The 57,671-nt window shown below is 41.4% G+C and carries 45 protein-coding genes and 1 pseudogene (1 of these 46 only partly in view); 22 read left to right on the plus strand and 24 right to left on the minus strand.

From position 1 onward, the window contains the following. Nucleotides 1-5: 5 nt before the first annotated feature. Complete coding sequence (locus GDK41_RS08770; RefSeq protein ID WP_172971586.1) at nt 6-749, minus strand: substrate-binding periplasmic protein; 744 nt, start codon at nt 747-749, stop codon at nt 6-8. A 193-nt stretch (nt 750-942) separates the two neighbouring features. Between GDK41_RS08770 and GDK41_RS08775 the strand changes: the two genes are divergently transcribed. Then, nucleotides 943-1,650: a substrate-binding periplasmic protein gene (locus GDK41_RS08775; protein ID WP_152086055.1), complete on the plus strand. Its 708-nt coding sequence runs from the start codon at nt 943-945 to the stop codon at nt 1,648-1,650. Nucleotides 1,651-1,709: 59 nt separating this feature from the next. Here the strand turns inward: GDK41_RS08775 and GDK41_RS08780 are convergent, their stop codons facing one another. After that, nucleotides 1,710-3,893 carry an OsmC domain/YcaO domain-containing protein gene (locus GDK41_RS08780; RefSeq protein ID WP_152086056.1) on the minus strand — a complete coding sequence of 728 codons (2,184 nt, stop codon included), beginning with the start codon at nt 3,891-3,893 and terminating at the stop codon, nt 1,710-1,712. Between the two features lie 233 nt (nt 3,894-4,126). Continuing rightward, the gene (locus GDK41_RS08785) at nt 4,127-4,792 is read right to left on the minus strand and encodes a substrate-binding periplasmic protein (protein WP_172971587.1); all 666 of its coding nucleotides are present in this window, start codon (nt 4,790-4,792) and stop codon (nt 4,127-4,129) included. Nucleotides 4,793-5,127: 335 nt separating this feature from the next. On the opposite strand from GDK41_RS08785, the gene sbcB reads away from it, so the two are divergent. Further along, nucleotides 5,128-6,579: an exodeoxyribonuclease I gene (gene sbcB, locus GDK41_RS08790; protein WP_152086058.1), complete on the plus strand. Its 1,452-nt coding sequence runs from the start codon at nt 5,128-5,130 to the stop codon at nt 6,577-6,579. A gap of 53 nt (nt 6,580-6,632) precedes the next feature. On the opposite strand, the gene GDK41_RS08795 is transcribed toward sbcB, so the two are convergent. Then, nucleotides 6,633-7,517, minus strand: a complete 885-nt coding sequence (locus tag GDK41_RS08795) for an NAD(P)-dependent oxidoreductase (RefSeq protein ID WP_152086059.1) — start codon at nt 7,515-7,517, stop codon at nt 6,633-6,635. 139 nt (nt 7,518-7,656) lie between these two features. On the opposite strand from GDK41_RS08795, the gene GDK41_RS08800 reads away from it, so the two are divergent. Together GDK41_RS08800 and GDK41_RS08805 are read left to right on the plus strand one after the other, a co-directional pair. Beyond that, complete coding sequence (locus GDK41_RS08800; RefSeq protein WP_152086060.1) at nt 7,657-8,172, plus strand: glutathione peroxidase; 516 nt, start codon at nt 7,657-7,659, stop codon at nt 8,170-8,172. After that, entirely contained in the window at nt 8,138-9,121 is a 984-nt protein-coding gene (locus GDK41_RS08805) for a 2-hydroxyacid dehydrogenase (protein WP_152087553.1), read from the plus strand. The genes GDK41_RS08800 and GDK41_RS08805 overlap by 35 nt, the downstream gene beginning before the upstream one ends. Before the next feature lie 46 nt (nt 9,122-9,167). On the opposite strand, the gene GDK41_RS08810 is transcribed toward GDK41_RS08805, so the two are convergent. Continuing rightward, nucleotides 9,168-10,061: a DMT family transporter gene (locus GDK41_RS08810; protein WP_152086061.1), complete on the minus strand. Its 894-nt coding sequence runs from the start codon at nt 10,059-10,061 to the stop codon at nt 9,168-9,170. A 187-nt stretch (nt 10,062-10,248) separates the two neighbouring features. On the opposite strand from GDK41_RS08810, the gene GDK41_RS08815 reads away from it, so the two are divergent. Then, nucleotides 10,249-11,028, plus strand: a complete 780-nt coding sequence (locus GDK41_RS08815) for a substrate-binding periplasmic protein (protein ID WP_152086062.1) — start codon at nt 10,249-10,251, stop codon at nt 11,026-11,028. Here the strand turns inward: GDK41_RS08815 and GDK41_RS08820 are convergent. From GDK41_RS08820 to GDK41_RS08840, 5 genes are all read right to left on the minus strand, one after another. Further along, nucleotides 11,021-13,714, minus strand: a complete 2,694-nt coding sequence (locus GDK41_RS08820; protein ID WP_152086063.1) for an ATP-binding protein — start codon at nt 13,712-13,714, stop codon at nt 11,021-11,023. The two genes, GDK41_RS08815 and GDK41_RS08820, sit on opposite strands and share 8 nt — an antisense overlap. A gap of 77 nt (nt 13,715-13,791) precedes the next feature. After that, a complete protein-coding gene (locus GDK41_RS08825) occupies nt 13,792-16,032 on the minus strand; it encodes a TonB-dependent receptor (protein ID WP_152086064.1) in 2,241 nt (746 codons plus the stop codon). A 99-nt stretch (nt 16,033-16,131) separates the two neighbouring features. Then, complete coding sequence (locus tag GDK41_RS08830; RefSeq protein ID WP_152086065.1) at nt 16,132-18,375, minus strand: NAD(P)-binding protein; 2,244 nt, start codon at nt 18,373-18,375, stop codon at nt 16,132-16,134. A gap of 25 nt (nt 18,376-18,400) precedes the next feature. Next, the gene (locus GDK41_RS08835; protein WP_152086066.1) at nt 18,401-19,357 is read right to left on the minus strand and encodes an acetoacetate decarboxylase; all 957 of its coding nucleotides are present in this window, start codon (nt 19,355-19,357) and stop codon (nt 18,401-18,403) included. Between the two features lie 24 nt (nt 19,358-19,381). Next, on the minus strand, nt 19,382-19,975 hold the full coding sequence (locus GDK41_RS08840) for a hypothetical protein (RefSeq protein WP_152086067.1): 594 nt from the start codon (nt 19,973-19,975) through the stop codon (nt 19,382-19,384). A 288-nt stretch (nt 19,976-20,263) separates the two neighbouring features. On the opposite strand from GDK41_RS08840, the gene GDK41_RS08845 reads away from it, so the two are divergent. Then, nucleotides 20,264-21,118 carry a TIGR02285 family protein gene (locus GDK41_RS08845; protein WP_232056439.1) on the plus strand — a complete coding sequence of 285 codons (855 nt, stop codon included), beginning with the start codon at nt 20,264-20,266 and terminating at the stop codon, nt 21,116-21,118. 1 nt (nt 21,119) lies between these two features. Here the strand turns inward: GDK41_RS08845 and ccoG are convergent, their stop codons facing one another. From ccoG to GDK41_RS08860, 3 genes are all read right to left on the minus strand, one after another. Beyond that, nucleotides 21,120-22,502, minus strand: a complete 1,383-nt coding sequence (ccoG, locus tag GDK41_RS08850) for a cytochrome c oxidase accessory protein CcoG (RefSeq protein ID WP_152086068.1) — start codon at nt 22,500-22,502, stop codon at nt 21,120-21,122. 144 nt (nt 22,503-22,646) lie between these two features. Further along, nucleotides 22,647-24,083: a sigma-54 interaction domain-containing protein gene (locus GDK41_RS08855; RefSeq protein WP_152087555.1), complete on the minus strand. Its 1,437-nt coding sequence runs from the start codon at nt 24,081-24,083 to the stop codon at nt 22,647-22,649. Between the two features lie 69 nt (nt 24,084-24,152). Continuing rightward, nucleotides 24,153-25,106: a GlxA family transcriptional regulator gene (locus tag GDK41_RS08860; RefSeq protein ID WP_172971588.1), complete on the minus strand. Its 954-nt coding sequence runs from the start codon at nt 25,104-25,106 to the stop codon at nt 24,153-24,155. Between the two features lie 106 nt (nt 25,107-25,212). On the opposite strand from GDK41_RS08860, the gene GDK41_RS08865 reads away from it, so the two are divergent. Both GDK41_RS08865 and rsmF read left to right on the plus strand, forming a co-directional pair. Next, nucleotides 25,213-25,638, plus strand: a complete 426-nt coding sequence (locus GDK41_RS08865; RefSeq protein ID WP_152086070.1) for an MAPEG family protein — start codon at nt 25,213-25,215, stop codon at nt 25,636-25,638. 110 nt (nt 25,639-25,748) lie between these two features. Beyond that, nucleotides 25,749-27,188, plus strand: coding sequence for a 16S rRNA (cytosine(1407)-C(5))-methyltransferase RsmF (gene rsmF, locus GDK41_RS08870; protein WP_152086071.1), 1,440 nt, complete (start codon nt 25,749-25,751; stop codon nt 27,186-27,188). A gap of 253 nt (nt 27,189-27,441) precedes the next feature. Here rsmF and GDK41_RS08875 read toward each other — a convergent pair whose 3' ends face one another. From GDK41_RS08875 to GDK41_RS08885, 3 genes are read right to left on the minus strand one after another with little or no spacing between them, the layout of a single operon-like run. Beyond that, nucleotides 27,442-28,944 (minus strand): aldehyde dehydrogenase (NADP(+)), encoded by a 1,503-nt coding sequence (locus GDK41_RS08875; protein ID WP_152086072.1) that lies wholly within the window; start codon nt 28,942-28,944, stop codon nt 27,442-27,444. Between the two features lie 23 nt (nt 28,945-28,967). Beyond that, a complete protein-coding gene (locus GDK41_RS08880; RefSeq protein ID WP_152086073.1) occupies nt 28,968-29,969 on the minus strand; it encodes a 4-hydroxyproline epimerase in 1,002 nt (333 codons plus the stop codon). Nucleotides 29,970-29,973: 4 nt separating this feature from the next. After that, a complete protein-coding gene (locus GDK41_RS08885; RefSeq protein WP_152086074.1) occupies nt 29,974-30,885 on the minus strand; it encodes a dihydrodipicolinate synthase family protein in 912 nt (303 codons plus the stop codon). Between the two features lie 252 nt (nt 30,886-31,137). Between GDK41_RS08885 and GDK41_RS08890 the strand changes: the two genes are divergently transcribed. The 5 genes from GDK41_RS08890 (at nt 31,138) to GDK41_RS08910 (ending at nt 35,382) form a co-directional block, all read left to right on the plus strand. Continuing rightward, nucleotides 31,138-32,385, plus strand: coding sequence for an NAD(P)/FAD-dependent oxidoreductase (locus GDK41_RS08890; protein ID WP_152086075.1), 1,248 nt, complete (start codon nt 31,138-31,140; stop codon nt 32,383-32,385). Between the two features lie 8 nt (nt 32,386-32,393). Further along, nucleotides 32,394-33,617: a M24 family metallopeptidase gene (locus tag GDK41_RS08895; RefSeq protein ID WP_152086076.1), complete on the plus strand. Its 1,224-nt coding sequence runs from the start codon at nt 32,394-32,396 to the stop codon at nt 33,615-33,617. Nucleotides 33,618-33,686: 69 nt separating this feature from the next. Beyond that, complete coding sequence (locus tag GDK41_RS08900; protein ID WP_152086077.1) at nt 33,687-33,899, plus strand: ParD-like family protein; 213 nt, start codon at nt 33,687-33,689, stop codon at nt 33,897-33,899. A gap of 38 nt (nt 33,900-33,937) precedes the next feature. After that, a complete protein-coding gene (gene map / locus GDK41_RS08905) occupies nt 33,938-34,681 on the plus strand; it encodes a type I methionyl aminopeptidase (RefSeq protein WP_442960207.1) in 744 nt (247 codons plus the stop codon). Between the two features lie 281 nt (nt 34,682-34,962). Further along, nucleotides 34,963-35,382 (plus strand): hypothetical protein, encoded by a 420-nt coding sequence (locus tag GDK41_RS08910; RefSeq protein WP_152086079.1) that lies wholly within the window; start codon nt 34,963-34,965, stop codon nt 35,380-35,382. Nucleotides 35,383-35,666: 284 nt separating this feature from the next. Here the strand turns inward: GDK41_RS08910 and GDK41_RS08915 are convergent. From GDK41_RS08915 to GDK41_RS08925, 3 genes and pseudogenes are all read right to left on the minus strand, one after another. Then, nucleotides 35,667-35,810, minus strand: a pseudogene (locus tag GDK41_RS08915) (transposase); the annotation flags it as partial. A 157-nt stretch (nt 35,811-35,967) separates the two neighbouring features. Then, entirely contained in the window at nt 35,968-38,631 is a 2,664-nt protein-coding gene (locus tag GDK41_RS08920) for a TonB-dependent receptor plug domain-containing protein (protein ID WP_152086080.1), read from the minus strand. A gap of 377 nt (nt 38,632-39,008) precedes the next feature. Continuing rightward, nucleotides 39,009-42,092, minus strand: coding sequence for an error-prone DNA polymerase (locus tag GDK41_RS08925; RefSeq protein WP_152086081.1), 3,084 nt, complete (start codon nt 42,090-42,092; stop codon nt 39,009-39,011). A 209-nt stretch (nt 42,093-42,301) separates the two neighbouring features. On the opposite strand from GDK41_RS08925, the gene GDK41_RS08930 reads away from it, so the two are divergent. The 4 genes from GDK41_RS08930 to GDK41_RS08945 all read left to right on the plus strand — a co-directional run bounded on the left by GDK41_RS08930 (nt 42,302) and on the right by GDK41_RS08945 (nt 48,001). Continuing rightward, a complete protein-coding gene (locus tag GDK41_RS08930; RefSeq protein WP_152086082.1) occupies nt 42,302-44,830 on the plus strand; it encodes a TonB-dependent receptor plug domain-containing protein in 2,529 nt (842 codons plus the stop codon). Between the two features lie 150 nt (nt 44,831-44,980). Further along, nucleotides 44,981-46,039, plus strand: a complete 1,059-nt coding sequence (locus GDK41_RS08935) for a Kelch repeat-containing protein (RefSeq protein ID WP_152086083.1) — start codon at nt 44,981-44,983, stop codon at nt 46,037-46,039. 319 nt (nt 46,040-46,358) lie between these two features. Continuing rightward, a complete protein-coding gene (locus GDK41_RS08940) occupies nt 46,359-47,264 on the plus strand; it encodes a hypothetical protein (protein WP_152086084.1) in 906 nt (301 codons plus the stop codon). Then, the gene (locus GDK41_RS08945) at nt 47,261-48,001 is read left to right on the plus strand and encodes a polysaccharide deacetylase family protein (RefSeq protein WP_152086085.1); all 741 of its coding nucleotides are present in this window, start codon (nt 47,261-47,263) and stop codon (nt 47,999-48,001) included. The genes GDK41_RS08940 and GDK41_RS08945 overlap by 4 nt, the downstream gene beginning before the upstream one ends. A 118-nt stretch (nt 48,002-48,119) precedes the next feature. On the opposite strand, the gene GDK41_RS08950 is transcribed toward GDK41_RS08945, so the two are convergent. The 3 genes from GDK41_RS08950 to GDK41_RS08960 all read right to left on the minus strand — a co-directional run bounded on the left by GDK41_RS08950 (nt 48,120) and on the right by GDK41_RS08960 (nt 51,557). Then, nucleotides 48,120-49,523 (minus strand): Y-family DNA polymerase, encoded by a 1,404-nt coding sequence (locus GDK41_RS08950; RefSeq protein ID WP_152086086.1) that lies wholly within the window; start codon nt 49,521-49,523, stop codon nt 48,120-48,122. Then, a complete protein-coding gene (gene imuA / locus GDK41_RS08955; protein ID WP_172971589.1) occupies nt 49,520-50,200 on the minus strand; it encodes a translesion DNA synthesis-associated protein ImuA in 681 nt (226 codons plus the stop codon). The genes GDK41_RS08950 and imuA overlap by 4 nt, the downstream gene beginning before the upstream one ends. Before the next feature lie 145 nt (nt 50,201-50,345). After that, entirely contained in the window at nt 50,346-51,557 is a 1,212-nt protein-coding gene (locus GDK41_RS08960) for a serine protease (protein ID WP_152086088.1), read from the minus strand. Nucleotides 51,558-51,883: 326 nt separating this feature from the next. On the opposite strand from GDK41_RS08960, the gene GDK41_RS08965 reads away from it, so the two are divergent. Genes GDK41_RS08965 through GDK41_RS08985 form a run of 5 tightly spaced genes read left to right on the plus strand, consistent with a single transcriptional unit; the run spans nt 51,884 to nt 56,404 of the window. Next, on the plus strand, nt 51,884-53,449 hold the full coding sequence (locus tag GDK41_RS08965; protein ID WP_172971590.1) for an ATP-binding protein: 1,566 nt from the start codon (nt 51,884-51,886) through the stop codon (nt 53,447-53,449). After that, the gene (locus tag GDK41_RS08970; RefSeq protein ID WP_152086090.1) at nt 53,436-54,011 is read left to right on the plus strand and encodes a hypothetical protein; all 576 of its coding nucleotides are present in this window, start codon (nt 53,436-53,438) and stop codon (nt 54,009-54,011) included. Before GDK41_RS08965 ends, GDK41_RS08970 begins: the two co-directional genes overlap by 14 nt. Then, complete coding sequence (locus GDK41_RS08975; protein ID WP_152086091.1) at nt 54,001-55,347, plus strand: tetratricopeptide repeat protein; 1,347 nt, start codon at nt 54,001-54,003, stop codon at nt 55,345-55,347. The genes GDK41_RS08970 and GDK41_RS08975 overlap by 11 nt, the downstream gene beginning before the upstream one ends. Before the next feature lie 27 nt (nt 55,348-55,374). Further along, entirely contained in the window at nt 55,375-55,698 is a 324-nt protein-coding gene (locus GDK41_RS08980) for a hypothetical protein (protein ID WP_152086092.1), read from the plus strand. Nucleotides 55,699-55,711: 13 nt separating this feature from the next. Continuing rightward, entirely contained in the window at nt 55,712-56,404 is a 693-nt protein-coding gene (locus GDK41_RS08985; RefSeq protein WP_152086093.1) for a response regulator, read from the plus strand. A gap of 152 nt (nt 56,405-56,556) precedes the next feature. On the opposite strand, the gene sucD is transcribed toward GDK41_RS08985, so the two are convergent. Both sucD and sucC read right to left on the minus strand, forming a co-directional pair. Then, nucleotides 56,557-57,429, minus strand: coding sequence for a succinate--CoA ligase subunit alpha (gene sucD / locus GDK41_RS08990; protein WP_105168407.1), 873 nt, complete (start codon nt 57,427-57,429; stop codon nt 56,557-56,559). After that, a protein-coding gene (gene sucC / locus GDK41_RS08995) for an ADP-forming succinate--CoA ligase subunit beta (protein WP_152086094.1) crosses the window boundary here: on the minus strand, nt 57,429-57,671 show its end. It continues 924 nt past the right edge of the window; 243 of the gene's 1,167 nt are visible here — the last part of the coding sequence; its start codon lies off the right edge, out of view; the stop codon is at nt 57,429-57,431. The genes sucD and sucC overlap by 1 nt, the downstream gene beginning before the upstream one ends.

The raw sequence follows: 57,671 nt of genomic DNA on the forward strand, positions 1-57,671 counted from the left end.
TTTATTTATTGTAAGTCAGTGATGGTGCTTAATGATTTTTGAATATACCGGCCAGTGTGACATGCTTTTTTATCGTTTTGCTTGGCTTCCCCCAATTTCTCCTTCGCTGAGGTTAGCTTATGTAGCATGTTCTTAGGCGTATTTTTATGCGCTGCCAGATATAGCTTGGCGCTGAGTTCAGGTACATCGAGTACTAATTCCCACTTGTTTTGCGTACCCATTGCCCGAGACATTTGCTCAACAAAGCTCTGCGCACCAAACAAATAATCAATTCTGCCTTTCTCTAGCAAACCACCCGCTTGGTTTAAACTGCTCAGAGTAACTAATTTATCATCTTCGAATCCCTGCGCTCGCAAAAACTCTAATGACGGCTGCGCCACACCGACACCCACAACATATTGCTTTAAGTTATCTAGCGAATAGGAAGCAATATTTTGTGTGTTTTCAACACGCTTATAAAACCCAACATTAAGATCACATAAAGGCATAAGCCAGTGATACAACCCTTCCCTTTCAACAGTTCGAGCAATGGAATAGATCAAAGCCCCCTGTGAGCCTTCAAACTGTTGCTTAGCACGGTGCCAAGGTAGAAGGTAGATTTTATAGTCTAACTTAGCTTTTGCCATTAAAGCTCTTACCATCGCAGTTGCATGTCCAACGACCACACCGTCAACATCTCGGTATTGATAAGGTGGGAAGTGCTCTGTATATATATCGACTGCACCTATTGAAGGTTTACTTTGAATCACCGATGCTATCCCTAACAAAATCCACACAAGAGATCTCATCATCGTTTTACCGCAGCTCTTTTTGTTGAGTATAACGCATCAATCGAAATACACGGGGTTTTAAAGTCACGCGACCCCTTATATAAGTATGTTCACTCGCACAAAATTCAAGCTGTTACTACACTAAAAAAAATAACATTATCATGAGGTATTTATGATAGTTCGCGCAGTGTTCATACTGTTAAATGTATTTTACGCCTCCATAAGTATTGCACATTCTAGTGATGCACATTTGCGTGTTGTTACCGAGCACTTCCCGCCCTATCAGATTGTAAAAAATAATGAAGTTACTGGAGGTACTGCCTATAATGTTGTTAAAGCAGTATTAGAAAAAGCAGGCTTACATGCACACATGGAAGTTCTGCCTTGGGCAAGAGCCTATGAAATTGCTTTAAAACGTCCAAATGTCATCATATTTTCAATTGCAAAAACTCCGGAGCGTGCCCCTTTGTTTCATTGGTTATATAAACTTGGCAAGCTTGAGTTTCGCTTTTACTCATCTAACAAAAACAAACAAATACGAATTGACAATATGCTTGATGCCAAAAAATATATTCTTGCTGCTGTGAGAGGGAGTTATGAAGCAGATAAGCTCTTATCATTGGGATTTAGGTTAGATACCAATTTGATCTTAGTTAATGACTTTTCGCATGCCTGGCGCATGGTTGATAAAGGTCGTGCAGAGGCCATTTATGCATCACATATCCCCCCAAAGGTGAAACACAGTAGCTTGCATGGTTACAATCAACACCCCACCGTATACGAACATCGCTTTTTATATGTTGCTGCCAGTTTATCTACATCACAAACAACGCTTATGACACTTAAAAATACTTTTGAACAACTCAAAAAAAGCCAGTAACACGCTAGGTGCCACTGGCTTATCATTGTTTAAAAGTATATCGGGCTATAAAACAATCACTATAAACCAGCTTTACTGGAGCGAGCTTTGTGTAACTTTTTATAGCTGTCGATCAAGCGTAAGTGCTTATCTAGGCCATCTAGATTCATGTTTGTTTCGGTTAAACCATAAAAACGTGTCTCACCCATCACCGAGCCCACAACATTTTCCATCACTTCACCGCCAAACATGCGTTCAAAGCTTGCAATAAAGTCGTCTAACTGTAGCTCTTCATCTAGCTCTACTTCGAGTACTGCATGCACAGCCTGGTAAAACAAACCGCGCTCTACCGTGTTATCATTATACTGAAGGAACGATTCAACCAAATCTATCGCCTCTTCCAATTCTCCAAGCGCTAAATAAATTAAAATCTTCAGCTCAAGAATTGTTAACTGGCCCCACACGGTGTTTTCATCAAATTCAACGCCAATTAGCGTAATAATATCAATGTAGTTATCTAGTTGGCTCTCTTCTAAGCGCTCTACTAAACGCGCTAATTGGTCATCGTCTAATCTATGTAAGTTAAGAATATCTTCTCGGTATTGCAGCGCTTTATTAGTGTTATCCCAAATTAGGTCTTCTACTGGATATACCTCTGAGTAGTCAGGCACTAGAATTCGACAAGCAATGCCCAAATCTGAGAACTCTGCAACATAACACTCTTTGCCCAAATCTTTTAAAATATTAAACAACGTGTCACATTCTTCCTCGTTGGTTCCTGAGAAGTCCCACTCTACAAATTCATAGTCATGTTTAGCACTGAAAAAGCGCCATGAGATCACACCTGTAGAGTCAATAAAGTGTTCTACGAAATTTTCGGGCTCTGATACTGCCATACTATTAAATGTTGGTTTCGGTACGTCATTCAACCCTTCAAAACTGCGCCCTTGCAATAACTCAGTTAAACTGCGTTCAAGTGCAACTTCAAAGCTTGGGTGAGCACCAAACGAAGCAAAAACACCACCGGTTTTTGGGTTCATCAATGTCACACACATTACAGGAAACTGACCACCCAACGATGCGTCTTTAACCACGACTGGAAAGCCTTGATCTTCTAATCCTTTAATACCCGCAACAATGCTCGGGTACTTGTTGAGGATCTCAGCTGGTACATCCGGTAAAACAATCTCTTGCTCAATGATCTGACGCTTAACCGCTCGCTCGAATATTTCAGATAAACACTGTACCTTTGCTTCGTTAAAATTATTACCCGCACTCATACCGTTACTTAGAAACAAGTTTTCAATTAAGTTAGATGGGAAATAAACCGTCTCACCGTCAGATTGACGAGTATAAGGAATAGAACAAATACCGCGCTGCGCATTACCTGAGTTAGTATCAATCAAATGAGAGCCTCGCAGCTCCCCTTCAGGGTCATAAATTTCTCGACAGTAGCCATCTAAAATACCTTCAGGGAGTGAATCATCTTCTTCTAACTTAAACCATTTTTCGTTTGGATAATGAACAAAGTCACTATTAGCTATCTCATGACCAAGAAACTGGTCATTGTAGAAAAAGTTACAGTTCAAGCGCTCAATAAACTCTCCCAACGCCGAGCATAACGCGCTTTCTTTTGTTGCGCCTTTACCGTTGGTAAAACACATTGGTGATGCGGCATCACGAATATGTAAAGACCAAACGTTGGGCACTATGTTACGCCAAGATGAGATCTCAATTTTCATACCGAGCTCAGCCAAAATGCTGGTCATATCGGCGATTGTTTGCTCAAGCGGTAAGTCTTTACCTTCGATAAACGTTGTTGATGCGCCATCTGGCGTAGTCATCAACATGGCTTGCGCGTCTTCATCCAGATTTTCTACGGTTTCAATTTTAAATTCAGGACCAGTCTGTACGACTTTTTTAACCGTACAGCGGTCAATTGAGCGCAAGATACCTTCGCGGTCTTTTTCAGAAATACGCTCTGGTAGCTCTACTTGAATTTGAAAAATTTGATTGTAACGGTTTTCAGGGTCAACAATGTTATTTTGAGACAACCGAATACCTTCAGTGGGGATCTCTCGTGCATTACAATATACTTTAACAAAATAGGCAGCACACAAAGCTGATGACGCTAAAAAATAATCAAACGGACTAGGCGCTGAGCCATCTCCCTTGTAACGAATAGGCTGATCGGCAATTACCGAAAAATCATCAAACTTGGCTTCTAATCTCAAGTTATCGAGAAAGTTAACTTTAATTTCCATTACATGGTCCCATGTTTGTGCTGATGTATAAAAAGTTTAAAATATTGACGACATCAGGCTGTAAAACTCATAGCTGAGATTATCTGCTTTTTCACGTCAATAGTCTTGGGTTAACTGAAAAAAGCGTTATTTTAACAGTGAAAACTTAATAAAAGGGTGAAATTTGTCAATTTTTACAACTCATGTGTTTTTTAGATGTTTTTATCAACACTTAAACAAAACGTGCATAGGGCTTATTCACTATTCGTACCTTGCAAGTTAAATGCATTTTTAAGGGAAATGATGACGTTTTTAGATGTCTTTAAACTCGCAACCACAAACAATTCATGAGTATCATTTATAGCAGATTGTCTTTTGTATAAATGAGCACGCGCTTTATCCGTTTTTTGAGTGGGAATATGTGAGGCAAATATTGTGTCTACCCTGCCCTTATCAAGCATTTGCCAAGCGCTCGCCATATCAGCCACCAACACCAAATTTTTGCCAACTTCAAACCCTAAGTTCGTGAGTTTGCTTTCTTCATAGCTGCCTCTAATGGCTACCGTGGTATACAAAAGTGCTTGCTCCATGCTCGTCAATTGTAAACTCGGTTTATCGAGCGTATAAAAGTCATAATTCAACGTAGTTAATTTAAATAACCAATGAAATAGGGGTGCTCGTTCTGGTGTTTTTGCCATTGAAAACAAAATGGTGTTGGGCTGAGTCAAGGTCATTTCATATGCGCGCGCCCATGGCACGATTTCAATAATAGGTTCAAAGCCAGCTAGCTCCAGCGCATTTTTTACAGTGGTAACAGCGCTACCAGCAAGTGTGCCATCGGGTTCAACTATCGTATATGGTGCAAAGTGCTCTGTGTAAATATGCAGTCGAGTACGTTCAGCCAGCAAGCTCAATGGCATACATAGCACCACAACACAAAGTAAACCTACAAAGGAGCGCACCATAAAGAATTTACATAACCTCATTTTTCATTAAGTTTAGTTATGCCTGCTATGAATGCCAAATTACGCGGCCAGTGGGCGTTGCAAATGCAATGAACTAGATAGTTTATACACTGTTTAGATTTCAACAGCCTTTTGAGGTCATACTCACTTCCAATATATCTTAAACACATTAGGTTTTACCCTTCCCCTCACAATATGCGACAATAAGCGCTGATTTTTTGCTAATACAGTTATCTAATAACAACGAAAAGCTGACTTAACATAATGAACGTGAAAGGTTTAAGCCCTCTATGGCAACACAAGAACAAGGCCTAACTGGCCCTACTATCTATTGGCACGATTACGAGACTTTCGGTGCGTCCCCGCAAAAAGATCGACCGAGCCAATTTGCAGGTATTCGTACCGACCTTGATTTAAACATTATCGGCGAACCTTTAATCGAGTATTGCAAGCCCGCCCCAGATTACTTGCCTCAGCCAGAGGCCTGTTTGATCACTGGGATCACCCCGCAACATGCCCTCAAGCATGGCTTAAATGAAGCCGAGTTTATGGCCAAAATTCATGCTGAATTCAGTCGTCCAGATACCTGTGTAGCAGGTTATAACAGCATTCGATTTGATGACGAAGTGACGCGTTACAGCTTATATCGTAATTTTTATGACCCATATGAACGAGAATGGCAAAATGGCAACAGCCGCTGGGATATTATAGATTTGGTGCGCGCTTGTTATGCGCTGCGCCCTGAAGGCATCGAGTGGCCATTAAAAGATGACGGTACGCCAAGCTTTAAACTTGAACATTTAACCGTTGCCAATGGTATTGAACACAGTGCGGCACACGATGCACTAAGTGATGTGACTGCAACCATTGCGCTGGCTAAGCTAATTAAAGAAAAACAGCCTAAGCTGTATCAGTTTTTCTTTGGATTGCGTAACAAAAAAGCGCTGTTGGATATGGTCGATGTGTACAATATGCAACCGCTGGTTCACAGCTCATCGCGCATTCCAGCAAGCCAAGGCTGTACCACTTGGGTCGCCCCAATGAGCTTTCATCCAGTTAATAAAAACGCCCTGGTGTGCTTTAACCTAACGCACAGCCCACAAGTACTACTCGATTTATCGGTTGAGCAATTGCGCGAACGTTTATATACCAAACATACCGACTTAGCAGAAGGTGAGCAACCGCTTGGTTTAAAGTTGGTGCACGTTAACAAGTGCCCAATACTAGCACCCGCCAAAACTTTGCTGCCCGAAAATGCCGCTCGTTTAGGTATTGATAGAGCGCAGTGCTTAGAGCATCTTAAAGTACTGAAAGCACATCCCGAGCTCAGAGACAAAGTTGCACAAGTGTTTAATGAACAAGGGGACTTTAGCGCAACAACCAACCCTGACTATCAACTATATAATGGCTTTACTAGCAAGGCTGACAAGGCTAAATTTGCGATTATTCGCCAAGCTCAGCCGCAAGCGCTTGGTACACTCAACTTAGAGTTTGAAGATGCTAAGTTTTCAACCATGTTGTTTCGTTATCGCGCGCGTAATTGGCCAGAAACACTGAGCCCACATGAGCTTGATGTGTGGCGCAAATACTGCCAAAACAAACTAATGCATGGCGAAGATAACCCTTCTATTAGTGCCGAAGACTTTATGCTGACACTTGAGAATTTAGTGCATGAAAACGAGGGCAATGAAAAAAACCTAAGTATCTTAAAAGCTCTATACCATTACGCTCAGAGCTTATAAGTTACACAAAAATGCCGAACCCTAGTTCGGCACTTTTAGTGAAGTGAAAAAAGTTATTTTTTGTCGTGAATTGCGTCCAAACGTGCCAATAAGCTTGATGTATCGAAGCGACCACCTCCAAGCGCTTGCACGTCAGCATAGTATTGGTCCACCATGGCTGTAAGTGGAATAGATGCACCATTGTTACGCGCTTCGTCTAGTGCTATGCCTAAGTCTTTGCGCATCCAATCAACCGCAAAGCCAAATTCATATTCACCCGCAAGCATTGTTTTGTAGCGGTTTTCCATTTGCCATGAACCCGCAGCGCCTTTTGAGATGGTCTCAATCACTTTTTCACCATCAAGACCTGCTTGTTTTGCAAAGTGTAGCCCTTCAGCTAAGCCTTGAACCACACCAGCTATGCAGATCTGATTCACCATTTTACAGGTTTGCCCGCTGCCGACTTTACCAAGCAACTGAGAAAACTTACTATAAGCTGCCATAATATCTTTAACACGTTCAAAATCAGACTGCTCGCCACCAACCATGACCGTCAGTACTCCATTCTCAGCACCCGCTTGACCACCAGACACGGGGGCATCTAAGAACGCGATATTCTTTTTTGCGGCGTGATTAGCAACTTCAATAGCTACTTTTGCTGATGTTGTTGTGTGATCGACTAAAATAGCGCCCTCTTGCATACCCGCAAGTACACCCGTTTCTCCATAAACAACCGAACGTAAGTCATCATCATTACCTACGCACATAAATACGATATCCGCGTCTTTTGCTGCCTCTACGGGCGTATTTGCATAGCCGCTTTGATGTTCACTGGCCCATTTTTGCGCCTTTTCTACGGTGCGGTTATACACGCACACTTGATGACCTGCACGGGCCAAGTGCCCAGCCATTGGGTAACCCATCACTCCAAGTCCTATGAATGCAACTTTCATTGACATAATTCTGTCCTATTTCGCTGTTATGGTATCGAGAATGGAGTTTTTATACCCAACTCAACTGGGTATAGCAAATGAAAAGCTATAAATAACTTATGAAAGAACTTAATACTAGAATTAGCGAGCAAGGAGTCTGAGCGCTATGGAAACTATACATCGCTACAGTGTAAAACTTATCAATGGTGAAACGCTCGCACTGAAGCAACTTGAAGGTAAAACCGTACTAATCGTGAATATTGCGAGCAAATGCAGTTTTGCGCCACAATTGAGTGCTTTAGAAAAACTTTATCGACAATATCAAAGCTATGGCTTTGAAATTTTGGCATTCCCATGTAACCAGTTTGGTCGCAATGAGCCACTAGAAGGCGCTATGCTAAATGAGTTTTATAAAAGTCATTTCGGCTTAAGCTTTATTGTATGTGATAAAGTGCATGTCAATGGACCTGAAGCGCACCCTTTATTTAATTATTTAAAATCAAATACTAGAGGAATTGCACAAAACCGTGCAATTAAATGGAACTTTACCAAGTTTTTAGTAAACTCACAGGGAGAGCTGGTTTCTAGGTACGCGCCAAGGACCAAACCAGACACATTAAAACCGGTCATTGAGAGTCAATTAAATGATGAAAGTAGCCCTATTCAGTTCGCAAAACTATGAGAAACCTTTTTTTTCAAAGGCATTAAATACACACCCTGATATTGAATTGCATTACTTTACAGAATCGCTAAATGAACAAACTGTTGCATTGTGCCAAGGATTTGATGCGGTGTGTGCTTTTGTTAACGACACATTAAATGGCGCTGTACTAGCTGAGCTAGCTGAATACGGTATTCAAGCTGTTGCGTTACGTTGTGCAGGCTTTAACAATGTTGACACCAAAGCTGCTAACGCTTTAGGAATTAAAGTAATGCGCGTGCCAGCATATAGTCCTGAGGCTGTTGCTGAGCACTGTATTGCTTTGATGCTTACACTAAGCCGCAAAACCCACAAAGCCTATAACCGAGTACGTGAAGACAACTTTGATCTTAATGGTTTGTTGGGTTTTAACCTGCATAACAAAACGGTGGGTGTTGTTGGCGCAGGCAAAATTGGTCAAGCGCTTATTTCAATTCTAAATGGCTTTGGCGCTAATGTATTGGTATATGACCCAAATGTTGGCGAAGGCTCATATACATTAAGCTCCTTTGATATGCTGCTTGAACAAAGTGACATCATTAGCCTAAATTGCCCATTAAGTGAAACCACCCATCACATGATTGATGATGCTGCATTTGCCAAAATGAAACCAGGTGTCATGCTCATCAACACCTCTCGTGGCGCACTTATCGATACGCCTGCATGTATTCGAGCGCTCAAAAATAGAACTCTTGGTTATCTGGGCTTAGACGTATACGAGCAAGAGTCAGAGCTATTTTTCAAAAATCGTAGCGACGAAATTATTCAAGATGACGTATTTATGCGTTTGGTGAGTTTTCCAAATGTATTGATCACAGGCCATCAAGGCTTTTTTACGCAAGAAGCCCTTGAACAGATAGCCAATGTAACACTGTTTAACTTACAACAAGTGTTAGACGGTCAAGTAGAGCCAACAAATCAGGTTCTTTAACGAATAAAAAATGGGAACAAACATGCTTTGCTCCCATTTAAAAAAGTTACCCTAGCAGCAGTACACCGACCCCAATAACCGCGAGAATACCGCCAAGCACCATATTGACAGTAACCGGCTCTTTTTTAATAAACCCAATTGTCATGACCATAAGTGGCGCTGTTGCAAAAATAGTTTGTGCAACAGCTGGGTCAGTATGTTTAACCGATAGAAGTTGTAACCACAAGCCAATAAACGTGCCAAAAAATATCGCTGTTAACAGCCATCCTCTACCATCTACTTCATGAATTCTAATTGCATGCTTAAAACTATGCTCTTTCAACAGCACAACAATAATAGCAACACAAAACGTACCACTTAAGAGCCTAATCAAAGCCGCCCACAGACTACTGGTTTGCTCAACATTCATCGCCCCTTTTGACATAACCATGCCTGCCGCCTGACACAAAGCTGCAAGCAGAGCAAAGCATATTCCTTTTATATAAATACGACGCTCTAAATCCGGTAGTATTTGCCTAGGTTTAAGCGCAATCAAAACACCAACAATAGTAACTACAATACCAAGCCATGCCTGTAACGATAGATAAGTTCCTAACATAACTATATTAAGCAATCCGGCAATGGCAGGGGCAAATGACTCTATGATCAGGGTCCTAGCTGGTCCGATATTTCTTAGCGCTGCAAAATATGCACTGTCGCCTATCGCAATACCAATTACGCCACTGGATATCAACCAATACCAGCTTTGTACGTTACCTGGGGCTTGCCAATCTTGCATAACAATGATGGCTGATATCATCATAACCCCAGCAATCACGCCCTTACTTACGTTAAGCTCAAAGGGTGTCAAGCTGTGGCTAAAGCGTTTATAAAGCAAGGTTGAGCTTGCCCAAACGAATGCTGCCATGATCGCAGCTAACTCTCCAATTCCTATTTGCATTTATCTTACTTGTTATTTTTTTCTTAATTATGCAATGATGATGCTTTGATATAAATAAAACTAGATAAATATAGGTTGAGCTAATAGCTTGTTAGACTACTCATCATTAAGATATAAATATTAAAATTCCTTTATAAGGATACACTTTCTTTCAGCTCAGCTAAAATTAGTACGTTATAAGTTTGGAATGACAAATTTGCACACATCAATAAAAACCCTCTCTTTCATTTTAATGGCCATCATTACGCATAGTGTAAATGCGCAACAATGCGACCATGTAGTAAAACTTGGCCTAGTGGCCGATTGGCCTCCACTCACTTATTTTGACAAGGACGAGGCTAAAGGTTTAGATATTGAAATTGCGAAAATGGTGTTCTCGTCAATAGATGTCTGTGTCGATTACGTACGCCTGCCCTCTAGTGCACGCGCATTGGGCCAAATGGAAAGAGGTGATATCGATGTTGCCGTCATGGTCAGTTACACCAACGAACGTGCAAAATATGGCTATTTTTCAAAACCATATAGAAATGAAACTATGCGTTTATTTAGCTACTCACAAGCGCAGCCTATAGCTAACCTACGCCAACTACTGGACCAACAAAAAACGATAGGCTTAAGTATTGGCTCTTTTTATGGTGAAGAGTTACAACAACTTACCGGTGACAGCCGTTATCAACCACAACTCGTACAAATATCTAGCGCTGATCGCCGAGCAGAAATGCTCATTAAAAAGCGAGTAGATTTCATTGTTGATGATTTAATTACCGGCCTTTATATGATGAAAACTAAAGGATACAAAAACATTAACGCTTGGCCATATATTGTTCATGACAATCAGGTTCATTTTCTCATACGTAAAAGTTCAGAAAACAAAGAGGTATTAGCCAAAGTAAATAAAGCGATTGAGGTATTAGGTCCAAAAATCGATGCCCTGGTGGCGCAGTTTACAAAAAGCGGGCCTAACTGACAGCATTTGTTTGACTTGAACTTGAAATTGCCTTCTCCATAGCTATCACTAATTCTTTGATATGCCCTTGGATTTCATCCTCTGTACATTTGTTTTTAAGCATTGTATCTATCTTTGACGCAATGTTTTGTATCTCGACACACTCAAACATACCAGCAGTGCCTTTAATTGCATGTATTGATTTACTTAGCCCATCTAAGTCATGGTATTTCATTTGATTTTGAATTTGTACTTTTTGCTCATATAGTCCAGCGATGTATTTATTTTTTAGCTGCTCAAACTCAGCATTAGGAATATCAATCTCTTGCGTGACAGCTATATTCAAGTAATGGCTTATTTTTTTACTAAACTCAACTCTATCAATCGGCTTAGAGAGATGATCTGTAAAACCCAACTTAAGATACCGCTCAATTTCATGCTGCATAGTATTCGCGGTCAATGCCAAAATAGGCGCGCAGCACCCTGTCGCTTGTATAAAGGTCAAAGCTTGCTCGCCATCCATAACTGGCATTTGAATATCCATTAATATTAAATCGTAGTCATTCTCAAGCACAGCTTGCACCGCAAGTTGTCCATTTTCTACCGCGGTAACATTTAATCCCATACGTTCCAAAATACGCTGAATAAGTTTGCTATTATCAGAGTGGTCCTCCGCTAGCAATACATCCCCTTTTAAGTCTGTATTTACTTTTTCTGCGGCAGGCTCTTTAACTGGATTACTATTTGCTAGTTCTTCAAAACTATTTACCCAACGCGTGTTATCCGTTGTGAAAAGCCCTAAACTCAATGTAAATACCGTACCAGAGCCAACTTCACTCACTACCGAAATGTCACCATTGAGCTTATTTGCCAAATTTCGAGAGATATTCAAACCCAAGCCCGTTCCACCATATTTGCGTGATGTTGAAGAGTCAGCCTGATAAAATGCACTAAATAGCTCTTTTTGCTCCGTAGAAGTCATACCTATACCAGTATCAGTTACTGAAATCTTTAGCACATCGTCAGAACAAGAAACATCAATGGTTATTTTTCCTACAGTGGTAAATTTTAACGCATTTGACGTTAGGTTAAGCAATATCTGTCGTAATCGAGTTGGGTCAATGACAATATAATCAGGCAAAGGAAAGCGATATTTAAGCTCAAACTCTAAACCTTTATCTCTTATCTGTTTGCCTAATAAAGATTCAACATGGGCAATTGTCTTGAACAAATCAGACTCCATCAATTCAATTTCAAGTCGATTTGCCTCGATTTTTGACATATCTAATATGTCATTAATTAGGCCAAGTACATGACGTGAATTCTGTAATATCACATTAATCGCGTGATTTCGCTCTTGCGGAGTGATATCTCCGAGGATTATTCCATCTGCGTAACCAATGATTGATGTCATTGGCGTTCTAATTTCATGACTCATATTTGCTAAAAAGCGACTTTTTGACTCACTTGCATCTCTAAGTTGAGACGCCAACTGCTCTAACTCGTACGTACGTTTTAGCACTTTTGTTTCAAGGTTTTTATTAAGCTCTATATTTTCTTCGCTTGTTATACGGAATTTATCAGCAACCGCAAATGCTAATAACAACGCATCGAGTGCAGTACCAACGAGGCCTAAAAGATACAAATTGAGTGTAGAGGCTGGCAAAACACCTAAATTGGTTAAGTTTCCAATCATGTTGGGCACCATCATAGCGATATAAGCCAAGACAAAATATCGAGCAGGCTTAAAGCCATCAATTACTCGCAAGAAGCCGATATACATGCCCAAACATAGCGCACTACCGGTCATTATCGTGGCCCATAAAAAGCCAAACCCAGGAAACAAAATGCAAAAAGGCAGCCCTAAGGCTGACACAATACCAAGCCAAAATGAGGCGACCGATAAATTTGGACGCTCTTCTTTTAGCTTTAATAAACTATTGTAAAATAACACATTTGTGATTGGAGCTAGAGAGAAGCCAAGCCAATGGAGGTGAGCAGAATAAAACCCAAAGAGTTGATCAGAAATGTGGAAAAAATGACTCCAACTAAACACCCAAACGCCAGCAAATAACGCAAAATACAAATGCGTGGCATCTTTTGAACCTATATAAATCAATAAGTTGTATAGACCCAATATAATGCCCACGCTAAAACATAGGGTCATCAATAAGTTTTCTTTAATAACCAATTCATTAAAATCTTTAACTGGCTTAATCACCAGTTTTGTTGGTGTATAAAAAAACTCACTTTCAAAAGATGTGACTAAGTAGTAAGTCCTATTGGGTTTAAGTTCGATTGTATTACCGTAATGAAAAGCAAATTCATTGGGGTTTTGTCCGCCGGTAAAATAACGCTGAATCTCGCCATTATCACTGTATATTCGGCTTTCAATACTATCAACAACCGTGTTGTATGGGTACAAAACCAGTTTTTCTATGCTGGATTTATTGGTAATTTTTGTGACGAGCCAATAGCGCCCGGAAAAAAGTGCTCTAGAAGGCAAAGGCTGCAGATTACTTGCCCACCCTTCTATCATTTCAAAACTATCCGGAAAGCGAGTGTTTTCGGAGGAAATCAGTAATTGCGCATGATCGTGTAGATTGACGCCTTGCTTATCCAATGAATAATCAAAAACGTCTCCATAACAAAGGCTTGAAAAAATAAACCCACAAATTATGAGCAATTGTTTTAACATTAAATGCATATAATGCCTTGATATTTTTTGTGCTTATATGTGTCTATAAGCACAGCTACACTTCCATCCTTTTACCCTTTAAATCGCTAAAATCGATAACGTATATCAAGACCAACTCGGCGGCCTTCTCCTTTAAAGTCTTCAAGCATACCTAAAAAGTTCCTTAAATCGAACTTTAAGTTGCTGTATTCTTTGTCGAATAGATTCTTTGCCCAGATATTCGCTTGCCAACTCCCTGTATCCCAGCGCGTGTTAAATCGCCACAATGCAATACTATCTTGTTTCGCATAATCACTTTCAAGCTGATCAAAAAAGTATTCTGATTGATAATCCACTCCCAAAGTAGATGTAAACTCTCCAATATCATTGTTTGCAAAAACGTAGGTAATTGCGGCGTTAGTATTCCACTTTGATGTAAATGGTAATCGGTTGTCCGTCAACGATACGCCAAGGGGATCTACAAACTCTTCAAATTCGGCATGAGGTAAATAGCCAAGGCCAATTTGCACACTTAACCCCATATCAAAAGCGTAAAAAATGTCTGTTTCCGCCCCATAGATTTTGGATGCCCCCACGTTTTTTAACAGCTGAAGAGGTACAGCACCCGGCACCATTGAAGGCTGATTCATAAATACCTGTTGATCTTTATAATCGTAGTAAAATACCGCTGAGTTTACTCTTAAAGAGCCATCGCCAAATTTCAGCTTTGCACCTGCCTCATGGGCGCTTAGATGTTCAGTTCCATAATCTGCATCATTCGCTTGTTCGGGACTAGACAAATAGCCGCCATTGTATCCGCCACTTTTGGTACCGTTAGCAAAACTGTAATACAGCAACTTATTACTGTCCAAATTGTGATTTATAGCAAACTTACCTGACCAGCTACTATCATCATTGCTACCTTTAACATGGTAAAAAGGAAGTAGTACACCATCTAAATTATTAGGATCGAGTACCACATTGATACGCGATACAGAGTCGTAATCTACCGATTCATCGCTATACCTTAAGCCAAATGTTAATGTAGTATCAGTGCGCCACTGCCACTCATACTGAGCGAACAACGCAATAACACCATTGCGTATCTCATTATCATAAAAAAATGTGGCAGAATTTGCCCCATTAGGTGTGCCGCGCATGTCTCTACCAATATCATTATAATTATCTTGATAGAGCCGTTCTTGGAGCTGAAAAATCCCAGTGGTGAGATAGCCATTCTCATCATAGGCTTGATAACGTACCTCATTAGATAAAAGCTCTGCTTTTAAACCGAGGTTTCCTTCACATGTGCGCAAAGGAGACCCATCGCAATTAAAAGCATGCTCTCTATCTAGACGACTAAATGAGTTTATCCATATCAGCTGAGCATTATCAGTGAGTTGGTAGTCAATCTCAGCAGTCCATCCTTTGCCAATACTATGATGTGGTGAATCGTTATTTACATTCACAGCCCAAAAGTCATCGCTTCCATCATTAAAACCCGTGATGTCATTGCATCTTCCTTGGTTTGCTTTGTCTGGTGAACATATTCCACCAGTTTCAGGGTCAATTACACCAATATTGCCCACTGGCTGAACTATACCGTTCCAATGACTGTAATTTGCTTTCAAATACACACTGAAATCATCCCACTGAGCTAAATAACTCAGCCTTAAGTCTGATTGTTCCATGCCAGCTTCGGGTGCACTAGGATGCAAATTGTAGGATGTATAATCGTACTTTACATGATTTACAGCAAACCTGAGTGCCGATTCATCATTCACGCTGGCATTATAAAAACCTTGTACTTTTGACCATTCATCAGTACCAATACCAACTTCAACTTCTCCATAGTTACCCGAATCAGGGCGTTTGCTTCTTATCAGCACCGCCCCGCCTGTACTGTTTCGTCCAAATAAAGTGCCTTGCGGTCCTTTTAGTACCTCTACTTGCTCTACATCAAAGAAATTTACAAGCTGGTTATTTGCTGAACCTACTGAGACCCCGTCAACGTACATGGCAACAGGTGACGTATTCGCGGTGTTATAATCTAATAAGCCAACTCCGCGAATATTAATCGCCGGCGGAGTTCCTTCAGCCGCATTTTGGCTCACTTTCATGTTGGTTACAAAACTCCCCAACTCAGTCGTATCTTTTACACCAGAATGACGCATAACACTGCCTTTAATTGGCGTAATAGCAATACTCACCTCATCAATCGATTGCACTCTTTTTTGTGCATAGACCTCTATAACTTCAATGGGTTGTTCGTCTAATGCTATGCAGGGCTTTAAGAAAGCTCCGCAAACGGTAGCACTGACGAGGCTAAGCGAGAGAGATTGTTTCATATCCTTACTCTTTTATTACATATCATTAAGTTAGTGAACACGAGTATAGTTCATTAACAGATCCTCCACCAAAATTATGAGAGGTACATATAATTTTTCCTACGCTCCATCGGGTTCAAAACCATCCTCGCCACTAATTTTCTCAGGCAAACCACATAACGCTCTTGAAGTTTGCATACCGGCCATCACGGCAGCCTCAACACATCCCGCATTTACCCCCGTACGAATCCAATCTCCGGTAAGGTATAAGTTTGCAAACATAGAGCCATCTGTTGCTAATCTGTATTGGCTACTTCCCGTTACAGATAAAACGTAACGCTCACTTGGGTCAACATTTACTCTCCAATACTGACTATCAAACCGTTGTTCACCAATTTGTCCACTAGGCGCGTATAAAACAGACCAATCAAATTGTTGGTCGCTATAGGCGTTTGGCCACAAAGGTTGCATCTCATTTTTTAGCTTATTTAGTGCATTAGTTTTAACTTTAGCTTTTTGTTCATGGGGAAAACTATAGTTCGTTTGAGGTGGGTAGTCGTCACAGCCAAATGCGCTACAAAAATAAGCGATATTGCTTGGCCCATTACTTGGCCAATCTTCTACACCGATTAAATTAGACATCGCAGCCCAAGTGTCAAATGGCTGTGAGAAACCACTTAGAATTGGTCTTTCTTCGCTCTCTGGTGAATAATTAAAGCCAAGCTGTTCATCTGTTTTGTTCAACCACACTTGAAATGCTTGCGTTGCCACAGTTTGCACTTTTGTAGCTTGATCATTTAATTTTTCATCGATCAATAATAGTTTTGGACATAAATGCTCTAAAGACGCCACAGAGATACCGAATATGACTTTGTCAAAGTCTATCCCTCTTTGTAACGTTTTCGTTGGTAAAGGCTCACCAAATTGCGCTTGATACACTTTAGACCAATCAGACCAGAACGATTCCAAATTAATATTATGTTGTTTAATTAGCTGTGCCTGTTCAGGTAATATTTGCTCTAAAAGTGGCTTGTCTGGCCAACATGGCAAGCCTTTTACAAACACAAACGGCTGATAAACCTCATCAACCAAGGTAACTTGCTGGGTTATTTTGATTTGTTCTACGATATGATTTCCCTGTAGATCAGTGCTTGGAATCAATTCATCAATCTGATTAAAAAATTCAAATTTCACGCCTCGGCTTTTTAATAGCTCATAAATAGGCGCGAAAATAACATCCCCCATACCTGCTTGCATTTTCCACATCACGCCACCACGATAGCAAAGCATTATGCGTAGCATTGCAAGCGTTGCGACTCCAGCCTCTACATCACCTTTTTCAAAATTTCCGTCAATATAGCCAAATACTAGATCATAAAAACCCCTGACTGGCGCCGATTCTACGGTGTAGTCTTTATTTGCTCCATTTTTTGAAAGCCACGCTTTAAAATCTATATTGTTGATGGAGGCAAAACCTTTAGAGAACACTTTGTCTTTGATAAGGCCAATTAGCACTGCGATCCCTAAGTCTGCGCATACGTAGGCTCTGCGAATATTGGGGTTATCATCCAACAATTCTATGGCTTCGCTATTTAGCCAACGTTTCAGTTTACGTACCAAATACCACACCACTAAGCGGTCCTTTGAGTTACTTAAATCTTTATCTGTAGCTCTTAGGTTAACCAGCCTATGTAACTGTTGAGAGAGCATGGATGGCGTAGACCATATTTCTCTTAATTCGTCGTGGGCGCTTTCAAAAAAATCTTCTACGTCATCTTCGACATCATCAACTGCTTGGCGAACCTGGTTTGCTAAATGTTGAAGTAAGCTTCTGTCTCGTCGCTTTGTAGTCTGCAGTTTTGTTTGTTTATGATGCAGAGATATTTCTTCTTCTAAGGTGCCGATGAATTTTCTTAGCCAAGCAACCGCCATTTCAATTAATTGCCAAAAATGTAAATCTAACGTGCCATTTGCAGGGTTCCCCTCAAGAACAGGAAAGTCTATTGGCCATGTCTCCCATTCATTATCAATATACTCCTGCAACACCACAAAGCTATGCGGCTTAAACGCATCTTGCCAGGTGCTCAATGGCATGTCACTGGGTCGATTTAACTTGTTGTAAACATTTTCAATGGCTCTAAATGAATTTACATATGCCCCAAACCAAACATGCAATCCATGCTCTTCAATACGCTCTCCCATTTGCGCATTTCTACCACTGGCTCCTTTACCACCTAGTCGCCATCCTAACTGATAAACGGTAATATCGTACTTCTGTTGCCAGTTTTCTTGCTCAGTTAAATAGACTGCTGCGGTCATAGCGGAGACACCACCGCCAAGTATCGCGATTTTTTCCTGACTCATAATTCAATTCCTTGCAGTTTTAAAGCTATGCGCCACTTACTATTTCGTAAGCACCATCTTGATCAAAGTCCATACATACATAATAAGGAAGCGTTGCTACCTGCTCGCCTATATCAATTCCAAACATGTCGTTTAAAGGAAAAGCATCTAAGCGATTAATTGTGACTTTGAACTCATCCTTTAAAAAGCCCATTTTATGAATTTGTTTAATTTCTGAAGGAGAATGAACAACCGCCTTATAAACCGCATTTTCTGCAAAACCATCAGGAAATTGCTTGAATAAAATCTGGTCCATTTGTGGGTGTGTAAAGCCTGATAAGAATTGCTTTAATAAGTCAGCACTTATATGAATATCATCACTACTAGAGTGTAATAACTCAGCAACTTCATGACCGATTTCAAACAACTCTTCAAACCAGCTGTCGTGATCAGCTTGTCTCTCTATACTGAGCAGTTCGTGCCAAGCCATTTTTGTATCTGTACTAAACGGGTTGAACGTTTCCATGCTCATAGAAAAATGATCGGCTTGTTTGTATGAATCAGGCATCACATAACGGCACTGATATTTATTGTAGCCCCACGTTTCTCGGCCATTTATCAATGCATTAATATTGTTCACAGTGATAAACGCAGGGTACCAATAAAGGTGCGTCATTTTATTCGTTGTGCTATCAACTTGTGCAATTGGCAGCCAAATTATTATGTCTGTTTCTTGCATCCAGCCATAACTTTTATATGGCTCTACCTTAGAGGCAATATTTTCAATATCAGTAAATGTCAGTAAGCAATAAGATGATAGAGCTTTGAAGCTAAACTCCGTGTTTGGGACACTGTTGAGGGTCTGATCAACATAGTTTTGAATTGAGACATACGTTCCCTTTATAAAAAAACCATACATCATAGCGTTAATCATTCTACAGGGAGGTTTTGCAATTGGGTTACCAAAAAAGTGTTGATATGTGCCGTATTGCGCTTCGCTCATAATCTATTTCCTTAGCATTTAGAGTTAATCCACTTCTATCTGCTCCTGTTCAAGCGACTGCTGAAGTGTCACGATTTGTTGTTCACACAAATGAGTATAGTGAAGGTATGCATATTTGTTGAACTGATTTGAAAGTGCATTCATAAACCCATGACTGTAGCGCGTGCGAGTGCAATTAACCCAAGGTATTCTCTTCAATGTTTGAATAACCGGTGTCAATTCAAAGTGCGGCTCTTGATGCGGAAATAACAAGTCAACGGGACATTTAGGGTGAATATGTAAATAGTTTCTGATCTGACCGGGATAAAAACCGATTAGTTTGTGTGGTGGTCTACCTTTAATTTTTGCCATAGCACGCCATGCTGCAACCGCCCCGGCGCTGAAGCCTATAACCAAATCAGGGTTATGGGCTGCAATAAATTTTTCAACTTTAGCCATATAACCATCATGGCCAATTGTATTTACGAAATGATCATAGATAAGTGATTCATCTTTTTGTCTAACCGGCTGTTTACTCGTATAAGGTGAGCAAATAACCACGCTACCAGTTAACTCATTTGCGAAGGCATCCAAATTTGCAGTATGCCCATAAATATCACTAATTATTAGCGTTACCATAGAGTCTTTCCTTTTTATAAATTGGTATTGCTTTGATATGTAACACCATCCCCCATTATAAATTACTACTCTTATGGTGTATATCAGTAGTTGCATGCTCTAAACTTGCGGATTTCCTTTCTCTTTATAAGAACGTACAACACTGCTTTTTGCTTGCAGGCTGGTTTAATAAATTTAGCAGTGAACACAGTAATGTAAAACTTTTAAATCAATTTATTTACATTCATGTAAAGTTTACGTTTTGTACATTTGCTACACTCATACTTCAGTGAACCGTTAGGTGAGCAAATGCTACGACTTTGCATTTTGATATTGCTATTACAATCTTTCACCAGTCTTGCTAAAAGTATCACTTGGATATATTTAGACTTTGCGCCTTATTACATTTTAGAAGGCGCTAAAAAGGGATTAGGTAGGGATGAGCAAGTAATTAAACTATTGGGTGATGCATTACCCCATTATGAGTTTAAATATATCAATATGCCTGCTAGCCGCGCAATACATGAACTATCTACTACAAAACAGCTTTACTGCATGATATCCCTATTCAAAACACCAAAGCGTGCGCAGCACATAGACTATACAGAAGAAAGCTCGACAATTGGATTATCTCCATCACTGGCCATTCGCCGTAGTACTTTGAAAAGACTTAATTTAGAGCTAGGTGAGCAAGTGTCAATGAAAACACTTATTCATCGCCATCAGCTAACACTTGGTATATCCGCAAGTCGTTCATTTGGCAGTGCGCTCGATAGCATTATCAATACTATTCCACCTGATCAGCTAGTATCTCGTCCAGGTAAAGACCCGTTGCAAAGCCTTACAAAAATGCTGCTAAAAAAGCGAGTAGACATAATACTTGGTTATCCCAGTGAACATTACCATATGCACCAATTGTTAGACAGCGACTACCAATTATCACAACTTACAATTCAAGAGACGGATACCTTTGCACAAGGTTACATTGGCTGCACAAAAAAAGCACATACACCTGAGTTGATCTCTGAGCTCAACATGGCCCTAAAAAAAGTAAAAGCATCACACTCTTTTAGAAATGTGATGCTTTACTGGCTGCCCACAGAGTTACAACCAACACTTACGAGTAAATTAATACAAACCCGAACAAACATATCTGGTGGATAAGTTAATTACGATAAAAATAACTCGACTTTTCCAGCGAAATATCTGCGTTTTCCATTGCATTCACAACAAATGTGACTTGTTGTGTTTTTCTATCAAGCAAATTCCCGTCAATGCTAACAGTGATCGGAACCAGTAACATTTCTCCCGCTGACACTTTAATGGTATTCGGTGAGTTTAGTGTAGCGCCCTCAAGGCCTTTCAGGCTTACTGCATAATGCAAGTCTTGCTGCGTTTTGTTTATTATGCTTAGTGTATACGGGTTTTCTACAGTGCCCTCGAAATTTACTCTATATAGGGCGTTTCTATCTCTGATCACTGATACTTCAAGCGGTGTACGCTGCATTAACCAACCTGCCATTAGCATAAGCACCAGCACGGTTAAGGACGCATAACCAATTAACTTTAGCCTAAACGGGTTTGTCTTTTCGTTTGCCTGCTGACGTTCACTTTGATACTTTATTAACCCCTTCTGATAGCCAAACTTGTCCATGGTTTGGTCGCACGCGTCAATACATAACCCGCAGTTAATACACTCATATTGCAGTCCATTTCGTATATCAATCCCTGCCGGACAAACTTCAACACACAAGTTGCAATCAACACAATCACCTAACCCCAGCGCTTTAGGGTTATCTTTGCGCTTTCTGCGACCTCGTTGCTCCCCACGTTTTGAATCATAAGTCACCAATAGGGTGTCTTTATCGAACATAACGGATTGAAAACGCGAGTATGGGCATGCCACCGTACACATTTTTTCTCGTAAAAAACCGGCATTGCCATAAGTACACAAAGCAAACAAAAACACCCAAAAACTCACTAAACCAGACCATTCAAGAGCAAACATTTGTGTATATAGGACATGTACTGGTACAAAATAAGCCATAAATGAAGTGGCTGTAAGCAAAGAAATTACTAACCAAAGGCTATGTTTAACGAATTTCTTTTGTACCTTAGCAAAATGCCAAGGACCTTTATCTAGCTTTATGCGTTGATTGCGAGTTCCTTCAATACGATGCTCAACCCAGGTAAACATGAGCATCCAAACAGTTTGTGGACACATAAAGCCACACCAAACCCGGCCCAGCCAATTTGTTACAAAAAACAGTGCAAAGGCACCTGCCATAAATATTCCAGCTAAGACCATAAAATCTTGTGGCAGAAAAGTAGTACCAAATATCCTAAACTGTTGGTGCGCCACATCAAATAAAATAGCTTGCTTGCCTTGATAACTTATCCATGGCAGCCCAATAAAAGCGAGCATTAACAGCCAACTTAAATATCGCCTGATATTTTGAAAATACCCTTTTTGCTCTCGAATATAAATGGGACCGGGTTGTTTATACGGCTTAATAATTAAATCTTCGTCTTTAAAATCAAACTTCATAATTAATCTACTTGCATTTTGCTGAATATCACGCAACAGCATTTGCAACTTTCAGACCAAACTGAAATCTCAACTAATCATCTGATTTTAAAAAGAAAAAAATTTTCCAAAGCCCGTAAATTCGTGATATATCACGACACAACGTTATATATCACGATTTTTTCTTTGAATGCCCAGCTTTTTCATTTTAGATCGCAATGTGCTTTCATTCAGGCCAAGCTTAGATGCAGCGCCTCTAGGACCTGCCACCTGCCACATGCAAGCTTCCAGTACCCGTGTTATATGCTTTTTTTGTGCGGCGTCTAGCGTTAAGTCATCCTTATGACCTGACTGGAGAACTTTATGAGCTGGAGATAACGGCTGAGATAACTGCAAAAGTCGCGTTGTACTGAGTATCGCTTCACGCTCTAACACATTTTGCAACTCTCGAATATTACCCGGCCAATCATACTCTTTTAATTGCTCAACAGTGCTATTTGAGACCCCTTCGAGCTGTTTACCGAGGCGCTTATTAAGCTGTTTGATAATATTGGTACAAAGCATAGGAATATCTTCTTTACGCTCCCTAAGGGCGGGTACGGTTATAGGAAAAACATTCAAGCGGTAATACAGATCCATTCGAAAAAGTCCTTGTTCAACCATTTTCCACAGATCACGGTTAGTGGCAGCAATAACACGTATATCCACTGAAATTGTGTGGCTAGCACCTACTCTCTCAAACTCTTGTTCTTGCAACACGCGTAATAGCTTACTTTGAGCTTCCAGTGGCAGCTCACCAACTTCATCTAAAAATAACGTGCCTTTATTAGCTAGTTCAAAGCGCCCTTTTCGTCTTTCATTCGCTCCGGTGAAGGCCCCTTTTTCATGACCAAACAGTTCAGATTCAAGTAGGCTCGGTGTAAACGCTGCACAATTCACTTTCACAAAAGGCTGTTGGTTTCTATCACTTAATCGGTGTAAATTTCTAGCAACCAACTCTTTTCCCGTACCATTTTCTCCAAGGATCAACACGGTACTCGCTGTTTGACCAACCAGTTCAATTTGCGACAACATGGTTTTGAAAATATGACTGCTACCCACTAAACCAGAATCTTGCCAATCTTCATTGAGTTCTGACAATAGGTAAGCATTTTCATCTTTTAACTGTTCACTCAACAATTGCACTTGCTCTAGGGCCGAGCGCAAGGCACGCTCTGTTTCCTGTTGTTTTGAAATATCCCTAAATATAGCGACTGCGCCAATGAGTTTACCTTGCCGATACACTGGCGTAGATGTGTATTCTACGGCAAAACTACTACCATCTTTACGCCAGAATACTTCGTTTTTAACATGTCGACGCTTACCATCAAACATCGTGCAGTATATCTGGCATTCATCGGCTGGATATGGTGTGCCATCAGCATGGCTATGATGGTGGTATTGATGTATTTTTTTACCCAATAACTCTTTTGCTTGCCATCCCGTCATACGCTCTGCAGCTGGATTTATAAATACCGCATTACCGGATAAATCAAAACCATAAACCCCCTCACCCACAGCATTGAGCAATAGTTCGGGATCCCCCAAGAAATGATTAACCATATCAGCCATAATTTACCTCGCGAAATATCGCGAGAACTATAACACAACAAAATAATCATTAAAGCCCAGTTATAAACATAGCTGTCGATATTCTGCCAATGTCTTTCCGTATTGTTCTTTAAAAACTCGATTGAAAGACCCTAAATCTTGGTAACCAACTTGCCAGGCTACCTGAGTGACATTCATACGCGTTGTGCGTAACAACTGCTTGGCCTTTTCTAATCTTGCAAGGCGTACATACTGAGATGGAGAAAGACCTATTTGCTTTTGAAAACGACGAATTAAGGTTCTTTCACTCACACTTAAGTGCGCTGCTAGCGACCCTAAGGTTAACGTGTCATTCAAGTTATTTTTTATATAACTTTGCAGAGACAGAAGCCTATCGTCTTGATGTAATTCAAATGCACCAATGCGCATATATGAATTTTGAGTTTCTGACAATTTAGGAATAGCCAACCATGACGATAACTCCTCTTCTAACTGCGCACCGCAGGTTTGATTTATAAGATGGGCCATCATGGAGAAATAACATTGAGCTGCGCCAGACGTTAACACTTTACCATCCTGCAGGTAGACCTTTTCTTGGCTCACTTTGAGTTGAGGAAAATAACGCTGATAAAACGATTTAAGCCACCAGCTGCTTGTTACACGATAATCATCCAAAAACCCACTCACGGCTAAATAACTTACAGATGTGCAGGTTGCAATTACATGCTCGCTTTGACGGGCCAACGCCATAATATGCTGGGCTAACGGCCTATAAGCTTGACAATCACGCCAAAGTTTTTGATGACCCTGAAATTGACTTCCAACCCAAAGTAAAACGTCGACCTTTTCTAGATCTTCTAATTTTTTGTCACAGGGTAAAGTCAGCCCTTGACTGGTGGTTACCTGTTCACTATGAACACCAACTAAAAACCAGCTAAATACTTTCTTGTTACTAAGAATATTTGCCACATTTAGAATATCAATTACGCCTGTAATGCCTGTAGCTAAGGCATTTTCAGGGCAAATAATAGCCACCTGATACACTTGTCAGTTTTACCTTTTATATTGTCATTTATGCCACATTAGCTTTTAATCGCTTTGCGGTAAAGTAGTTTTAGCTAACAACATAAGGGGCTAAAACATGTGGGTTCACTATCCAATTCTATTTTTAATTGCACAAATGTGCATCCTATGGCTAATGACTTTGGGGTTACGAATAACTGCATATAAAGCTAACGAAATAAAAATTAAAGATATCAAGTTTGTGCAAAAAGACAGCTTTCCTAAAACGGTTGCACTTGTTGGCAACAGCTACGACAACCAGTTTCAACAGTCATCATTATTTATCGTACTGCTGTGCTTGCTCAATCAACAGGGTTTAGAAGGACATTTTTGGTATGTAACTAGTACGTTCTTTGTACTGGGCCGCTATTGGCATTGTTTTGAACATATAGCAGGGAGAAACCTACTGTTAAGGATCATCGCATTTTCGTTGACAACAAGTTGCTTTTTTATCGCCTGGTTTGGCTATTTATATACTAACTTAACTGGCAACCCTCTACCATAACTCGCCAAAGTTTAGCTTTACTCATGCTGGTTTATAAAAGGACTTTTAGACCAGCAATAAACAATGATAAAATTACCCTTTGCTCACCACAAATTGATTAGGCACAATTTTTGGACACTTCTACTTATATTCCAAACTCATTTATAGATGATGTTAAAACTTATATTCCCGAGCATTTATCGATAGATGATTTTATTCGCGCTTGCCAACGTCCACTAAGGCGCTCAGTAAGAGTTAATACCTTAAAAATGTCAGTCGACGAATTTAAAGTTTATTGTCAACAAAATAACTGGCTGATAGATCCGGTTCCTTGGTGTAGCAGCGGTTTTTGGCTTACACGCCCACAAAGTGAAGAGAAGAACTTGCCAATTGGTAATACCGAGCTGCACCTAAGTGGCTGTATCTACGTTCAAGAAGCCAGTTCAATGTTGCCACCAGAAGCACTGTGTAATGCAATGAGTGATAGTAAATTTGTATTAGATATGGCAGCGGCTCCTGGCTCAAAAACAACGCAATTAGCTGCAATGATGAATGGTAATGGAGTATTGGTTGCCAATGAACTTTCATCATCGCGAGTTAAAGTACTGGCTGCAAATATCAAACGCATGGGCGTGTCAAACTGCGTATTATCCCACTTTAATGGCAATATCTTTGGCGATTATATGTTTGAGTGTTTTGATAGCATATTACTTGATGCGCCATGCTCAGGTGAAGGTACAGTTAGAAAAGACCCAGACGCACTTAAAAATTGGTCTATCGAGTCAAATGTAGAAATTGCGCAAGTACAAAAACAACTTATTCGCAGTGCATTTTACGCATTAAAGCCTGGCGGTACTTTGGTTTACTCAACATGTACGCTTACCCCACTTGAAAACCAACAAGTATGTCAGTATTTGTTAGAACAATTTGCAGATCATATTGAGATTGCGCCCTTGAATGACCTTTTCCCAGGCGCTGAAAACGCGCTAACTGAGCAGGGTTTTTTACATGTATGGCCGCAAATTTATGACAGCGAGGGGTTTTTTATTGCGCGTTTTAAAAAAACCAGCTCAAAAGACCATACCGAACAACAAATCAAAAAAGGGGCTTTTCCGTTTTCTCCTGCTCCTAATAAGCTGCAAAATGAGTTTAAAGCACACATCAAAAAGCACTTTGGAATACAGTCATTAACTGGGCAGTTAATGACTAGAGATAAAGAACTCTGGCTATTTCCTGATGGTATGGAAGCTATCGAAAATAAAATTAAGTACGCTCGACTAGGTATTCAACTGGGCACCACCCATAAAAATGGAGTGCGCTTAGAGCACGAGTTTGCCACTGCACTTGGTAAATTTGCAACATCGAACACTTATGCAATGGATAAGCAACAAGCACAAGACTATTTTCAAGGGAAAGATATTCGCCTTACAACACCTGTAACACAGCTTGGTGAAGTGATATTAACACTTTGTGATGCCCCCGTCGGTTTAGGCAAATGGCAGAAAAACAAAATCAAAAATAGTTTACCGCGAGATTTAGTTAGTAATGCACAGTTGATAACTTGGGTATAACTTGGAGATATCTTTCACTTATTTTTAGATTAAATAAGCATATAAAGCATAATTGACTGTTTTTCAAACACTTTAAATATGTTGCATATGTTTGTAAGTTTTATGAATAGTTAACTACACTTAAATTACTTTCTACTTCTCCCTAGTAATTAGAAGGTGTTTTAAGTAACGCATTGGCTCCTCAGAGCCATCCCCTAAACCCAGAGCATCCCTTTGCTCTGGGTCTTTTTTTGCTTAATATTTATACCAGCGTTCACTGAGGCCGTTGACGACAAATCGGTCTTAAAAATCGTAACATTGCATTTAAACCCACAGACGTACTTCTTACATCTGTACTTGATGGAAACGGCCCACCATGATTCATGGACGCACACACCTCAACCCCCGTCGGCATTTGGTTTTCTATCAAACGACCCACCTTGTACTGTAACGCCTCGATTATTTGCGCGTTCTTTGCAAAATCTTCATTGCTGCCATGTATTGAAGCGGTGAGTTGCCCTTCTAATGAATCAATCAGTTGCTTCAGCTGCTGCGAGTCATCGTATTTGACCATCATGACAGCAGGACCAAAAACCTCTTCATGTAATTGGCTATTTTCCATATAGGTAGCAGCATCAGTGCAAAATAGATGCGCATTTGCATGAAAATCTTGCTCAAGCTTACCTTGCGCGAGCAAGCTCACACCTTGAGTATGCTTAAACACGTCAATACCTTGTTTGAAGCTAGTTACAATATTGGGTGACAACAACGTATCAGAAGTACTTTTTGACAGTTGCTCAATCGACTCTTCGATCAGCTCGTGTGCATCACTGGGCACTAGCCACAAACCAGGGCTCGTACAAAATTGACCATTTCCCATAAGCATTGATTGACACAATGCTTGGGCCAGCTCTTTGCCATGTTGTGCCGCTTTTTGTGCAAACACGACCTGAGGGTTTGTGCTACCCAGCTCACCATAAAACGGAATTACTTCTTTTCTTTTAGCAATGGTATCCATGAGCTTTTGTGCAACCCCAAAGCTCCCTGTGAAACCAACAGCTTTAATAGAGTCTGCAGCAACCAGTTGATGGGAAATACCATAACCTTTTGCTTGGATCATAGAAAACACCCCTTTCGGCATGCCAGTTTTCACGATGGCTTTATCTATCGCACGCGTCATTAGCTCACTGGTTGCAGGGTGTGCAGTATGGCTTTTCATCACCACCGGGCACCCGGCGGCTAAAGCGGCTGCGGTATCCCCCCCTAGCGTTGAAAATGCATATGGAAAGTTTGAAGCACCAAAAACGGCAACCACTCCGACTGGCAGATAGCTTAAATGCGTGTGAGGTTTAGCCTGTGGCGTTCTGTGTGCGTCAGCTGCATCTTCAATATCTAGATCTAACAAGCCGTTTTTACATTGCTCCAAACTCTGAGCAAATGCTCTTAGCTGATTAATGGTACGACCGCGCTCACCTTGCAATCTTGCAAACGGCAAATTGGTTTCTTGATGTGTTACTTCTAAAAGTTGCTCACCCAGCGCTTCTATTTCATCTGCAATAGCATATAAAAATGTTGCTCGCTCGGCTGGACTTGTTTGACGGTAGTCTATAAATGCTTGTTCAGCTGCACTCACAGCCTGCCCTAACATCTGCTCTGTAGCCTCATAAATCGGGCTACTAAGAGGCTGATTTAGTTTAGGCGAAAAGCCAAAAAACTTATTTGCGCCTTCGGCGATACACCACTGCCCTGCGATGTAGCTTGCTCCGCTGATCTGCATAACTCACTCCTATTGTGTATTTATTAAATAACTTGAAAGCCAAATGCATATGGGTCATCGTCATCCACCGTGATATTGCTGGTGCCAGTAACTTTTGACCACCCTCTAATACTGGGTAAAATTGCCGCTTTTGTGGCAACTTCAGTTACACCTTCAATGCAGCCAACAAACTGGCTACCGATGTAGCTTTCATGTACAAACTCTTCTCCGACGTCTAACAACCCTTTTGCAAACAGCTGTGCCATGCGTGCACTGGTGCCCGTTCCACATGGAGAACGATCAATTGCCTTGTCGCCGTAAAACACTGCGTTTGCTGCGCTGGAGTTTTGTTGCTTAGGCTGTCCTGTCCAAAGGACATGAGAAGCACCTTTAACCGTTGCATCTAAAGGATGAACGCACGAAAGTTGCTGATTAATTGTTTGTCTTACTATTGGACTGTATTTGAGGATTTGACTGGCCGTCCATTTATCAATACCAGGGAAGTTTTCTTGTGGCTCAACAATAATGTAAAAATTTCCACCATAAGATATATCGACCATCAATTGACCTAACTCTGGCACCTCAATGCTGATGTTTTCATAGGCTAAAAAAGCCGGCACATTGAATAATTTAACCCACTCTACTTTGCCGTTTTGCATTTGATAATTAACGTTCACACGTCCTGCAGGCGTATCAAGCTTAAGTAGCCCATGCTTATTTGCTTGAATTAAACCATGCTCAAGTGCAAAGGTAATGGTGCCGATAGTGCCATGGCCGCACATAGGTAAGCACCCTGAGGTTTCTACAAATAAAATGCTTACATCACCATCAGGCGTGCTTGGTGGATAAATAAATGAACCTGACATCATGTCATGACCTCTTGGCTCAAACATTAAGGCTTGTCGGATCCAGTCATATTCAGCCATAAAATGCTGCCGCTTTTCACTCATGGTGTCACCCCTTAGATTGGGGTGACCGCTGGTGATTAAGCGCACAGGGTTACCACAGGTGTGGCCATCAATACATGAAAATGTCCCTTTGCGCATAAGCTTAATCCAAATTAAATTTGCTTAAATCGATGCGATTACTCATCGCTTCGTCATACAAACGGCTGACCATGGCTTTTTGCTCTTCGGGCAGGCTCAAACGTGGCGCACGCGTTACTTCTGAGCCTCTGCCTGCCAACTGCTCGGCGTATTTTATACACTGCACCAGTGTTGGGATTGTATCCAAACGCAATAAAGGTAAGAACCAACGCCAGATCTCTTTGGCTTCTTCATAGCGACCTTGTCGAGCCAGCTCATAAATAGCCACTGACTCTTTGGGGAATACATTAGTAAGTCCCGAGATCCACCCAGTTGCCCCAAGCATCAAGCTTTCTAGCGCAATATCGTCAACACCACCAAAAATAGTAAAACGTTGACCAAATGCGCTTTGCAGCTCAGTAATACGGCGCGTATCTTCAGTGGCTTCTTTGATCGCCACAATATTTTCCTCATTCGCCAGTACCTTCATACCTTCAATCGATACATCTACGCCATACGTAATTGGGTTGTTATAAATCATAACTGGCAACGACATACTGCGAGCTACTTGCTGATAATGATAAATCGCTTCACGCTCAGTTGAGCGATACACCATCCCTGGGAGTACCATTAAGCCATCAATGCCTATTTTCTCGGCATCTTGGCAAAACTCTATAGCAAACTGTGTGGTCGTCTCTGCAACACCAGTTAGTAAAGGAACACGCCCTGCAACCACCTCTTTAGCTGCTTTAAGTACATCGCGTTTTTCTTCATATCTTAAAGAGCAGTTCTCACCCACAGTACCCAGAACAATGATGCCGTGTACGCCTTCATTAATAAGTGCATCAATCATGCCCTTAGTTGTTTCAAAATTAATGCTGCCGTCGTCATTAAATTGGGTTGTTACTGCTGGGTACACCCCTTGCCAATCGATCATTTTATTTTTTCCTCATTGGTTTTTGTGTTTACCATCTTAGGTATATTGTATACAATAATCAATATCCAAATATAAAATTTATTTCCCTTAACTCCTCTAAAATTTAGAGTTAGGTTCTATCAAGCTGATTTTTATAAGATTTTGGCATTTATTTATAGCCAAAAAAATGACCATTTGGGTTAAAACTTAAACATGCAATTTGGCTGATTTTAGAATCAAGTAGCCAAAAATTTTTAATCACAGGAAAAGTGCATGACAAAACAACAACAAAAAAAAATTGCAGTGATCGGTGCAGGCATTATTGGTCTTTGTGTGGCCAAACAATTGCGTGATAAAGGCTATCAAGTGTCTTTGTTTGATAATGAAGGGATAGCACAGCGCTGCTCCAAAGGTAATGCTGGTCACTTTGCTACCGAGCAAGTGTTTCCTTTGGCAAATAAAAAGTTAATACCAAAGTTGCCGAGCATGTTATTTAACCCCCGTGGGGCGCTATCTATTAAACCCAGCTATGCACTTAAAATGCTCCCTTGGTTTTGCCGCTTTTTACTTAATATGCGAACTAAAACATTTAAGGCACATACACAAGCCATCAGAGCACTCAATGAACTTGCTTTGCCTGCATATGAAGCACTATTAGCGGGCAGTAATTACAAAAGTTTATTGACGAAAAATGGCTCGTTACTCACTTTTGAGCACACCAAGAAAAGAGATATAAAAAAGATGTATCTCGATTTTAAAGCACACAATGTGTCTGTAACTTGGCTTGATAAAAAGGCATTAAGACAGCTTGAACCTAATATCAGTGATAGCGTAACTGAAGCGCTGTTTTTCCACGATGTTGGGCATACTATTGACCCTTACAGCTTATGTATGCTCATTTTTAACCTGTATAAAGAACAAGGTGGCGAGTATAAACAAGAAAATGTCACCGATATAACTTCACGCTCTAGCGAACCAATTGTATATACAACTCTGGGGCAAGCTCACTCTTTCGACAAAGTAGTTGTATGTACAGGTGCCTGGAGTAAACCACTGGCCAAAAAGCTTGGCCTTAACGTGCCACTGGATACCGAACGTGGCTATCACGCCATGATCGATATGCATGACATTTTGTCGCGTCCAGTTGCATCTGCCGAGCGGCAGTTTATTATCACTCCCATGCAGCAAGGTCTACGCTTGGCTGGCACCGTAGAATTTGCAGGGCTAGATGCACCGAAGCGCGTATCGCGCGCAATGATGTTATTGGACCATGCAAAAAACCTTATAACAAATATAGAACACGGTCAGATCTCGCAGACTTGGATGGGGTGTCGCCCTTCGCTACCAGATTCATTACCAGTGATAGGCACTGCGCCTGATAATAAAAACATACTTTTTGCGTTTGGCCATCAACATTTAGGCCTCACACAAGGCGCGATCACCGCAAAGCTGATTGCTCAGCTATGTCAAGACGAGCAACCCTCGCTTGACCTAACCCCCTATAGAATTGATAGATTTTAGGAGCAAACATGACGACATATGGTATAGGTACACATTCACAACAACAAGCCCTTGATACACTCGAAAACATGACCCTTGGGGTCAAGCCCATTACATATCAAGAGTACGAACAACGTATCGAAAAAGCTCAGCGCTACATGCAACACCATGGCATAGATGCTATTTACCTAAATGCTGGTACTAACCTTAAATATTTTACCGGCATGCAATGGTATGCAAGCGAGCGATTAGTTGGTGCGATCTTGCCAGCAAATGGCACTGTGGAATTTATAGCGCCAACTTTTGAAATTGGCTCGTTACTCGATTATCAAGTAATTGAAGGTCCTATTAATGACTGGCAAGAACATGAATGCCCTTACGCATTGGTTGCTAAAGTGCTTGCAAAGATGGGGATAAACGAGCAAGCAACTATTGGCATAGACGAAAGCACCGCTTTTTTTGTTGCCGATGGAATAGCCAAAGCCGCACCCTCTTTACGCCTGGTAAACGCCAAAGACGTCACAGCCCATTGTCGAATGCATAAATCTGATAGCGAGTTAGCGCTAATACAAAGGGCTATGGACATGACGCTCGCCGTGCATAAAGCCACTGCAAGCATGCTTTATGAAGGCATAACCACCACAGAAGTTGAAGCTTTCATTAATAAAGCTCATAAAAAAGTTGGCGCTACAGGCAATTACTTTTGCATTGTATTATTTGGTAAAGCGAGCTCTTTTCCACATGGGGTTAAAGAACCTCAGGTACTCAAAAATGGGGATGTTGTACTGGTAGATACGGGTTGTAAACTGGAAGGCTATTTATCTGATATCACGCGTACCTATGTATTTGGTCAAGCGACAGAGCACCAACGCAGTATGTGGCAACACGAAAAAAATGCCCAGATAGCGGCTTTTGAAGCTGCAAAAATAGGTGCGACCTGCGGTGATGTTGACCATGCCGCACGCACTTACTTGGCAAACCAAGGGTTAGGCCCGGATTATGAGTTACCTGGGTGCCCTCACAGAACGGGGCACGGTATTGGTTTAGACATCCATGAGTGGCCTTATTTAGTAAAAGATAACCCTCAGGAGCTTGCATCAGGCATGTGCTTTAGTAACGAGCCAATGTTAGTAGTGCCCGACGAATTTGGTATTCGTTTAGAAGATCACTTTTACATGACCGATTTAGGCCCTAAGTGGTTTACGCAGCCTAGCCATAGTATTGACGATCCGTTTGGTTTGAATAACCAATAAGTTTCCCCTTTACTTTTTCAACACCCAAAATATACAATACATATATAAAACATATATAGGATGTATATTTTGGGTATAGTTAAAATTTCAGACGAACTGCACGAAGAACTCAGAGCAACTTGCCAAGTCATGTCTCGCTCGATTAATTCTCAAGCTGAGTTTTGGATAAAAATGGGCCGTTTAGCAGAGCTCAATCCAAATAAAACCTTTACACAACTGATCCAAGCAGAACTTGCACAACACACATCCCAAGAAAACCCCAAAACGAGTGATTCAAAGTGAGCGACGTTATCATAAAAACTCCTGACCAAGCAGACTTGATGCGTGAGTCAGGTAAATTATTAGCACAAGTTTTTGTCATGCTTGATGACGTGGTTAAACCGGGCATATCCACAATGGCTGTAAACAACTTAGTTGAGCAGTTTATTGTGCAGGAGCTTAAGGCAAGGCCCGCTTCAAAGGGGCAATATGGCTATGAGTTTGTGCTCAATAGCTCTGTTAATCATGTTGTTTGCCATGGTATTCCCTGTGAATCACAAGTTTTGACCGACACTGACATTGTCAACTTTGATATTACGCTAGAAAAAAACGGTTTTATTGCCGACTCGAGTAAAATGTATGTCATGCCCAATGCATCTGATGAGGCTAAAAAACTCGTAACCGCAACAGAACAAGCCATGTGGCAAGCCATTAAACTTGTTAAACCGGGCATTCGACTCGGTGATATAGGCCATATAATATCTAAACTTGCTCATCAAAATGGTTACAGTGTAGTGCGAGAGTATTGTGGACACGGCATTGGCGAGCAAATGCACGAAGCCCCCAATGTATTGCATTACGGAAAACCCAACACCGGTTTAGCGCTTAAAAGCGGCATGACCTTTACCATAGAACCAATGATCAACCAAGGTAGTGCGCGAGTCAAAACCAAAAAAGATGGGTGGACGGTAGTAACAAAAGATAAGAAGCTCTCAGCTCAAACTGAGCATACAATTTTAGTGACCGATAGCGGTTTTGAGGTATTGACCTTGCGCCCAGAAGAAACACATTTAGTAGCAAATTAGCGAGTACTCAGTGCCGCATTCCATGCTAATGTAGCCCCGTCATTAATTTGTTATACCAATCCGCTTAACTAAGTGGTCTATTTTGAAGCAAGAAAACCTGGTCGATAGCACCGCTACCGCGTCCTGCTATCGACAAGGTACCTACCCCCATGTAAGCAAGTCAAAAATTTCGTTATTTAGTTGTTCTAAATGAGCAATTTTTAACACAGCTGTCGTCAGGTTTAATCCTTCAAAAGGATTAAGTGTTATTGCGGATTGGTATTAACGTACTGAGGAATAATATGAATCTTTGGCTATTTAGTGCTGGCGTCGGTACTGGTATTGCTGCAATTATGCATTTAGTGTGTATTTACTGGGGGCCAAATGGCTATCGATTTTTTGGTGCAGGCGAACATTTTGCAAAACTTGCCGAACAAGGTAGTTACACCCCCACATTCGTCACGCTAGGCATTACGGCCGTTTTATCTACTTGGGCAACCATGGCATTGTATGCAGCAAAAGCCACTGCAATTATACCTATGACTCGCTACTTATTACTCGCGGTCACAGGCGTATTTTTGTTACGTGGTATTTTAGGGCTTATCTTAATATTTAACCCGCAAGGACGTAGCGAATTGTTTTGGCTGATAAGCTCTGCTATCTGCTTAGTGCTAGGCATATGCTACGCCATCGGACTGAAACAGCAATGGCATAGTTTATAGCTGGCTTATAAATGCCGAGCTGCAAAAAAAGTCATGCAGGTTACTCTAAAACTGATTACCTTTGCTTTGTGTTGTAACAGGTTACTTTTTTCGTTTTGAAGCGACTATGGCAATGATCACAATAATAATTACGACTATTACACCTGCGATTGCTGGACTGCTCATAATGGTTTCCTTTGGCAATATTCATGAACTATCTATTAAATAATACTATCATCAAAACGGTAAAACACACTCGTAATTTAAGTATCCGCATACCTATACGCAAAGCACGCTAGCTAAAATTCTACCCAGCCTCGGCGATGCGCATACGATTTACCCATTAGCTTATCTTCACCACACAAAAACGCCCTACGCACGTAAAGTGAAACACAATGATAATAAGGCGTATCTGACAAACTGATTTGCCATTTCCTTGCCAATCCCATCTTTCACTCCTTGTACTTAGAATTTGAAATGATTTTGAAGAACTAAAAGCGTAAACAAGGCGCACCAACATGTACGCCTATTTTAAAATTACTCGTTGCAATAAAAAAGCCCAGCAACTTTTGCTGGGCTTTGCCTATCTAAATCAGTTTTAAAAGATTAAAACTTGTAATCAAATTTCAAATAAGCTTGGCGACCCAATGCGCTATGTGTTTTGTTATCAATACCCATAGACTCCGAAGGTGCCAATGGTGCTTCTTCGTTAAATAAGTTAGCTGCACCAAGTGTTAAAGTTAAATCGTTGAAACCAATATAACTTACCGTCATGTCATACGTTGTCCACGAGTCAATTTCAAATTTATTGCCAGCGCTATCTTCTAGATCTTTGTAAGAATCAATAAAGTTAACGCTCAATGTGGCTAGCCACGCGTCTTTTGCCCAATCAACACCGGCAGTCCAGCGATATTGTGGATGTTGATATTCACCGTTAAGGTCTTCTCTAACTGTACTCGTGTTACCAGCATCATCACTTTGGAATGATTGCTCTTCAAAATTAAGCGCGTAAGTTAAGTTATAGTTAAACTTAAACTCACCCATATTTTGAGTGTTAAGAGCATATGCTAGGTTCACATCAAAGCCGTCTGTTTCGCGGCCGCCAATGTTCACAAAAGTATCATTTATCGTCAAAATACGGCCAATTGTGCTGCCTTGGCTTGGTGCACGAACAACTAGGTTTGGATCAGTACCACAACAATCAACTAACTTTTGCGCACCAATTTTTTTAATCAGATCTTCTTGATCGTAATTCCAATAATCAACCCCAATACTAAAGTCGTCGGTTGCCTGCCATACAACACCTAGGTTGTAGTTTTCAGATTCTTCTGGTTGCAGCTTTTTATTACCTGCAACTATAGCTGTATATTCTGTTGGCTCACAATCTACCTCAGCACCAGTTTGACGACAACGCTCTTTATCGATAACCGATGGAGACTCATCAGTTCGACCTAAATGAAGCTGTACCAATGATGGTGCTCTAAATGCAGTACCCCAAGAACCACGAACAACTAACGAGTCCAACGGAGCCCAGCGAAATGCCACTTTAGGATCGGTTGTTGTACCAAAATCACTATAATCTTCATGACGCACCGCAAGTTGTAATTCTAACGTGTCTAGCACGGGCACGCTGAACTCTGCAAATACGGCAGTGTTATCTCTGTCACCGTTAGCTTGCGTTGCCTCGGTACCAAAGATCTCGCCGCGAATGTACTGGCTGTCTGGGTTATCTTCAATTTTTTCACGACGTGTTTCAAAACCAAATGCCGCTGAAACGTATCCAGCCCCCAACTCAAACAGTTCACCAGACACAGTACCATCAATCGATTGCATGGTGGATGCACCGTAACGCGTTGTGGTAGTCTCAAAATATGCTAAACCTTGTGCAGTATTTGTGCTTGGTTCAAACGGGTTCCATAAACCCATGTTGATCGCTTGCTGAGCACGAAGTTTATTTGGGAAGCCATCAAAGCCTTTTTCAACCGCACTTGAGCGAATCGACGAGTAGGCCAGCTCCCAATCCCAATCATTGTAGGTACCGCGCGCACCAAGCACTGCACGATAGTACTCTGAGTCAACGTCTTTTTTACGGTTACCAATATCAACGGTACGACGGCGCATTGAAATATCAACACCATGTAGGAAGTGTGTTGGATCACCGGCTAATGGATGGTTTGGATTGTCGCCGCTCATCGTAAGCTCGGTAAAGCTTGGGCTGCCTGCACCTTGAATAAATGTAGAAGCATGCTGCGCTGAAAACTCTGCAAACCCTTCAACACCATCCGTGATCTCTTGTACGCCGTTATAGTTGAAGCTATAGCGCTCCGTTGAAGGCACTAAACTCATGTGAGGTGCATAGTCGTAACGACAAATGCCACCAATGATCATATTATCTGGACAGGTATCGTTGCCCCATACGTCTGCAAATAGAGTTTGACGAATTGGTGTACCATCACCCGCAGTACCGGTAACAGGCAATCTTTCCCATTGCTCATCTGTTAACATGCTACGTACGATCTCAATACTACCAGGGAAACCTGATGAACTTAACGAGTTGTTACCACCTCTAAAACGCTGATCGGCTGTGGCGGTATAATCTCTATCACCGTAAAAAACATCGCCACGCTTGAAATAATCGAGTGCAAAGTTGTGGTGTCCTTTGCTAGTAGAAGAGCCCCATAAAAGTGTAAAGTTTTGTTCTTCACCGCCGCCATCAGCAGTATCAGACACTTTACCCGATACCTCAAAGCCATCAATATCATTACGTAAAATGATGTTAATTACGCCAGCAACCGCATCAGAACCATATGTTGCTGATGCACCATCTTTTAAGATATCGATGCGTTTAACTGAAGAAACAGGGATCGTATTTAAATCTACAAAGGAAGTTTCGATGTCTTTTGCAAATGGGCTTACTGCAACACGGCGTCCGTTGATTAATACTAGTGTAGATGAAGCACCTAAGCCTCTGAGTGCCACACTTGAGCCGCCATTCGCGGTGTCGTCACTTGAGTTACCTTGTGTACTAAATGTACCAGCGCCTGATACAGGTAGTTTTTGTAATGCCCCAATTAAGTCAGTTGAACCTGTTGCCGCTAAATCACCTGCTGAGATTGACTGGATTGGCGATGGCCCTTCCATATCAGTACGTTTAATATGTGACCCTGTCACTTCAATACGTTCTACTTTTTCATCTGCCGCTACAGCTGATTGACTTTGACCGAGTAACATTGCTGCTGACAATGCACTTAATGCAAATATTGGTTTCATTGTTTGCGTTTCCCTGTTGTAGTGTAAGTTGTTGTTTTAATTAACCTGTATTATTCTAACACATATTTTCTCAACACACAATTCGACACTTTTGCAACATCTCAACACTTATCATTTCTATAATTGCAACCGAGTTAAAAATAAAATATTCAAATCAATAAGTTACTAATAACAGGTTGCGGTTTGGGTACAGTTTTAACTAAATTTAGTGACCCAATCGATAAAAAAATTTTGCCGGAAAAGTGTTACATTTGGTTTCTACCACACAAAAATATCACCGACAATTAACGAAATCAGCACTACTTTATGCTTATAGCTAACATATTGACATGACAATTGTTTATATAATTACAACAACAAAAATTACCTCTGTGATACTAATAAAACTCCCTAGAATGCGGCTTTAATGTATGTAGCAATTCACTGCGATCTAGCAGTCTACCAGCGATAACGTGCAATACATCCCCACTGCGCTCTAATATGCCTTTTACCTCGAGGACTTTCGCACTTAAATAAGCTTGTTGTTGCGCTCTAGCTGTCGCAGCCCACACAACAACATTAATATTGCCAGTGTCATCTTCAAGGGTAAAAAAGGTCACCCCTGCTGCCGTACCCGGTGATTGCTTACCTGTTACTAGTCCAATCACAGTAACCTGTTGCTGATCAGCAACCTGCTCAAGTTCAACTTTACGGGTAAAACGGCCCAAACAATTTGCCTCATCTAATAATGTGATCGGGTGTTTATTTAGAGTCAAACCCGTCGCCGAATAATCTTCAAGCGTGTTATCTAGCGCATCTCCCTCCCCTAAAGGGGCCACGTGTTCACGAGCCTCACCATTTTTGTTAATATGTTTAAATAATGGCAACTCGGTATCTTTGTCCATTATTTGCCAGCGAGCGCTATAACGCCCCCCCGCAAAACAAGCAAGTGCATTTGCAGAGGCCAACTTTTCTAAGCTTGCATTACTCACTCCTACCGCTTTTACCTGCTCAATGTGCTGATAACCGTCCTTTGGCCTGTATGCAAGTATGGTTTTTACGGCATCAACGCTGAGCCCTTTAACAACTCTAAAACCCAAACGAATAGCAAATGTACCGTGCAGGTCTATCACCTCATGGTCATAATTAGAGTCGTTAATGCAAACCGCAAGAATTGCGACACCGTGGCGTTGGGCGTCTTGGCATAGCTGCGATGCACTGTAAAAACCCATTGGCAGGCTATTTAACAAGGCCGTGTAAAAAAACGCAGGAAAATAATATTTCAACCATGCTGAGCTATATGCGAGTACCGCAAATGAGGCAGAGTGACTTTCAGGAAAGCCATATTCACCAAATCCGCAGATCTGTGTAAAAATCTGCTCGGCGTAGCTTTGTGAATATCCCCTTTGCTGCATACCAGCGAGCAACTTGCTTTTAAATTGCATTAGCTCGCCAGTTTTTTTCCAAGAGGCCATAGCTCTGCGCAGCCTGTCAGCTTCTCCACCACTAAAACCTGCAGCGACCATAGCTAATTTAATAACTTGCTCTTGAAAAATTGGTACTCCTAGTGTTCTCGCAAGTACTGCTTTAACTTGCTCTGTAGGGTAACTAATTTGCTCAACACCACTTCTACGTCGTAAAAATGGGTGCACCATACCACCTTGTATAGGTCCAGGACGCACAATAGCAATTTGTATCACCAAGTCGTAATAACAGGTTGGTTTTAATCTTGGCAACATGCTCATTTGTGCACGCGACTCAATTTGAAACACCCCTACTGTGTCGGCCTTTTGCAGCATTTTATACACTTGTTGATCGTCACCCAACCGAGTGATGTCTGCAATGTTCCAAGAATAATTAAAGTACTGCTTTATGTAATCGAATGACTTACGAATTGCGCTTAGCATCCCTAAAGCCAAAATATCTACCTTTAATAAAGAGAGTGTTTCTAAGTCATCTTTATCCCACTGGATCACGGTGCGTTCATCCATGGCTGCATTCTCTATGGGTACCAGCTCATACAAAGGACCCGATGAAATCACAAAGCCGCCCACATGTTGAGACAAATGCCGCGGAAACCCTAAAACCTCATCAACAAGGTCAATAAACAATCGCCCTTGATACGAGTTTACATCAAGCCCCAGTTCAGCGATTTGTGTTTGCCACGACACCGCTTTGTCACGGCGATTCACTTGCTTTATGTAATAATCAAGTTGGGTACTATCCATACCTAATGCTTTACCAACATCCCTAACAGCGCTTTTAAAGCGATAGGTGATCACAGTAGCCGCAAGCGCAGCACGTTCTCGACCATATTTTTGGTAAATATATTGGATCACTTCTTCACGACGGTGGTGTTCAAAATCGACATCAATATCGGGGGGTTCATTGCGCTCTTGACTGATAAAGCGTTCAAATAATACCGAGATCTGACGCGGATCAACCGCAGTTATTTCTAAGCAGTAACAGACTACGGAGTTTGCCGCAGAGCCCCGGCCTTGGTATAAGATCCCTTGCTGCTTGGCAAACATCACCACATCATGAATGGTTAAGAAGAAATAGGGATAATTTAGCGACTCAATTAATGACAACTCTTTTGCAATTAACGCTGCAATATCGCCGGGCACACCTTGTGGAAAACGTTTTTGCTCGCCCTTTTTCACCAAAGAACGTAAATAGCTCATGGCGCTGTGGCCTTTTGGTACCAGCTCACTTGGATATTCGTATTGCAAGCTGTCTAAATCAAATGTACAACGCCTTGCGATATCAAGCGTGGTATTTAGCCACTGTGACTGAAACAATTTATTTAACTTTTCTTTGCTACGCAGTGCACGCTCGGTATTTGATAGCAATACCTCTCCCAGTTCGCTCACTGCACAGTTATAGCGAATAGCCGTTAAAGTATGTTGTAATTTTTGTCGCTCAGCCACGTGCATCAGTACCCCGCCACACGCAGTGATCGGTAAGTCATATTGCTTTGCTAGTTGCTCACAATGCTGTATGTAAGCTCTGTCGTTGTTCAGCAAATGTCGCTGCAAACCAAGCCAAACTCGTGGCTTATGATATTGCTGTAACCATATTGCCCAGTCATTATCCTGCTTGGCAAATGTTGGTAACCAAATAATCAAGCAATGCTTTACAGACATCAGATCCCATAAGTCCAACTCATACTTGCCTTTCTCACAACGCTTTCGTGCATTACTGATCACACGACAAAGTTCGGCATAAGCTTGCCGATTAGGGCATAGCAACACGAATTTTAATGTTTGATACTCAAAAACACTGCCAACAATGAGCTTAACCGACAGTTGATTGTCTTTAATAGCACGGTGCGCACGTACAACCCCTGCAACCGAACATTCATCACAAATCGCAATGGCGTCATACGCCAAAAAATCAGCTTGCTTAACCAATTCCTCAGGATGAGAGGCTCCATGTAAAAATGAGAAGTTACTTTGGCAGAACAATTCAGCGTAATGCATAATAAACAACCAAATACTGTATATATAAACAGTATCCACTATCGGGTTAATTTAATCAATATGTCTCTTTTACGCGCTATTTTTATTCTTCTAGTATATAAACTCAAATCATTAATTTTTAACAAAATAATTGTACTGTATCGTTTTTTATGCCAAGTTGCCCAACAGGTAACTCAATAAGAAAGTCTCAATCAACAGAGTAGTAAACCATGACAGGAACAATTAAACTTTCTCCTATTGCCCTTGCATTGTTGGCAAGCACTTCAGCTATTGCACAACAAGCAGGTGAAGAAAAAATAGAAACTATTTCAGTGCTTGGCTCAAAAGTGTCTAACCGCACTGCCACTGAGTCAACTTCTCCAATTGATATACTCGACACAGAGCAGCTTAATAAAGGCGGCTTTACTGAGTTAGGTCAGAGCTTGCAATCAATTGCCCCCTCTTTTAACTTTAGCCGCACTCAAGTATCTGACGGCTCGGACTTATTCCGCCCAGCAACGTTACGAGGTTTACAGCCCGACCAAACGTTGGTGCTGATTAATGGTAAACGCCGTCACACTCAGGCTATTTTTGGTTTATCTGGTACTGTAGGTGCAGGCGCCGCGGGCACAGATATGAACTCCATCCCACTAATGGCACTGAAAAATGTCGAAATACTTCGAGATGGTGCAGCAGCACGATATGGCTCCGATGCCATTGCGGGTGTTATCAACTTATCGCTTAATGACAGCACGGGAGTGACGACGGGGTTTGTGCAAGCTGGCTCAACAGGTGAAGGTGATGGCGATACCTACTCACTTGGCTTAAACCGAGGTTTTGATATTGGCAACGAAGGTGGCTTTGTTAACTTTTCACTGGAATACCGCGATGCCGATGGTACCAACCGAGCACAGCGTGATACTGGCGGCTCTTCCACTGTCGAACCCGGCGAGCTGTCACAAACAGTACGTTGGCGACAAGGTAACTCAGACAGCGAGTTTATTTCGCTGTTTTATAATGCGGCCTTACCTGTAGGTAAAAATGAGCTTTATTCATTTGCAGGCTTTTCCAACCGTACAGCATTTGGTAACGGTTTCTACCGAGATTTTAACCGTGCTGAGCGTAACGTACCACAAGTTTACCCTGATGGCTTTCTACCAAGAATTGATAACGAAGCTGAAGATGTTTCTTTTGCTATTGGGTTTAAAGGTGAGATAAGTCCTGATTGGACTTTTGATCTTTCCAGTGTCTATGGTGAAAACCAATATGATTACTCATCATCAAACACCATCAATGCGTCGTATGCTGCTCAGTATTTAGCCCAAAACCCCAATGCCTCTGCTCAAGATATTGCAAGTAATGCAGGGCCTAGAGGCGGTTATTCAGGTGGATTTAGATTCAATCAATGGACCACAAATTTAGATATTAATGGCATTATTGATATCGCAGGTGGTGAACCTATTTACTTATCCATTGGTGCAGAACATCGTAAAGAAAACTATGAAATTGTGCCCGGTGAAGTGGCGTCTTATGCTTGCGGTGCAAGCAATGCCGATAGCTCTTTTCCATCAGTTATCAATCCTGATGTATTTGCCGATTGTGGTTTTCAAGCATATCAAGGGCTTAGACCCGATGCAGCCAATAAAGCTGATCGCTCAAGCCATGCCATTTACGTTGAAGCTGAAACATTACTTAACCAAGATTGGTTGGTGAGCGCGGCTCTGCGCTATGAAGATGTCTCGAACTCTAACGATGACACCATTTGGAAATTGGCAACACGTTATGAAGTAACCGAAGATTTTGCTGTACGAGCTGCCGCTTCTACTGGCTTTAGGGCCCCATCATTACAACAATCTGGCTATACCGCCTTTACCACTACCTTAGGGGGCGATGGTTCGTTAGCAACCTCGTACACGGCAACGGCAGGCTCACCATTCCCAGCTGCGCTGGGCGTTGATGGTCTTAAACTTGAATCATCAGATAATTACAACTTAGGTTTTGCGTGGGATGTCAGTAATGATTTATCTGTCACCTTAGACTTTTATCAAATCAAGATTTATGACCGTATCAATCTCGGTAGTTTTATTGGCGTCAACAGCGACGAGCTGCAAAACTTCCCTGCGGCCAATGCAGCATTAAATGCTACAGGCGCAGTGCAAGGTAACTTCTTCTCAAACTCGCTTGACTCTACTACCAAAGGAGTTGACTTTATTGCCTCATATTCTTTAGAAATGGCCAACGGTGAACTTGATATCACCTTTGCAGCCAACAAGAACAAAACTGAGATTGATAAAGTAAACACTCCACAGGGCATTCCTGAAGATATCGTGTTAGATGCACAAAGGCGTTCATTCTTAACGCATGGACAGCCACAAGAGCGAGCAACGCTTACTTTTGATTATCAACAAGATAAGTGGAGCTCATTACTCAGGTTTAACTATTTTGGTAAAACCGAAGTAAGTTACTTTGCTGGTAAACACATCGCATTACCTGACTTTCTTTCGCCAACCAATGATTGGCGTGACACAAGTGTTGTAGAGTCAGCAGTTTTAGTGGATGTTAATGTTGGATATCAGCTTAATGATAGCGTTAACTTATCAGCAGGCATCGACAACCTATTCGATGAAACACCTGATGAATTAGGCGAAGATGAAGTGCTCAACTTTATCACTAACGGTGCCATGCGCTATCCGCTACGCGCCCTACCTTATGGGTTTGATGGCATGACCTACTACGCTAAGGTCACTTTTAGTTTTTAACTAGACGACATTACACGGTGAAACATACGTTTCACCGTTTTCTACTTCCCATTCAAATACCTGTAACCCGCTCATTAGAAAAATATTTGAAAGATACCTTATGCATGTACGGTCATTAAAGAGTAAACCGTATAAATAAAGGTACTCAGTATGCAACGAAGAGCTTTTTTATCCCACTTAGCTGTTGGCGGTATGTGTCTTGCCAGCGCCTCTTGGGCACTGCCAATACTGGCTAACACAGCTCCCTGTGCACCTCGCTGGCAAACACGAAAAAACATGCCTTACGCAATGCAGGAGATATATCCAACTGCTTTTGGCAATAAAATTTGTATTGCAGGCGCTTTGCAAGCAAGCGATAACCCCAATGCCCCGTTTGGTCACCTCGCCCCCACTACCGATGTGCATATTTACGATGCAAGCACAGATATATGGCACCAAGGTGCACCGTTGCCACAAGCGCGTCACCACTTAGGACTCGTAACATGTAATAATAAGTTGTATGGGATTGGTGGCTTCGCTGCTGACCAACAAAACCCCTGGCAAGTGCGCGCCAATGTCTTTGTCTCTAATGAACAGCTCACGCAGTGGCACGAAATTAGCGCGCTGCCCATACCTCAAGCAGAATCTATTTATGCAAGCCTAAATAATAACATTCACGTGATAGGCGGCAGAACCACAGATGCGCACAGTAAACTCATCGACACCGGAGCACACTGGATCTATAACAACGGGCATTGGTGCCAAGGCGCGCCTCTAGATATCGCACGTAACTCCGCGGCATCTGCCACGTATAACGATTTAGTTTACATTATTGGCGGGCGGCAGTTCTCTCAAAGCAATAAAAATATGGCCACTGTTCAGTGCTTTGATCCCAAAGAAGATCGATGGAGAGCACTGGCCCCAATGCCTATTGCCAGTGCCGGATTGGCCTGCGCTCAACTGAACGATAAAATTTATGCCTTTGGTGGGGAGCAATATATTTATCAACACTCTGTGCAGGGTATCAAGTTGGTTGCTTCAAATTCGTTTGATACCGTTTGGAGCTATGACCTGAATAACGATACTTGGAAAACAGAAACATTCCAGCTGCCTTCAACCCGACATGGCCTTGGTGCTGTTGTACTTAATAAACAGATTTATGTGATGGGGGGCGCTGTGCATGCAGGTGGAAAAGGCACCTCAAACTCAGTTGTACGACTAATACTCTAGGCCCTCCTCTTACAACCTACTTTTAGAGGGCCTTTTGGGTGATAAGTGTTCACTTGGCTCCTTTAAGTGTAAGCAAACGTGCCGCAACACGATTAACACCAGTTGTTTGCTTGTGAATTCATACCCCTAGCTGAAGTTATTAAAGCCCCTACACTTTTTAACGCTTTATAAATACTTTTATACACCATAGTAGATATAAAATTTCGCCACCAAATAAAGCACTCACTCAAACAGCTCCCATATATTATTTCGCTCGTATTTTTATCTTTGCTTAATACCGTGGGCTAACAAAATTATTAGGAAAAGGGATCCTGCAAGCATGCCTAGCCAATATAAAGAAAAGCGGCAGAGTCAATTAAGACACATATTGCTGTACGTTGCATACGGAGATAATGCACTTTACTATCAAGGGATAAAAACAAGTATTTTATCTGTATTACATCACTGTAAAAAAAGCGTACCGCCCGAGATTGTTGTTATTAGTGAAAACCCCGCGTTTTTTGCTGACTACCCTATAATTCACTTCACTATTACCCCAGCATTAAAACTCGACTGGTCGTTAAATAACCGCTACCACTATCGGATCAAAAATAGAGCACTTGCTTATGCGCTCGATAATTTAAATTTAGGTGCCAATGACAAACTGCTAGCTTTGGATACTGACACCTATTTAACCAGAGATATCAATGAGCTGTTTGATAAAATTAATGTTAATCAATCTCTCATGTTTTTGGACGAAGGTCCTTTAACCAAAAAGCAATTTACTGAATATCGAGAGTCTTACCAAGCACCAATTAAACTTGGCAATGAGGAAAGCTACCATCTATCACATCAATATCATATGTGGGGTTCTCTCATGGTGGGTATCACTGCCAGCAAACGCGCCCTGATAGACCAAGCAGATCAGTTATTAATTGCCATGCATCAATGGGCACCTACAATAAGAACTGTGGAACAATTCGCAATCTCGCAAGTGTTAAGTAACAACGGGGAACTCGTTGAAGGGAAAAAGCTAATACAACACTATTCGCACAGAGGACGGAAACATTTTGCGCAAGCAAATATCAATTCGTTTTTCGCAAATTATGGACACTATGCATTTGAGACTCAATTGTATTACTACCCAGCGCTTCGTTTACGCAGAACATTAATGGCATTTTTATCAGAGAAAGTAGCCAAGCTTACTCAGTTTTCCAACTCCACCTCAAGAACTAAAGCAATATGACTAAAGCGATCCCTATTTTGATGTATCACAGCCTGGCAACAAAGAAAAAAGGGACTGTGTTGCGCAGTATACATGTGCCTCCTAAGCGCTTTTCTAATCATATGAAAATACTTAAGCTATTTGGCTATACAGCACTCAGTATGAGAGCGCTTGTGCCTTATCTTAAAGGCGAAAAACAAGGCAAAGTGGTTGGGCTCACCTTCGACGATGGTTACCTAAATAATTTGGCGCATGCAGCGCCCTTACTGCAACATTTAGGCTTTAGCTCTACACTCTACGTTGTAAGTGACTTGATTGGGCAGCACAATATCTGGGACAAGCACAAAAATATAGACCCAAACCCACTAATGAATGAACTGCAGATCAAGCAATGGTTAAATATGGGGCAAGATATTGGTGCCCATACAAAAAACCATGTCCACTTAAATAAAGTGAGTAAACATGATGCATATGAGGAGATCACGGGCAGTAAACAAACATTAGAAAACATGTTCCAGACTGAAGTATCTGACTTTTGTTACCCGTATGGTGGCTTTAATCAAGCTAATATAGAGCAAGTTAAAGCAGCGGGCTATGAAACAGCAACCACCACAATCCGTGGTAGAGCTAACTACAATGCTACCCGCTCTGACTTGTTCACTTTACCGAGAGTGTTTATCCCCTACCACACTTGGCCACTGCGCTTTTACCAAAAAAGCTTTAGTGCCTACGAAGATAAAAGAGTGCATAAGTCATAAGTTACCTCGGCTGTAGATACGTGATTGCCCATTTCAAAGACATATTGGGTTGTACCAGCAGCCCTCTTATCGTTTTTACTCAATATTTTTTAATACTATGCCAGTTCACTACCGACGACTAACAAAATAGTCCGTGCACAAACCAGCGCTGTGATGGCTCTTTATAAACCCATAACCACTGTCCTTGTGCGTTTCGAGCAATATAATAATCACGCTCTACAACATGATTATCCCACCAGCCAGTACACACTCTTTCTGGCCCCCAGTAAATTACAACTTTTTCTTGTAAAGGCGTCGCGCGCGGCAATAACATACTCGGCCTTTGTTGCTCTGGCATGCGCTGCAACTCGATACTTTTAACTAAAGGCTTACTGGGAGAAAATGAACGCTCGGGTCGATGATCGGCATAAACTTCAAACCCATGTACAGCTTGCTCACCCAACTTAGCCTGTAGCCTTGCCACAAGTTCAGCGGCATCTATCCCTTCACTGTTAGGGTCAAATAACGACTGATTCCCATATTGATTATCGACAAAGTCTTTAACCGATAATGTGATAGCTTGTACTGGTGCGGATAAATGAATATTAGAAAGTTTTAACTCTAAGAGTGATTGCCAAGCTTTCGCACAACCTTCTCCTTTCGCTGTTGCCACTTGCAATACTAATGGTTCTTGGTCTCTTAATTGCAGTTCTAAATGAATTTGCAGCGCAAGTTTGTTTCGCTGCCTTAAAAATAGCGCGAGTTGCTTTAATAACTTACCCAGCGGTTTTGCCAACCATTGCAAGTTTTCTAATTCATATAATAAAGTCAACTGGCGAGAAAATACCAAGGCAGGAACATAATAAGTTAAGGGATGTTGTAATTCGCCTTTAAGGCGCCCTATATATTGCACCAACTCAATATCAAACCGTTTAGCTAGATCAGCAATGGAAATGTTGAGTAGTTGCGACAATATAGTAATACGTAGACGTTGTAGCTTTTCACATGTTTTTTGAGGAAGCTCTGTACTTTGTAAAGTAATGCCCATTATTTGCGCCATAAGCTCTTTGGCATTATCAGTTACAAGGTTTTTTTTACCTTGCGCAAGTAACTTTGCAACCAGCACCGAGTAACCCGTGGCAAAACTATAGCTCAGCTTAAAATCAGCTAAATGCTGCTGAATATGGTGCCAGTAATTGTCTAAGCTTTTATACAAAGACAGCATATTTGTTACCTTGAGTGCAATACCATTCGGCGGAAACAAGCAGATATCGGCTGTTACTAAGTACAGCCAACTAGCGATTTCTTCTAACTTGGCACTTTCTAAAGATTCATCATAGGCAACCACCTGTAGGTTTTCACATAAACTTGCTGCACTTGCCAACCCCATCCCCAGCTTAACACCTGTTTTGAGTGCACAATCAGATACCTGAACAACCTGATTAGTGTGGCTATTCACCACCACAATAGCAGGCTTCCCCGGTTCACAAAGCAGGCTATCTAAGTGCAAATGTTCAAAATGAATATATAACCACAATGTCATTTGGCTATCCGAAATGATGCCGCAAAAGACATTACATTGCCGCTTTCTAGCGCTACAGGCACTAGCTGTGGCCAGTATTCTGCTAAATTAAGTACAAAGGTATTTTTAGGCCAGCCCCCTTTTTGTTTTTTGACTGTGATCGCCATACCTTGCTTATGAGCCGACAAGGCTAAACACAGCGTCACAGGTAATGAAAAAAGCGACTCATTGATAGATCTGAATAAAAACAGTGAGGAACCGCCTTGCTCTGATGCAAGCTGTAATCGCTTAGCTTGTGATATTGTTAATGTGTTATGCCATAACAAAACACTGCTACAAGTATTACTTTTTAAACACTGCTCACTGGCCCAAAGCGCTTCTTTTTCTAATTTTGGCTGGATCAATAACAATTGCTGACTATCAAAACCTAGGTGATATAACTGATGAGCATTCACATGAGCCGGTGGATTAATAAACACAATTAAGTCTTTTTGTGCTTGCAAATAAGACAACCAAAGTTTTAACTCACCAATGCCACTTGGCGATTGCACTTCAATGATCCCCTGTTTAGGTAAGCCCCCCTGTAACTGTTCATCAAGTACAGCAATACCTGTACTAATGCGTTCAAACGATTGAGCCTGTTCACTCCCCTGCCACAGCCATTGGCGATGTTGCAGTAAATCTATTATTTCGCTCATACATATCAAAATCAAAATACTGTACATTTAAACAGTATAATTATTTATGCATAAACTGCAAGATCAAACAAAGCGGCATAGTCTCATACGAGAGACAAATAGAAAAGCCTGCCAAAGGCAGGCTCAATACTCAGGGAAAGAGTTTTTAATGCGAGAAAACGGTCAGTTCAACTTTTGCAAAGTCAGAGGTATCACTCAAACTAATGAGCCACTCTCCTGCTTTTGGAAACTCAATAACCAGCATTTCGTCATTACCCGTGTTTGTTGAAGAATAAAAAGTAATATCTTCATCAAACCAAAACTCATTTGCTTGCGTATTACCATCATTTTCGGGCTGCTGATATTGCGCACTGACATCAACATCGCCTTCACCACCTCGGGTTGCAATATAAACCACATTAACACCTTCAGGCACATCAAGTACAAACTGCAGAGCATCATTACCCACTTTATAATTAACGGTCTCTTGAATGGCAAGGTAGGTCTGCTCAGTATCACCATTGCCTGTACCACCGTCGCTCCCACCGCCTGATACAGGCTCATTACCTGCCATCGCGCTATCAATCCAACTTTTTAAAGCAGCAACATTGGCATATACACCATACTTATTCTCTTGTGCACAGCCTTCACCCCAGCTAACTACACCTACTTGAATAAATTCGCTACCGCGTTGGTATACGAGTGGGCCACCACTATCACCTTGGCACGAGTCTTTCCCGCCTTTTTGAAAGCCGGCGCAAAGTTCAGTGTCTTGCACCGAACCATTGTAAGCTTGTGCGCTATTACACACAGCATTACTTACATAAGGCACGCTTACTTCCATTAATTTATCAGGTGCTTGTCCACCGTAACTGAGCGTACCCCAACCTGACACAGCCAAACTGGTGCCGGGTTTAATTGTTGAATTAAAAAAGGTAGGCTCTGCCAGTTTAATAACCTTGGCATTCTTGTCCGTTATTTTCTCTTTTAGTTTTAAAACAGCCACATCTTTTGACAGCCCAGGATACTCCTGATTGGTATACGTTTTATCTACTACAATTGCTTGCCCAGAACCATCTTTCAGGCTATGAGCACCTACACGTACCTGTATTTCCGGTGATTCTCCATTTACCCCTTCCAAACAGTGTGCCGCTGTTAACACTAAATTATCGGCAACAAGCGAGCCGCCACAGAAATGCTCTCCACCAAGACTTTGAACCGACACTTGGTATGGACGAGAGTGTGGCGTCGCCTCATTACCACCGACGATTCTGATGGAATCTGAAAATTGCTGTGATTTAAGTTTTGTACTAGCGTCGCCCGCAGTTACAGAGCAGCTCAGCATAATGGCAATTGCAGTAAGTGATTTTTTTAGCATAGTTATTTACCTTAATAATGAATGTTGATGATTGCCTTTCAGCGAAGCCATTATTGCGTGGTGGTATGTACAGCTGTAGTGCTTAAATTCATCAGAAAGTATCGGTTTGTAGCCCGTTGTCGCACTCAAATTTAAAGAAGGCTTGAGTATGAAAGCGCACTAAGCATTAAAATCAAGACCTAATTACTGTGTACAAACGGCTACAATTGGATACATAACGCTAAATTACGCTGCTGGTATATCCTATGCAATTTAGGCAAAATGAACCTTAGCGCACGCTTTATACGACACACAGACAAATGCATAATATTTTTTTTAGAATTTACATGGGCATACTCTTAGCAATTGTGAGTATTGTCATGCTGTTTGCATTGTCTGCTTATACAGTGAGTAAATCGCGTATTACTGAACATATTTATCAGCATTACAGTGGTACATTTAAACTTATTGGCGAAGGTGTTGCGCGCCACAGCGGTCAAGAACGAGAGCAATGGCTGTCAGCCATCGAAAGACTCAGTGGCCTGAGCTTTGAGGCACAGTATTTTGCCGATAAACAGTTACCCGATAAGCAATTAAGAAAGTTATTAAAAGACAAATTCTTATTTGTTGTTGATAAAGAATTAGTAACCAGTAAAGCCTATATTTTATTACCCGATGAGCAGAGCTACTTATCGGTGCAGGTCGATGATTACGGCACGTCACTCGTGCGGATCAGCGCATTTTTAATGCTAAATGAATTAGGTCGCCACCGTAGCGAAGCACGACTAGAAGCATTAAATCGACTCAAAGAGTTATACAGCTACCCTATTGAACTTGTCGCGATGTCTGATTTAGCAATTAGTGCTTCTAACTTACGTACCATTAAAAAGGGCGACGTCGCCGTTGTACTTAATATCTCAGGGGCAACTACATCCAATATGATGGCTTACGCTCCCATTGGCAATAGTCGATTTGTATTAAAACTGGGTATGATCCCACTTTTTGATTGGTTACCGCTATCACACCTTATTGCAGCAATCGCCTTTACTTTGGTTGCGATGGCAACAGCCGTATTCTATTTAGTAAAACCCATTGAACGGCGTCTAGCTGAGGTAGATGACAAAATTGTTGCCATCGCACAAGACAAAGAAATGATAACCACCGATAATGCACCATCTGATGCTATCACCAAACTTTCCAATACGGTTGACTCAATGGCGCTCAGAATTCAGCGCTTGCTTGCAGCTCAAACTGACATGGTACGTGCTATTTCTCATGAGCTTAGGGCGCCCATTACTCGCGTGCGATTTCAGCTTGTTATGCTGCAAGAAGCCAAGCAACCAAACCAGCACGCTCAGGGCATTGAAAAGAATCTAGATGAACTAGAGAAGTTAATTGATGAGGTACTCACTTTTCTAAAGCTAAAAAGCCACCAGCCAGAATTAACATTTGAAGCAATTGATGCAACACAGCTTATCAAGCAGCTAATAAAAACTCATGCACCAGCTCACTCCAATATACATATTGATATGGCCATTAACAGTCATCAACCGATGCTGGCTGATCAGCATTACATTTTCAGAGCAGCTGGTAACTTATTATTGAATGCCCTCAAATACGCAAAAGCACGCATAGAAATTGGTTATCAAAAAGATGCTGATAGCTTTATTTTATGGGTTGCCGATGATGGGCCCGGTATTCCAGAGGAGCAACGCATTGATATTTTTACACCTTTTAAGCGATTAGATGCAAGCAGAGCACGACAATCTGGCGGGTATGGTCTAGGTCTTTCGATTGTGCAACAAATTGCCCATTGGCACCAAGGCACTATATCAGTTGTGGATAGCAATTATGGGGGGACACTGTTTAGCATAAGGTGGCCTATCACTGAGGTGAGCAATGCGCACTGTTAACTTCATCCTAATTGTACTGTTTACGACTTGCATCTGCTCTAACGTTAACGCAGCTAACAAAGATATTGCCCAGAATCCCAAACCAATACTTAAACAAGTCGCTGATGAAAAAAATGAAGCAGAGCTCTTAAGCATCCTCAACAACTTGGACACACAGCTTGAAACTATCGAGCAAGTGCCACAGCAACACAAAAATGACGATCAATTTTTGCAATCTAAAGAACCCATAGAATTATTAGACGAGGCGCTACTACTTGAGGACAACTTGGAAGATCTGGCTATCGATGAGGCATTATCATCTGAGTTAACTTTATTAGAGCTTAATCAAGAACACGAATTACAGCTAACCGAGTCGTTACAAGATCAAAAAGGCACGCCACCAGAGCAGTTATCACCCACCCCAGCCGCCACTAAAGGGGTTGGTATTCAAGGTGGCGAAGAGTTATTGATCAATACACTTGATGACAGCACTCTCATTGATATAGACAAAGAGCTTGAAAAGCTTGAGAAAAAGCTCAAACATAAACAACTAGACGATGAGTTAAATTTGTATGAAAAGTAAAAAATTAAGCATGTATATCGGGTTGCTGTCTGCCTGGTTAACAATGGTGTCAATGTCATGCTTAGCTAAAACACACACATCAGCTCAAAAGATGCTAAATCAAGCCGTAACTCACCGTAAAGCGGGTGAATATAGCCAAGCAATTAGCTTATTAACATCGCTGCGCGAAACATTTATAGGTCATAAACGCATTAATATAGAGCTGGCGCTAAACTATATAAAATTACGACAGTACGACCGCGCCGAACAATTGGTAACTTACTTAGAAAGTTTAGAGTTGTCTGACAGTGAACATGCCGTAATTAGCAAGCTTAAACGAGTACTGACCCTTCAACTGCGACGCTCGCTAGCTCCTCATACCCTCTACTTTACTTCTAACACTTCTGTTGGCATAGATATAGTGCAAAACAGCTTCCCCGTTTATACATTTGACGACACAGTGCAAGATAGCGAATATTGGTCAAGCGATGAAGAGCTGAACGACTCGTGGATTGACAGTGAGTTTATCTATACCGATTATGCTATAGATGAGCAGCTTTTTGGCCGTGAAGAAATCTCTAATAAAAATGAAGTTGGCTATGTTAGTCAAGCATTAAGCGCGAACTATCGCTATCGTCCCGTCGATATGCTCGCTTGGTTTTCTTACCCAACCCAGTGGATTATTGATACTGATGTCCAAGTCAAATATAAACAACTAGATAAAAGTGATAATAACAAATACCTCAGTTATCATTTTGATACATCGGCATATCTGTTACAAATCAATCGTTGGTTACTGGAACTGAACGCATATGCCAAAGTGGACTATGTGGATAATCATAAACTCATCAATAAATCGCGACTACGTCTAGCGTGGACGCTACCATTTGAATCATCCAAACTAAAATTTTCTTATGACGTCGAGCAAAAGCATTATCGTAGCGCATTGCAAGATTATAATGCGACTGTTCATGTACCTGCGATTGAATATACGTATGTATTCTCTTCGCAATGGCGCTTGTCGTTCGCAAGCAAGTACTACAGACTAAACGCCCATGATGACTATAACTCTTATCGCAACACGCATACTTCTGGGGCTCTTTACTACAACCCGCACCGAGACATCGTTACTTATATTTCTTATAACCATTATGTGCTTAAGTACGAGATTAGTGATCCTGAATTGGTTGCCTGGTCAAGAGAAACTAAGCGAACACTTAGTATTGGCTTTAAGTATCAAGCAAATGAAAAACTAGCACTCTTATTACTTGGCAATCTTGGCGACAACCGCATTGAAATGGGGCTTGGTGATGACAGCTGGCAACGCCTTGAAGCAAGTATTGAGTACCGCTTTTAATTAAAGTGACAATAAAACGGAGCGATTATGATTAGATGGGTTATTAGCTTAGCAATGCTAGTGCTAGCACACTTTGTACACGGGACAGACGACCATAGTCATCAACCAGAGCCTTTGTATGGAGTAAAAATTGCAGGTGATAGTTTTGTGATACAAGTGAGATCTTTTGGCTGCACCGACGCATCATCTTTTAAAATTATACAATCGAAAGACAATGTTACGATAACACGGATTAAACAAGATCGTTGTCGGCGTATGCCACACCTTATTTGGCTATCACTTGACAGGCAATCACTAAGCCTCCCTTTTATTTTACAAAATCCAATCGCCAGCAATAGATTGTCTAACTAACCTTGGAGTGCGTATGTCAAATACAGTAGTTATTATTGATGACGATGAAGAACTGACTGCCTTGATCAGTCAATATTTGATGAGCAATGGCTTTGTCGTGCATTGCTTTCACCATGGCAGAGAAGTTGACCAAATCATTCAAACTATTAATCCTGACGTGATCCTCCTAGACCTCATGCTGCCTGATATCGACGGATTAAGTATATGTAAAGCGATTAGAGAGGCTTATCAAGGAGTGATCATCATGTTAACTGCATTGGGTGATGACATTGACGAAGTCACGGGTTTAGAAGTGGGCGCAGATGATTACCTAGCCAAACCAGTAAAGCCTAGGGTATTACTCGCGCATATTCGCGCTCAGATTAGACGCCAGGAAAAGTTGATACCAATGAGCAAACAACAAGAAGTGTACTGCTTTGGTCAATCAATATGTATTGACAACTCTAAACGGGAAGTGAAAGTCAAAGATCGCGAAGTTACCTTATCAAGCGCTGAGTTTGATCTACTTTGGCAACTCGCCCTTAAAGTGGGTGAAATTGTCAAACGTGAGGAGTTACATGAACAAATTTTCAAACTACCTTACGATGGCCTAGACCGTTCTATTGATTTACGAATATCGCGTATAAGACGAAAACTAGGAGATGACCCAAAAGATCCCAGTATTATAAAAACAGTAAGGAACGTTGGCTACTTGCTGGCTTTTTAGCAAATCGCTCCACGCATTAGCCAAACTTGCTGAACAACGCTACTTTTAAGCGCTGGGCATTGCTTTTACTTGTAAATAAAAGTTCGTAAAACAAAAATGCCAGTCATATAGACTGGCATTTTGTAAGCACTTTTTAAAAAGCTAAATGTTGATTACCAACCTGCTTTTTCTTTAAGCGCAGAACCGATGTCAGCTAGTGAACGAACAGTCTTAACCCCTGCCGCTTCTAGTGCTGCGAATTTCTCATCAGCCGTACCTTTACCGCCAGCGATGATTGCACCAGCGTGACCCATACGCTTACCAGCAGGTGCAGTTACACCAGCAATGTAAGATACTACAGGCTTAGTTACGTTGTGCTTGATGTACTCAGCGGCTTCTTCTTCAGCTGTACCACCGATCTCACCAATCATTACGATTGCTTCAGTTTGAGGATCGTTTTGGAACATCTCTAGTACGTCGATGAAGTTAGTACCTGGGATTGGATCACCACCGATACCAACACACGTAGACTGACCAAAGCCAGCGTCAGTAGTTTGCTTAACAGCTTCGTACGTTAAAGTACCAGAGCGAGAAACGATACCTACTTTACCAGGCTTGTGGATGTGACCAGGCATGATACCAATCTTAGTTTCACCCGGAGTGATAACACCTGGGCAGTTAGGACCGATCATACGAACACCAGTTTGGTCTAGCTTAACTTTAACGTCAACCATGTCTAGTGTTGGGATACCTTCAGTAATACAAACGATAAGCTCGATGCCAGCATCGATAGCTTCTAGGATCGCATCTTTACAGAAAGGTGCTGGTACGTAGATAACTGAAGCAGTTGCGCCAGTTGCTTCTACTGCTTCGCGTACAGTGTTAAATACCGGAAGACCAAGGTGAGTTTGACCACCTTTACCTGGAGATACACCACCAACCATTTGCGTACCATACTGGATAGCTTGCTCAGAGTGGAAAGTACCTTGACCGCCAGTGAAACCCTGACAGATTACTTTAGTATCTTTATTAATTAATACAGACATTATTTGCCCTCCGCAGCAGCAACAACTTTCTCAGCAGCATCTGTTAGTGATTCTGCAGCGATAATGTCAAGGTCAGAGTTAGCTAGAACTTCACGACCTAGTTCAGCGTTTGTACCTTCTAAACGTACAACTACTGGTACTTGAACGCCAACTTCTTTAACTGCACCAATGATACCTTCTGCGATCATGTCACAACGAACGATACCACCAAAGATGTTAACGAGTACGGCTTTAACATTGTC

The organism is Pseudoalteromonas sp. A25, assembly GCF_009176705.1.
Taxonomy (GTDB): domain Bacteria; phylum Pseudomonadota; class Gammaproteobacteria; order Enterobacterales; family Alteromonadaceae; genus Pseudoalteromonas.

Coding starts and splice junctions, on each gene's coding strand:
- GDK41_RS08800 (WP_152086060.1), top strand. CDS start 7,657: ATGGAAACTATACATCGCTACAGTGTAAAACTTATCAATGGTGAAACG.
- GDK41_RS08845 (WP_232056439.1), top strand. CDS start 20,264: ATGCTACGACTTTGCATTTTGATATTGCTATTACAATCTTTCACCAGT.
- GDK41_RS08945 (WP_152086085.1), top strand. CDS start 47,261: ATGACTAAAGCGATCCCTATTTTGATGTATCACAGCCTGGCAACAAAG.
- GDK41_RS08785 (WP_172971587.1), bottom strand. CDS start 4,792: ATGCCATTGAGCTTGCTGGCTGAACGTACTCGACTGCATATTTACACA.
- GDK41_RS08780 (WP_152086056.1), bottom strand. CDS start 3,893: ATGGAAATTAAAGTTAACTTTCTCGATAACTTGAGATTAGAAGCCAAG.
- GDK41_RS08795 (WP_152086059.1), bottom strand. CDS start 7,517: ATGTCAATGAAAGTTGCATTCATAGGACTTGGAGTGATGGGTTACCCA.
- GDK41_RS08910 (WP_152086079.1), top strand. CDS start 34,963: ATGAATCTTTGGCTATTTAGTGCTGGCGTCGGTACTGGTATTGCTGCA.
- imuA (WP_172971589.1), bottom strand. CDS start 50,200: ATGAGCGAAATAATAGATTTACTGCAACATCGCCAATGGCTGTGGCAG.
- GDK41_RS08930 (WP_152086082.1), top strand. CDS start 42,302: ATGACAGGAACAATTAAACTTTCTCCTATTGCCCTTGCATTGTTGGCA.
- GDK41_RS08950 (WP_152086086.1), bottom strand. CDS start 49,523: ATGACATTGTGGTTATATATTCATTTTGAACATTTGCACTTAGATAGC.
- GDK41_RS08835 (WP_152086066.1), bottom strand. CDS start 19,357: ATGAGCGAAGCGCAATACGGCACATATCAACACTTTTTTGGTAACCCA.
- GDK41_RS08885 (WP_152086074.1), bottom strand. CDS start 30,885: ATGATCGATTGGCAAGGGGTGTACCCAGCAGTAACAACCCAATTTAAT.
- GDK41_RS08895 (WP_152086076.1), top strand. CDS start 32,394: ATGACGACATATGGTATAGGTACACATTCACAACAACAAGCCCTTGAT.
- GDK41_RS08825 (WP_152086064.1), bottom strand. CDS start 16,032: ATGAAACAATCTCTCTCGCTTAGCCTCGTCAGTGCTACCGTTTGCGGA.
- ccoG (WP_152086068.1), bottom strand. CDS start 22,502: ATGAAGTTTGATTTTAAAGACGAAGATTTAATTATTAAGCCGTATAAA.
- GDK41_RS08810 (WP_152086061.1), bottom strand. CDS start 10,061: ATGCAAATAGGAATTGGAGAGTTAGCTGCGATCATGGCAGCATTCGTT.
- GDK41_RS08890 (WP_152086075.1), top strand. CDS start 31,138: ATGACAAAACAACAACAAAAAAAAATTGCAGTGATCGGTGCAGGCATT.
- GDK41_RS08820 (WP_152086063.1), bottom strand. CDS start 13,714: ATGCATTTAATGTTAAAACAATTGCTCATAATTTGTGGGTTTATTTTT.
- GDK41_RS08965 (WP_172971590.1), top strand. CDS start 51,884: ATGGGCATACTCTTAGCAATTGTGAGTATTGTCATGCTGTTTGCATTG.
- GDK41_RS08920 (WP_152086080.1), bottom strand. CDS start 38,631: ATGAAACCAATATTTGCATTAAGTGCATTGTCAGCAGCAATGTTACTC.
- GDK41_RS08805 (WP_152087553.1), top strand. CDS start 8,138: ATGAAAGTAGCCCTATTCAGTTCGCAAAACTATGAGAAACCTTTTTTT.
- GDK41_RS08875 (WP_152086072.1), bottom strand. CDS start 28,944: ATGCAGATCAGCGGAGCAAGCTACATCGCAGGGCAGTGGTGTATCGCC.
- map (WP_442960207.1), top strand. CDS start 33,938: ATGCGTGAGTCAGGTAAATTATTAGCACAAGTTTTTGTCATGCTTGAT.
- GDK41_RS08980 (WP_152086092.1), top strand. CDS start 55,375: ATGATTAGATGGGTTATTAGCTTAGCAATGCTAGTGCTAGCACACTTT.
- GDK41_RS08970 (WP_152086090.1), top strand. CDS start 53,436: ATGCGCACTGTTAACTTCATCCTAATTGTACTGTTTACGACTTGCATC.
- GDK41_RS08940 (WP_152086084.1), top strand. CDS start 46,359: ATGCCTAGCCAATATAAAGAAAAGCGGCAGAGTCAATTAAGACACATA.
- sucD (WP_105168407.1), bottom strand. CDS start 57,429: ATGTCTGTATTAATTAATAAAGATACTAAAGTAATCTGTCAGGGTTTC.
- GDK41_RS08840 (WP_152086067.1), bottom strand. CDS start 19,975: ATGGTAACGCTAATAATTAGTGATATTTATGGGCATACTGCAAATTTG.
- sbcB (WP_152086058.1), top strand. CDS start 5,128: ATGGCAACACAAGAACAAGGCCTAACTGGCCCTACTATCTATTGGCAC.
- GDK41_RS08960 (WP_152086088.1), bottom strand. CDS start 51,557: ATGCTAAAAAAATCACTTACTGCAATTGCCATTATGCTGAGCTGCTCT.
- GDK41_RS08830 (WP_152086065.1), bottom strand. CDS start 18,375: ATGAGTCAGGAAAAAATCGCGATACTTGGCGGTGGTGTCTCCGCTATG.
- GDK41_RS08935 (WP_152086083.1), top strand. CDS start 44,981: ATGCAACGAAGAGCTTTTTTATCCCACTTAGCTGTTGGCGGTATGTGT.
- GDK41_RS08880 (WP_152086073.1), bottom strand. CDS start 29,969: ATGCGCAAAGGGACATTTTCATGTATTGATGGCCACACCTGTGGTAAC.
- GDK41_RS08985 (WP_152086093.1), top strand. CDS start 55,712: ATGTCAAATACAGTAGTTATTATTGATGACGATGAAGAACTGACTGCC.
- GDK41_RS08925 (WP_152086081.1), bottom strand. CDS start 42,092: ATGCATTACGCTGAATTGTTCTGCCAAAGTAACTTCTCATTTTTACAT.
- GDK41_RS08855 (WP_152087555.1), bottom strand. CDS start 24,083: ATGGTTAATCATTTCTTGGGGGATCCCGAACTATTGCTCAATGCTGTG.
- GDK41_RS08975 (WP_152086091.1), top strand. CDS start 54,001: ATGAAAAGTAAAAAATTAAGCATGTATATCGGGTTGCTGTCTGCCTGG.
- GDK41_RS08865 (WP_152086070.1), top strand. CDS start 25,213: ATGTGGGTTCACTATCCAATTCTATTTTTAATTGCACAAATGTGCATC.
- GDK41_RS08815 (WP_152086062.1), top strand. CDS start 10,249: ATGACAAATTTGCACACATCAATAAAAACCCTCTCTTTCATTTTAATG.
- GDK41_RS08775 (WP_152086055.1), top strand. CDS start 943: ATGATAGTTCGCGCAGTGTTCATACTGTTAAATGTATTTTACGCCTCC.